The sequence below is a fragment of the Rugosimonospora africana genome (genome assembly GCF_016862975.1).
Taxonomy (GTDB): Bacteria; Actinomycetota; Actinomycetes; order Mycobacteriales; family Micromonosporaceae; genus Rugosimonospora; species Rugosimonospora africana.
The window spans coordinates 1-57,671 of sequence record NZ_BONZ01000083.1 but is presented as its reverse complement, the minus strand read 5'-3'; the positions used below and the strand labels follow the sequence as shown (position 1 = coordinate 57,671).

General features: G+C 71.9%; 38 protein-coding genes (1 of these 38 running past the window's edge). 24 read left to right on the top strand and 14 right to left on the bottom strand.

The features are described from left to right. The 4 genes in view from Raf01_RS38760 to surE are tightly spaced (each overlapping or abutting the next) and all read left to right on the top strand, a layout consistent with a single transcriptional unit that may run on beyond the window. Nucleotides 1–406, top strand: the end of a protein-coding gene (locus tag Raf01_RS38760; protein ID WP_203923092.1) for a radical SAM/SPASM domain-containing protein. Its footprint begins 689 nt before the window's first position; the window shows 406 of its 1,095 coding nt (coding positions 690–1,095); the start codon falls outside the window, past its left edge; the stop codon is at nt 404–406. Beyond that, on the top strand, nt 399–1,247 hold the full coding sequence (locus tag Raf01_RS38755) for a glycosyltransferase family 2 protein (RefSeq protein WP_203923091.1): 849 nt from the start codon (nt 399–401) through the stop codon (nt 1,245–1,247). The genes Raf01_RS38760 and Raf01_RS38755 overlap by 8 nt, the downstream gene beginning before the upstream one ends. After that, entirely contained in the window at nt 1,244–2,479 is a 1,236-nt protein-coding gene (locus Raf01_RS38750; protein ID WP_203923090.1) for a glycosyltransferase family 4 protein, read from the top strand. The genes Raf01_RS38755 and Raf01_RS38750 overlap by 4 nt, the downstream gene beginning before the upstream one ends. Continuing rightward, on the top strand, nt 2,476–3,360 hold the full coding sequence (surE, locus tag Raf01_RS38745; protein WP_203923089.1) for a 5'/3'-nucleotidase SurE: 885 nt from the start codon (nt 2,476–2,478) through the stop codon (nt 3,358–3,360). Before Raf01_RS38750 ends, surE begins: the two co-directional genes overlap by 4 nt. Nucleotides 3,361–3,403: 43 nt before the next feature. On the opposite strand, the gene Raf01_RS38740 is transcribed toward surE, so the two are convergent. Next, on the bottom strand, nt 3,404–5,005 hold the full coding sequence (locus Raf01_RS38740) for a carbamoyltransferase C-terminal domain-containing protein (RefSeq protein ID WP_203923088.1): 1,602 nt from the start codon (nt 5,003–5,005) through the stop codon (nt 3,404–3,406). 189 nt (nt 5,006–5,194) lie between these two features. On the opposite strand from Raf01_RS38740, the gene Raf01_RS38735 reads away from it, so the two are divergent. The 5 genes from Raf01_RS38735 (at nt 5,195) to Raf01_RS38715 (ending at nt 10,926) form a co-directional block, all read left to right on the top strand. Next, nucleotides 5,195–5,851: a class I SAM-dependent methyltransferase gene (locus tag Raf01_RS38735; RefSeq protein WP_203923087.1), complete on the top strand. Its 657-nt coding sequence runs from the start codon at nt 5,195–5,197 to the stop codon at nt 5,849–5,851. 34 nt (nt 5,852–5,885) lie between these two features. Continuing rightward, the gene (locus Raf01_RS38730; protein WP_203923086.1) at nt 5,886–6,839 is read left to right on the top strand and encodes a GDP-mannose 4,6-dehydratase; all 954 of its coding nucleotides are present in this window, start codon (nt 5,886–5,888) and stop codon (nt 6,837–6,839) included. A gap of 95 nt (nt 6,840–6,934) precedes the next feature. Continuing rightward, nucleotides 6,935–7,966 carry a TRM11 family SAM-dependent methyltransferase gene (locus tag Raf01_RS38725; RefSeq protein ID WP_203923085.1) on the top strand — a complete coding sequence of 344 codons (1,032 nt, stop codon included), beginning with the start codon at nt 6,935–6,937 and terminating at the stop codon, nt 7,964–7,966. Nucleotides 7,967–8,155: 189 nt separating this feature from the next. After that, a complete protein-coding gene (locus Raf01_RS38720; protein ID WP_203923084.1) occupies nt 8,156–9,487 on the top strand; it encodes a serine hydrolase in 1,332 nt (443 codons plus the stop codon). Between the two features lie 140 nt (nt 9,488–9,627). Further along, nucleotides 9,628–10,926 (top strand): condensation domain-containing protein, encoded by a 1,299-nt coding sequence (locus Raf01_RS38715; protein ID WP_203923083.1) that lies wholly within the window; start codon nt 9,628–9,630, stop codon nt 10,924–10,926. Here Raf01_RS38715 and Raf01_RS38710 read toward each other — a convergent pair. Continuing rightward, entirely contained in the window at nt 10,907–11,563 is a 657-nt protein-coding gene (locus tag Raf01_RS38710; RefSeq protein WP_203923082.1) for a helix-turn-helix transcriptional regulator, read from the bottom strand. The genes Raf01_RS38715 and Raf01_RS38710 overlap by 20 nt on opposite strands. Nucleotides 11,564–11,911: 348 nt before the next feature. Here Raf01_RS38710 and Raf01_RS38705 point away from each other — a divergent pair, with 348 nt between their 5' ends. Continuing rightward, nucleotides 11,912–15,043 carry a non-ribosomal peptide synthetase gene (locus Raf01_RS38705; RefSeq protein WP_203923081.1) on the top strand — a complete coding sequence of 1,044 codons (3,132 nt, stop codon included), beginning with the start codon at nt 11,912–11,914 and terminating at the stop codon, nt 15,041–15,043. 16 nt (nt 15,044–15,059) lie between these two features. Here the strand turns inward: Raf01_RS38705 and Raf01_RS38700 are convergent, their stop codons facing one another. Further along, nucleotides 15,060–15,917, bottom strand: a complete 858-nt coding sequence (locus tag Raf01_RS38700) for a hypothetical protein (RefSeq protein ID WP_203923080.1) — start codon at nt 15,915–15,917, stop codon at nt 15,060–15,062. A 425-nt stretch (nt 15,918–16,342) separates the two neighbouring features. Here Raf01_RS38700 and Raf01_RS38695 point away from each other — a divergent pair, with 425 nt between their 5' ends. From Raf01_RS38695 to Raf01_RS38665, 7 genes are read left to right on the top strand one after another with little or no spacing between them, the layout of a single operon-like run. Further along, the gene (locus tag Raf01_RS38695; protein WP_203923079.1) at nt 16,343–17,296 is read left to right on the top strand and encodes an ABC transporter ATP-binding protein; all 954 of its coding nucleotides are present in this window, start codon (nt 16,343–16,345) and stop codon (nt 17,294–17,296) included. Then, nucleotides 17,297–18,112, top strand: coding sequence for an ABC transporter permease (locus Raf01_RS38690; protein ID WP_203923078.1), 816 nt, complete (start codon nt 17,297–17,299; stop codon nt 18,110–18,112). Continuing rightward, nucleotides 18,109–18,891, top strand: a complete 783-nt coding sequence (locus Raf01_RS38685) for an ABC transporter permease (protein ID WP_203923077.1) — start codon at nt 18,109–18,111, stop codon at nt 18,889–18,891. The genes Raf01_RS38690 and Raf01_RS38685 overlap by 4 nt, the downstream gene beginning before the upstream one ends. After that, on the top strand, nt 18,869–19,972 hold the full coding sequence (locus Raf01_RS38680) for a 3-oxoacyl-ACP synthase III family protein (RefSeq protein WP_203923076.1): 1,104 nt from the start codon (nt 18,869–18,871) through the stop codon (nt 19,970–19,972). Before Raf01_RS38685 ends, Raf01_RS38680 begins: the two co-directional genes overlap by 23 nt. A gap of 18 nt (nt 19,973–19,990) precedes the next feature. Beyond that, nucleotides 19,991–20,266, top strand: a complete 276-nt coding sequence (locus tag Raf01_RS38675) for an acyl carrier protein (RefSeq protein ID WP_203923075.1) — start codon at nt 19,991–19,993, stop codon at nt 20,264–20,266. Next, the gene (locus tag Raf01_RS38670; protein ID WP_203923074.1) at nt 20,247–21,152 is read left to right on the top strand and encodes a thiamine pyrophosphate-dependent dehydrogenase E1 component subunit alpha; all 906 of its coding nucleotides are present in this window, start codon (nt 20,247–20,249) and stop codon (nt 21,150–21,152) included. Before Raf01_RS38675 ends, Raf01_RS38670 begins: the two co-directional genes overlap by 20 nt. After that, entirely contained in the window at nt 21,139–23,316 is a 2,178-nt protein-coding gene (locus Raf01_RS38665; RefSeq protein ID WP_203923073.1) for a 2-oxo acid dehydrogenase subunit E2, read from the top strand. Before Raf01_RS38670 ends, Raf01_RS38665 begins: the two co-directional genes overlap by 14 nt. A gap of 94 nt (nt 23,317–23,410) precedes the next feature. Here the strand turns inward: Raf01_RS38665 and Raf01_RS38660 are convergent, their stop codons facing one another. From Raf01_RS38660 to Raf01_RS38635, 6 genes are read right to left on the bottom strand one after another with little or no spacing between them, the layout of a single operon-like run. Next, nucleotides 23,411–28,843, bottom strand: coding sequence for a type I polyketide synthase (locus Raf01_RS38660; RefSeq protein WP_203923072.1), 5,433 nt, complete (start codon nt 28,841–28,843; stop codon nt 23,411–23,413). Next, nucleotides 28,827–31,154: a lantibiotic dehydratase gene (locus tag Raf01_RS38655; RefSeq protein ID WP_203923071.1), complete on the bottom strand. Its 2,328-nt coding sequence runs from the start codon at nt 31,152–31,154 to the stop codon at nt 28,827–28,829. Before Raf01_RS38655 ends, Raf01_RS38660 begins: the two co-directional genes overlap by 17 nt. Continuing rightward, nucleotides 31,144–36,162, bottom strand: coding sequence for an SDR family NAD(P)-dependent oxidoreductase (locus Raf01_RS38650; RefSeq protein WP_203923070.1), 5,019 nt, complete (start codon nt 36,160–36,162; stop codon nt 31,144–31,146). Before Raf01_RS38650 ends, Raf01_RS38655 begins: the two co-directional genes overlap by 11 nt. After that, the gene (locus tag Raf01_RS38645; RefSeq protein ID WP_203923069.1) at nt 36,159–36,506 is read right to left on the bottom strand and encodes an acyl carrier protein; all 348 of its coding nucleotides are present in this window, start codon (nt 36,504–36,506) and stop codon (nt 36,159–36,161) included. Before Raf01_RS38645 ends, Raf01_RS38650 begins: the two co-directional genes overlap by 4 nt. Beyond that, the gene (locus tag Raf01_RS38640) at nt 36,503–37,273 is read right to left on the bottom strand and encodes a thioesterase II family protein (protein WP_203923068.1); all 771 of its coding nucleotides are present in this window, start codon (nt 37,271–37,273) and stop codon (nt 36,503–36,505) included. Before Raf01_RS38640 ends, Raf01_RS38645 begins: the two co-directional genes overlap by 4 nt. Further along, complete coding sequence (locus Raf01_RS38635; protein ID WP_203923067.1) at nt 37,260–40,397, bottom strand: non-ribosomal peptide synthetase; 3,138 nt, start codon at nt 40,395–40,397, stop codon at nt 37,260–37,262. Before Raf01_RS38635 ends, Raf01_RS38640 begins: the two co-directional genes overlap by 14 nt. A 187-nt stretch (nt 40,398–40,584) precedes the next feature. Here Raf01_RS38635 and Raf01_RS38630 point away from each other — a divergent pair, with 187 nt between their 5' ends. Then, complete coding sequence (locus tag Raf01_RS38630; protein ID WP_203923066.1) at nt 40,585–41,610, top strand: LLM class flavin-dependent oxidoreductase; 1,026 nt, start codon at nt 40,585–40,587, stop codon at nt 41,608–41,610. A gap of 49 nt (nt 41,611–41,659) precedes the next feature. On the opposite strand, the gene Raf01_RS38625 is transcribed toward Raf01_RS38630, so the two are convergent. Beyond that, nucleotides 41,660–46,696: a non-ribosomal peptide synthetase gene (locus Raf01_RS38625; RefSeq protein ID WP_203923065.1), complete on the bottom strand. Its 5,037-nt coding sequence runs from the start codon at nt 46,694–46,696 to the stop codon at nt 41,660–41,662. A gap of 506 nt (nt 46,697–47,202) precedes the next feature. Between Raf01_RS38625 and Raf01_RS38620 the strand changes: the two genes are divergently transcribed. After that, nucleotides 47,203–48,309: an alpha-hydroxy acid oxidase gene (locus tag Raf01_RS38620; RefSeq protein WP_239134303.1), complete on the top strand. Its 1,107-nt coding sequence runs from the start codon at nt 47,203–47,205 to the stop codon at nt 48,307–48,309. Continuing rightward, nucleotides 48,302–49,582: an aminotransferase-like domain-containing protein gene (locus Raf01_RS38615; protein ID WP_239134302.1), complete on the top strand. Its 1,281-nt coding sequence runs from the start codon at nt 48,302–48,304 to the stop codon at nt 49,580–49,582. Before Raf01_RS38620 ends, Raf01_RS38615 begins: the two co-directional genes overlap by 8 nt. A gap of 20 nt (nt 49,583–49,602) precedes the next feature. On the opposite strand, the gene hppD is transcribed toward Raf01_RS38615, so the two are convergent. After that, on the bottom strand, nt 49,603–50,682 hold the full coding sequence (gene hppD / locus Raf01_RS38610) for a 4-hydroxyphenylpyruvate dioxygenase (protein WP_239134301.1): 1,080 nt from the start codon (nt 50,680–50,682) through the stop codon (nt 49,603–49,605). Nucleotides 50,683–50,772: 90 nt separating this feature from the next. Next, entirely contained in the window at nt 50,773–51,828 is a 1,056-nt protein-coding gene (locus tag Raf01_RS38605) for a methyltransferase (protein ID WP_444544552.1), read from the bottom strand. A gap of 572 nt (nt 51,829–52,400) precedes the next feature. On the opposite strand from Raf01_RS38605, the gene Raf01_RS38600 reads away from it, so the two are divergent. Continuing rightward, nucleotides 52,401–52,604, top strand: a complete 204-nt coding sequence (locus tag Raf01_RS38600; RefSeq protein ID WP_203923062.1) for a hypothetical protein — start codon at nt 52,401–52,403, stop codon at nt 52,602–52,604. Between the two features lie 451 nt (nt 52,605–53,055). Continuing rightward, nucleotides 53,056–54,225: a hypothetical protein gene (locus tag Raf01_RS38595; RefSeq protein ID WP_203923061.1), complete on the top strand. Its 1,170-nt coding sequence runs from the start codon at nt 53,056–53,058 to the stop codon at nt 54,223–54,225. Between the two features lie 772 nt (nt 54,226–54,997). Here the strand turns inward: Raf01_RS38595 and Raf01_RS38590 are convergent. Then, complete coding sequence (locus tag Raf01_RS38590) at nt 54,998–55,300, bottom strand: hypothetical protein (RefSeq protein WP_203923060.1); 303 nt, start codon at nt 55,298–55,300, stop codon at nt 54,998–55,000. A gap of 57 nt (nt 55,301–55,357) precedes the next feature. On the opposite strand from Raf01_RS38590, the gene Raf01_RS38585 reads away from it, so the two are divergent. Next, nucleotides 55,358–55,654, top strand: coding sequence for a DUF4193 domain-containing protein (locus tag Raf01_RS38585; RefSeq protein WP_203923059.1), 297 nt, complete (start codon nt 55,358–55,360; stop codon nt 55,652–55,654). 47 nt (nt 55,655–55,701) lie between these two features. Here the strand turns inward: Raf01_RS38585 and Raf01_RS38580 are convergent, their stop codons facing one another. Next, nucleotides 55,702–55,920 (bottom strand): hypothetical protein, encoded by a 219-nt coding sequence (locus Raf01_RS38580; protein ID WP_203923058.1) that lies wholly within the window; start codon nt 55,918–55,920, stop codon nt 55,702–55,704. Between the two features lie 840 nt (nt 55,921–56,760). On the opposite strand from Raf01_RS38580, the gene Raf01_RS38575 reads away from it, so the two are divergent. Beyond that, nucleotides 56,761–57,405, top strand: a complete 645-nt coding sequence (locus tag Raf01_RS38575) for a dihydrofolate reductase family protein (RefSeq protein WP_203923057.1) — start codon at nt 56,761–56,763, stop codon at nt 57,403–57,405. Nucleotides 57,406–57,671: the final 266 nt, after the last annotated feature.

Genomic DNA, 57,671 nt, shown 5'->3' with positions numbered 1-57,671 from the left:
CGAACAACTGCCGGCCGAGTCGCTGGCCGCGGTCCGGGGGCACCTGCGGCAACTGGCCGAGCGCGCTCGCGAGCTCGGGGTCAGCCTCGAAGTGGAGCGGCTGCGCCACGACGGACCGTTCAACGGCGACTGTGTCGTACCGATGGGGCACTTCGTCGTGCAGCCCAACGGCGACGTCTACCCGTGCTGCCACGTCCAGGATGAGCCGAATCGCTTCGGGTCTCTGGCCACCACGTCGGTCGCCGATCTGCTGGGCGGGCAGGAGTACCAGGACATGCTGCGCCGGCTGCGCCCGGCGCGGTTGCCCTCATGCGGGCGGTGCTCGCGATACCGGGACTTCAACGAGAAGGCGGCCGGGCTGGTCATGGTCGGCATGCCGGGCCGCGCCGGGAACCGCGATGAATGACGGAGTGAGTGTCGTCGTGCCCACCTACGAGGCATGGCCGGTGCTGCACCGTACGCTCGCCGCGGTGGTCGCCGACTGCGATCTCCTCGACGTGCCGTACGAGGTACTGGCCGTCGACAACGAGAGCGGGCCGGAGTTCCGAGAACAGGCCGGGCGGTTCGCCCAGCGGCACCCACAGGTGCGGTTCATCTGGCGGGAGGGCCTGCGGGGCCGGCACTTCCAGCCCGGCGCCTCCCGCAACATCGGCATCGACCAGGCCCGGTACCCGTGCCTGGTTTTCCTGGACGCCGACTGCATTCCGGGCCCCGACCTGATCCGGGCCTACAGGCAGGCGACGCGAGCCGACGCGACCACGGTCTTCGTCGGGCACCGGGTGTTCGTCGCACCCTCCCATGTGGACCCCGAGCGGATCGCCGCCGACCGCCGCGTCCTGGAGGCCCTCGAACCAGTGGCGTCGATTTCGAACTACGGCAAGACGGTCGAGCGCCGGCTGCCCGAACTGGCCGCCCTCGCCGGGCACCCGCGCCCCTACGACGTGATGTACGCCTGCGACATGGCCATGCACCGGGACTGCGTCGGCACCCTGCGGTTCGCGCCGGTCTTCGACGGATCCTGGGGGTACGAGGACATCGAGTTGGGCTACCGGCTACACCGTGCCGGGCGGCGGTTCGCCTACCTGCCCGAGGCGTACGTGTACCACCAGGAGAACGGCTCACTGTCGGCCGAGGAGCGGGCCAACGGCCGGCGCCGCAACTTCGCCATCGCCGAGGACCTCATCGACGACTTCGCGGCGTACCGCCGGGGCATCGATCGGGTGGGCGCGGTGCCCACGGCGGAGTGACCGGTCGCGCGATGCACCTGGGGTTGATGACACCGGAGTGGTACCAGGACGAGCCGGCCGGAGGTATCGCCACATACTGCCGGGTGCTGGCGGCCGCGGCGGTACGCTTCGGCCACCGGGTCACGGTGTACGCGGCTACCACGGCCGCCGGGCGCCGCCCGCTGGAGCGCGGCCGGCTGCGGGTGTTGCCGGTTGCGGCGCAGTCGGGCCAGGCTCTGGAGTGGGCCGAGCGGTTCCGCGCGGTGTGGCTGGCCACGGCGCCGGCCGACCGGCCCGAGGTGCTGGAGGCGGCCGACTTCGGCGGGGTGGCCGCGCTGCTGCTCGGCGATGCGGGTTCGGTGCCGGTGACCACCCGGCTCCACCTGCCGCTCGCCTCGTTGCTGCGCCGCAACGACGGCCAGCGCATCTACCGCGACGACAGCTGCCGGCTGGACCTGGAACGCCGGCAGGCCGAAGGCTCGGCGTTGCTGACCAGCCCCACGCGGTGGCTGTCGGCGGAGGCCACCGCGGTGTGGGGATTGACCGACCCGCCTGCCGTGATACCGAACCCGGTCTCCCCCGGCTGCCTGGCGCCAGCGCACCGCGCGGCCGGCGGCCGTGAGGGCGGCGGGCGGCAGGGCGGGGGCCGCGAGAGCGGCGGGTGTGAGAGCGGCGGGTGTGAGAGCAGCGGGCTGCCGCGGGTGCTCTACTTCGGCCGGCTGGAGCACCGAAAGGGGGTGCTCGCGCTCGCCGAGGCGGTCGCGACCCATCTGCGCCGCGGCGGACCGGCCACGGTCACGTTCGCCGGGCGCGACACCCGCTGGCGTGGCCGGTCACTGCGAGAGCAGATGGAGGAGCGCCTGAGCGGCATACCCGACCCTGACCGGTGCCGGTTCCGGCCGCCGCTGCGCTGGCCGGCGCTGCGCCGGGAGATCGACCACAGCGACCTGGTCGTGCTGCCCTCCCGCTACGAGAACTTCCCGTACGCGTGCCTCGAGGCGATGGCCCGCGGCCGGACCGTACTGGCCTGCTCGGGCAGCGGCGTCGACGAGATCATCGCCTCCGGCACCACCGGCCACCTCGTCGCGCCGGACGACCCGGACGCCCTGGCCGGCGCGCTCGACCGCCTGCTGTGCGACCCGGCGGCGCTGACGCGCACGGGCGCGCGGGCGCGGGCGGCGGTGGCCCGGTTCGCCCCGCACCGGGTGGTGCCGCCGCTGCTGGCGCGCTACGGCGGGCTGGCCGCCGAATGACAGGCGCTCCCCTGGTTCTGGTCACCAACGACGACGGCGTGCACGCGCGCGGGCTGCGCGCCGCGGCCGTCGCGGTCCGGGCCGCCGGCGCGGTGCCGCTGGTGGTGGCGCCGAGCCAGGACCGGTCGGTCACCGGTACGGCGCTGGGCGGCGGCTTCGGTTCGGCTCCGCTGCGCGCCGAGCGCGTCGTGTGGAGCGGCGACGGCCTCGACGACGTCGCGGTGTACCAGATGCCGACCTATCCCGCGGCGCTGACCACCCTCGTCGCCGCAGGCGCGTTCGGCCGGCGGCCGGACCTCGTTCTCGCCGGCATCAACCACGGCGTGAACACCGGTGTCGGCGTGCTGCACTCGGGCACCGTCGGAAGCGCGCTGACCGGCGGCCTGGCGGGCATCCCGGCGGCTGCGGTCTCCGTGGTCGGGCCGCCCGAGCGGGTGGACTGGACGGGCTGCCAGCGCTTCGTCGCGGTCCTGCTCGCCGTGCTGCGCGGCGGGGTACCGCCGTCCGGCGCGCTCAACGTCAACCTGCCCGCCCGCCCGCCGTCGGACCCCGGCCGGATCGGCTGGCGGGTTCTCGCCACGACCGGCACCACCGTCGCCCGGCTCGAGCGGTGCGAGGCGGCCGACCGGTCGGTGGACCTGCGCATGCGGTTCGAACCGGTCGGTGAGACTCCGCCGGCCGGCACGGACAGCGGGGCACTGTTGCGCGGCGAGGCATCGCTGACCTGGCTGTCGCTGCCGCACGGGCGCCCGGCACCGGCGGGCTGGCAGCGGAGGACACTGCGCCGGCTGAGGGCCGGGTGGGCGGGGACCGACGCGGACCCGGGGACCGTGCCCGGTCCGACCGGCCCCCACCAGACCGCGGCGGTACCGGGCCGGTGAGCGGCCGCGACGTGGCCGGTACGAGCCCCGGCCGGCGGCGGCCTCAGACCGCCGGGCGGGTGACCAGACAGTCGCCCAGGACGAGGAAGTCCAGGCCGAGGCTCATGAAGGTACGCGCCGCGTCCGCCGCGGTGTCCACGATCGGCTCCTTGGCGTCGTTGAACGACGTGTTGACCAGTACCGGCGGCAGGCCGGCGTCGGCCAGGCCGGTCAGCAGGCACTCCAGCGCCGGTGCCTGACCGGGCCGCAGTACCTGCGGCCGGGTGGTGCCGTCGACATGCACCGCCGCCGGAAGCTCGGCCCGTCCCCGCGCCGAGACCACCGTGGACCCGATCATGTACCAGGCCCGCGTGCCCTGGTCGGGCCAGAGTTCGCGGTCGTGCCCGGACAGGACGACCGGCGCCAGCGGTCGCCACGACTCCCGGCCCTTGACCGCGTTGAGCCGGTCGCGGGTTGCGACCGGACGCGGCAGCGCGATGATCGAGCGGTGGCCCAGCGCCCGCGGCCCGATCTCGGCGCGGCCCTCGGCGACCGCGCCGAGCTGCCCGGCCAGCAGCCGATCGAGCACCGGGCCGGACCGGAACGGCTCCACCGTGTACCCGGCCGCGCGCAGCCGATCCGGCTCGCCGTCCAGACGCAGGTCGCGGCCGAGATACGGCGACTGCAGGGGGGCCGGTGCGGCGGGCGGGCAGATCGACCAGGCGGCGCCCAGCGCGACACCGGCGTCGTGCGGGAACGGAGGAATGTAGACCGGCTCGGGCAGCCGCCCGTTGGCGACGCAGTTGAGCGCGACGCCGCCGGCGACGCAGACCGCCGGCTGCCCGGTCAGGCACACCGTTTCCGCGTGGAGGGCGCGCATCGCCTCCTCCACGGTGCGTTGCAGGCTCGCGGCGACGCGCACCGCCACCGGATCCTCGTCCAGCAGCTCCGGCGGACGCGTCACCGCGCCGAACCGGCCGGCGAGGTACTCCCCCCACTTGCCGGTGAAGTCGTCGTACGGCAGCTGGGTCGGCCAGTCGAATGCCGGCGCACCGCCGCCAAGCAGGTCACCGGTCGGTAGGACGACGCTGTCGAGCTGGTCGCCGTACGAGGCGAGTCCCATCGTCTTGCCCGCGTTGAGGTTGCCCAGCCCGATCAGCCGGGTGCCCGCCTCATACATCGCGCCGAGCGAGAACGCCCTGGGCCACTGGCGCCGCGCGATCAGCCCGGAGCCGTCCGCCGCGTACACCGAAATCGATTCCCGCTCCCCCGCACCGTCGACCACCAGGACGCCGGCCGCCTCGAAGCCGGAGGCGTGGAACGCCGACCGCGCGTGCGCCAGGTGATGCGGCACGAAGACCAGCTCGGGCCCCCGGCCGCCGGCGGCCTCGGCACCGAACAGGGCGGTGTAGAGCCGCTCGCGGTCATCGTCACCCCACGGGATCAGCTGCGGCAGATCCCACCCGATCGCCACCGCGGTCAGATCCCGCCAGCCGATGCCGGCCTGCTGAAGACAGAACGAGGTGGCCTCGGTGGGGTAGCTGTTCCAGGCGTGTTTGACCCGGGTGAAGCGCTCCTCTTCGGCCAGCGCGTGGACGCGCCCGGTACCGTCCACGAGCGCCGCCGCGCCGTCGTGCCACTTCCAGTTGATGCCGAGCACCCACATCCGCCGGTCCTCCGTAGCCGTTGAGCGCGAGGGCACGTCCGGGTCGTCGGCCGCGACGATGCGGGCCCGCCGGCCGGGTCAGTCTCTATCGGCGTCCGGGGGCCGGAAAGTCCCCTGAAACGGCGACCCTCCCCGGCCCGCGGTCCGCGCGATGATGGGCGGCAAATGGGCTCACCTGGATTGGCAGCGATGACAGAGCAGGACACACAAGGGGAACGCCTGGCCACGGTCGACCGGGTGTGGGCGGACCCGCCCGCCGTGCACTTCTCCGATCCGGTGTACGGCCTGGTTCCCCCCAACGGCGTCTGGCGCACCGACCGCGGCTGCTACGAGTTTCTCGCCGAACACTGCCGGCCCGGACTGCGTACCCTCGAGACGGGCCTGGGCATCTCCACCGCGCTGTTCACGATGTGGGGCTGCGAGCACACGAGCGTGGTGCCATGGGGCATCGAGGCCGAGCGGCTGCGTGAGTACTTCGACCGGCACGGGATCGACGACAAGCTGTTGGAGGTCCATGTCGGGTACTCGCATGAGGTGCTGCCGGCGCTGCCCGCCACGCCGCTGGACGTCGTCCTCATCGACGGTGGCCACGGCTTCCCGATGGCGGCCCTGGACTGGTTCTACGCCGGCGGCCGGCTGGTCGCCGGCGGGGTACTCGTCCTCGACGACCTGCACCTGCCGTCGGTCACCGCCGGCCTGCTCGACTTCCTCACGCACGACCCCCGGTGGACACCGCTGGCGCAGACCCGCAAGTGGGCGGCCTGGCGACGCGAGTCGTCCGGCCCTCTGGCGGAGGAGTGGACCGCACAGCCCTTCTTCAGCCCGCACACCCCACGCAAGGCATGACACGCCGGCGCGGTCACCGTCGACGGGCGGCGCGATGAGAGTCCTCGTGACCGGCGGCGCCGGCTTCGTCGGCGGCCATGTGGTCGCGAGCCTGGTCGCGACCGGGGCACGTGTGCGGGTGCTGGACGACTTCTCGACCGGCTCGATGGACAACCTCTGCCACGCCCGCACACTCGGCCTCGCGGACGCGGATATCCGCGCGGTCGACATCGCGGCGTTGGAGGGCCAGCAGGAGATCCGAGACTGGCGACCTTCCGTGGTGGTCCACCTCGCCGCCAACGCCGCGTTCGCCCGTTCGATCCGCGACCCGTACCTGGATGCCCGGATCAACGTCCTGGGTACCATCGGTGTGCTCGCCGCGGCGGCCTCCTGCGGTGCCGAGAAGGTAGTGCTCGCGTCCAGCGGCGGCACGGTCTACGGTGAGCTGCCCGCCGGAGCGGCGCGGCTGGCGGAGGACGCCCCCCGCACCCCGGTCAGCCCGTACGGGCTGAGCAAGCTGACCGCGGATCGTTACGCCGAGCTCTACCGAGAACTGTTCGGGTTGCCGCACACCGCTCTCGCGCTGGCCAACGTCTACGGTCCCGGACAGGATCCGGGCGCCGGCGTGGTGGCCGCGACGGCGCGGGCGGTGGCCACCGGCCGCCGCCCCCTCATCTACGGCGACGGCCGGCAGACCCGGGACTTCGTGCACGTGTCCGACGTGGCCGAGGCGTTCCGGCGGGCGGTGAACGCGCCGCCCTGCGCGACGGTGAACATCGGTACGGGCATCGAGACGCGCATCGCCGACGTCGTGGCCGAGGTGTGCCGCTGCTTCGGTGTCCCCACCACGCCCCGGTACGCCCCCGAACGTCCGGGCGAGGTGACCCGCATCTGCCTCGACAACCGGCGGGCCGCCGAGCTGTTGGGTTGGCGGCCGACGGTGGGGCTCGTCGAGGGGATCGCCGGAGTGGTCGACACCCTACGGGCGCCGGAGCCGGCCGGTGCCTGAGCCGCACCGGTGAGGACAGCGGGTCGGCCACCGGGGGTGAGCGGCGCAGCGGTTGTGGAATACTCACCCGGATCACCGCCTGCCCGGGAAGGCCCATGACGCGCTACGGACTGTTGATTATGCCCTCCAGCAACCGGGTGTACGCCGAGTCCTCGGTGGCGCTGACCCGGGCCGAACTGGAACTGTTCAGTCGGTCGGCCCTTGGGGACCGGATCAGCGGGATCGCTCCGGAGGTGATCGGCGGCGTTCGCTACGTCACCTTCGACGCCGACGGCCTGGACGCGCGGGACACGGCGTACCTGGCGAACCTGTCCTCGGGCTACGCCCTGTTCGCCATCGAGGGCGAACTGCTGCGCCCGATACCGCTGCACCCGCTGGATCGCTTCGACGACGACCTGATCACTATCCAGAAGTACGCCGGGAAGACCAACGAGCAGTTCACGAAGCTGTTGTTGAACGCGACGCTTCTGTCGACCGCGTTCGCCGGAGAGTTTCTGGAACGGCGCTTCCGCGTGCTCGATCCCCTGTGTGGCCGCGGCACCACACTGAACCAGGCAATGATGTACGGCTTCGACGCGGCCGGGATCGAACTGGACCCGAAGGACTTCGAGTCGTACTCGGCGTTCATCTCCACCTGGCTGAAGCGCAAGCGGATCAAGCATCAGATCGAAGCCGGCCCGGTACGTCGGGAGCGGCGGATCGTGGCCCGCCGGATCCAGGTCACGCTCGCGGCCAACAAGGAGGACTACCGGGCCGGCGAAACCCAGCGGCTGGACGTGGTGCAGGCGGACACCACCCGCGCCGGAGAGTTCTTCCGGAACGGCACGTTCGACGCGGTGGTCGCCGACGCGCCGTACGGGGTGCAGCACGGCAGTCACACCGCCCGGGGGCTCGCGCGCAGCCCACTGGACCTGTTGGCGGCCGCGACCCCGGTCTGGGCCGGACTGCTGCGGGCCGGTGGAGCGCTGGGTGTGTCCTGGAACACCTACGTCGCCCGCCGCGAGGACGCGCTCAAGGTGCTGATCGATGCCGGGCTGGAGCCCGCCCAGGACCAGCCGTACCTCGACTTCCGGCACCGGGTCGATCAGGCCATCATCCGGGACATCATCGTCGCGCGTAAGCCCTGACGTCCCCAAATCCGGGGACCGCCACGGCAACAGTCGAGGTCAGCGGGCCGGCCCGGGCACGGCCCCGGGCGGCCGGCGTCGACTTCTCCCGCCCGCACTTGGCATGCTTCTCGAAGAAATGCCGAGCGGCACCCGGATACCAGGCCCGGGTGTGCACCGGAGTGTCCGGCTCGTCAGGAGGAGCATCACGTGGCTGGAGCGAGCGACGCCAGCGGCGACGACCAGCTGGAGGTCGTCCGCGGCGTCTGGCGGGCGGTGCTGAACGTCGACGACGTCGACACCTCGACGCACTTCTTCCGCGCCGGCGGGACCTCCATCAAGGGGGCCATGCTGCTGTCTCGCATCCGCAAGGCCACCGGGGTGCGGATCCCCGTCCAGGACTTCCTTCGCGACCCGACCCCGGGCGCGATCGCGGCGCTGCTGACCGGCGCGCCGCAGCCAACCACCGCCGGGCCGGTGTCGGCCGCGGGCGGCGACCTGAGCGCCGACGTGGCGGGCATGCTGAGCGACGCCGTCGCGTCGGGTCGGATTCTCGGTGCTCAGGTCCATGCCATCCGGGGCTCACAGGTGGTCCTCGACCTGGCGGCCGGTGCGGCCAACGACCAGACCGCGATGACGACGGGGTCGACGTTCCGGTGGTTCTGCGCCGGGAAGCCACTGACCGCGCTCGCCTGCGCCACGCTGGTCGACGCCGGCGCGCTGGAGTGGACACAGCGGCTCGCGGACCATTTCCCGGAGTTGCGCGCAGCGCCTGTCGGGGAGGTCACCGTCGCTCAGCTGCTCAACAGCACCAGCGGCATCGTGGAGACCGAGCCGCTGGCCGCCACCGCCGAGGGTCTGGCCGCGCTGTCGATGTCCGGACCGGCCGGTACCGTCGCCTACTACTCGTACTACAGCGGTTGGCAGGTCCTGCGGACACTCGTCGAGCGCGTGACCCGCGGCGACTTCATGACGTACTTCCAGAAGGCGGTATCCCAGCCGCTCGGGCTGGACGCGACGACGTGCGACCCGGTGGGGACCGCGGCGGCCGATGGGCATCGGGTCAGCCAGGGATCGCTGGAGCCGAACGGGTGGATGCCGGTCAGCGACGCGCTCATCACCCCGAAGTCCGTGGGTCAGTTCGATGTGGGGCGGGGCTTCTGCGGTCCCGCGCGCGATCTGGCCGCCGTGTTCGCCGAGATCCGCGACGGGTTGGCCGGCGCGGGCAAGGTGTTGACCCGGCGCATTGCGCAGACCCTGGTATCGATGTCCCGCGGCCGGGTGCGGGACGCCAACACCGAGCAGTTCCTCGACATCGGGCTCGGCCTACAACTGAACATGGCCGACGTGCTCGCCACCGAGAAGTGCTCCCCCGCCAGCTTCGGACACATCGGGACCGTCCGGAAACCGATCGCGGTGGGGCTCTACGAACCCACCCGGGACGTGGTGGTGGCGATACTCCTGCGCGGGGACTCGCCGAACAATCAGATCCTGCTCACCGAACTCATCGACCGCATCCTCGTGGGCGCTGTCTCCACATAGGTCGCGCGAGTCTTCCGCCACATACCCGGTTCCGGCTACGTGCGGGCCGCCGCGGCGGAACCCATGATGATGACAATTGATCACTGGCCGCCGGGTTCCGCGCGTGTAGCGGGCCGGCCCGGGGCGGAGGGAAGGCATCGGTGCCAGAATCGTCTGCGGCGGCGGTTGACCGGCCGACGGATCAGGAAGCCGGCTTCCTGATCCTGCACCGGCTGTTGCCGGATGTCGGCATGGCCAATGTGTTCTGGGTCTTCGAGTGCGCCGAGAGCTTCCGCACGGAGGACTTCCAGACGTGCCTGACCTGGTTGGTGCGCCGGCATCCCCGGCTGCGCACGTACTTCCCCACGGAAGCGGGTGAACCCGCGCGACGTACGCTCGGCCCGGACGCGGTACGCGTAACGGTCGAGCAACTCGACGCGCCGGAAGATCCGACCGAGGCCGCCCGGCGCTTCGGCGCCCGGCCCATCGACATCACCTCCGGCATGCCGGTCGCGGCTGCGGTCATTCATGGAAGCGACCGCACCAGCCCGCTGGTGGTGCTGGTGATTCACCACGTCGCGGTGGACGCCGACGCCACCGGAGTCCTCCTCGACGAGCTGGACACCTGCTTCAGGTCGGTCACTTCGGGCGCGGTGCCGCCGTCCGAGGTGGTACAGCCGCCCTCGACACGAGAGGTGGTCGCGCCGTCCGAGGACTCCGTCGACTTCTGGCGCGAGACCCTGGACGGGGTCGACTCGCGGGCCATGATGCTCGACGTCCAGCGCGACCTGGAGCCGCGCACGTTCGCCGCCCAGACCCTTTACCACCAGGCCAGTGCGGAGGCGACGGCCAGTGCGCGGGCGTTGTGCGCGAGCCTCGGCATGACTCGCAACATGGTGCTGATGACTGCCTTCTACGCCCTGATGTCCGCACACCGTGCCGGCCCCGACCTCACGATCGGCACGCTGGTCCGGTGGCAGGACGAGGCCGACGAAGGCCCCAGCGTGGATCACCGGACAAGCACTCTCGCGCTGCGGATCCGGGCCGACCCGGCGTGCGGCTTCCGGGAGTTGGCCGGGGAGGTGGCACAGGGCCTGTTCGAGGGACTGGTGCACGCCGACGTGCCGTTCGAGCAGGTCGTGCCGGCGCTACGCACGGTCCAGGGCGGCTGGCGGGTTCCGGTGTTCCGGCAGGTCTTCAACTACCTGCCGGTCGGCACCGACCTCGCACCGGGTAGCGGTCCGCTGCTCAGCTTCGGACGCTGGCTGCCCATGGGCAAGAACCTCATCCGCTACGAGCTGGAGTTCAACATCAGCGACCGCCCCGACACCATGCTGTTCTCGACGGTGTACAGCACGGAGCTGTTCGACGAGCCGGCCGTGGTCGAGTTGATGCGGCGCTTCGAGCGGATCCTCATCGCCGCGAACCGGAACCCCGACGTCACGCTGTCCGAGCTGTAGGGTTGCGTTCCCGGTGCGGCCGCGTCACCAGCGACCCGCTCGACAGGCCGGCTCCGCCCAGCAGAGCGACCCGTGTGAGTTCCGCCTTGTTGCCTACCCGCAACTTGGCCCGGATCCGCTTCACGTAGGTGTCGACGGTGTGTGGGCTGATGCCCAGGCGGGTGGCGATCTGGCCGTGCGTCAGGCCCCGGGAGATCTGGCGCAGCACCTGCTCCTCCCGGTCAGACAGGTTGGCCTGCGGAGACTGGTCATCCATCGGGTCGTCCGCCATCGGTTCGCCGCGGCGGGTCGCGGCGAACCCCTCCGCCACCGCACGCACGGTCGCCACCAGCGTCTGCCCGGAGTCCTGCTTGCTCACCACCGCGGTCGCACCCGCGCCCAGGTAGACACCGGTGTCAGCCGGCGGCTCGGGGCAGACCACCAGAACCCCGGTGTGCCCGACCAGTTCGGCGATGACGGCGTTCAGGTCCTGGTGCGCAACGGCTTCGGAGTCGAGGATCAGCGCGTCCGCCCGGCGGCGGATCGAGCGGTCCAACGACGTCTGAGCAAGACCGACCCTGATGCCGGTCTCGGAAAGAATCTGAACGAGCCCGGTGATGAACACCGGCGAACGGTCAACGACATCTACTCGGATCACGTGTACCTCCCCGTGGAACGCCTTCCCCACCCGAACGGCGTGCCGTCAAACGTGTTGCCCCGGTAGACCGGCGACGAACGCACCTCCATCGTCGAGGCCAGTGCTAACTGTCCGAGCCCACGGACGGCCGCCACGCCACACCCGACACCCAAGCCGTCATACCGACGGTGGATGCAGCCTAAGCGATCTACACCGCTAGATCTAGTATCGATGCGCCGCGGTTCATACCAGCGTGGGCCGACGCCGGTAACCCTTTGTGTACCGATGGTTCGGTGCCCAGGACCCGTCGCTCCGGCCCGTGCGCCAGGCGGCATTGTGGACGCATGGCGAGCGGTGTTTGATACATGGATGGACGGGGGTGCCAGCGATCCGGTCGCCGCGACGATGCCCGCAGCGGTCGGTGCCGCAGAAGAGGGTCTCTGGCTGCTGCAGGATCTGGCTCGCGGAGTGGGTGTCAGCAATCTCGCGATGTCGCTGCGGCTGTCATACCGGGTCGACGATGACACGCTCGGGCGCTCCCTGGAGTTCCTGCTCCAGCGCCACCCGGTGCTGTCGTCGTCCTTCCCGCTGGTCGACGGCGTCATCGTCCGCGACGACCGTCGCTCGTGGCCGGCCACCGCCCTCCTCAAACCCTTTGAGGCCGGGGACGAAGGCGAACTGCGGAGCCAGCTCGTCGCGTCCGCCGGCGAAGCGTTCGACCTGCAGTCCGGGCCACTGATCCGCCTGGCCCACGGCCATCCCCCCGACGGGACCACCGCCCTGGCGCTGGTGGTGCACCACCTCATCGCCGACGGGAGCACGCTGCGGGTGCTCGTGGAGGAGCTGCTGAGTTGCATCGTCGCGCTGCGGGCATCCGGCGAGCTCCCGGCACTCGCGGCCGCGGCACCACACGCACCACCGGCCGCCGCGCCGAAACCGGAGTCGCTGTCGTACTGGCAGGAGCACGTGCGCGGATACCAACCGGCCGGTGCGACGCTCGACGCGGCCAGGGCCACCCTGGACCTGCCCTCGTTCCGGGCTCACCGGGTGACGCGCCGGTTGCCGCCGAGCACGGCGGACGCGATCCGGGCACTGCGACGGCGCCTGCGCGCGACCGATCACATCGTCCTGCTCAGTGCCTATTACGTGGACCTCGTCCGGCACGGAGCGAGCCTCGATCTGGTCGTGGGCATGTTGACCAGCACCCGTGGTCCGGCCGAACGCGAGGCCGTCGGTTTCCACGTCAACACGGTTCCGCTGCGGTTGGCCGTCGACCCGACGGCGACGTTCGGCGATGTCGTGGCGGCGACGCGCACCGCGATGGTCGGGGCCCTACCTCACATCGGCGTGCCGTACGAGGCTCTACTCCGGCAGAAGGTGACCTTCGCCGAACCCGCAGACTGGTGGCGCTCCCGCCTGTTCCGGCACCTGTTCAACTTCCGCCTGGCCGACAGCGTCGACATCGATACCCGCGGGCAGGCGACGGTCGAGGAAATCCACCACGGGTACGGCCAGCACGACCTCGAACTCAATCTGGAGCGTCACGGCAACGACTTCATAGCGAAGCTCGTCTACGGCGTGGACGCCCACGACCACCGGTTCGCCGAGGCCCTGTTGGCCCGGTACGAACACATCGTCGAGACGGCGCACCGCTTCCCCGATCTGCCGATCCTCGACTACGACCTGCGCACGGGCGACGACCTCGCCATCGTCGCGGACGCCAACGACACGGCACGCGCCTGGGAGGAGCCGAGCAGGGTCCTGGCCCAGATCGTGCGGCGCGGCGAAGACGCATCCGACAGTGTCGCCGTCATCGAGGACGGCGCGACGGTGACCTACCGCCAGCTGCTGGCCGCTGCCGAACTCACCCGGCGACTGCTGGTAGACGCGGGCGTGTCCCCCGGTGACGTGGTCGCCCTCGCGGCGCGGCGCGCGGCCAGTACGGCGGCCTGCGTGTTGGGCATCTGGGCGGCCGGAGCCGCCTACCTGCCCATTGATCCGGCCCACCCCACGCACCGGCTGGGCTTCCAACTCGACGAGCTGGGCTGCCGTACCATCGTCAACGCCGTGGACCTCGACGCCGAACTGACCCGTGGCCGGGCCGTCGTCGTCTCGCCCGAGCCCGCGCGGCTCACCGCGGCTGAACCTCTCGAACCCGTGCATGCACCGCAGGCCGACCTCGCCTACGTCATCTACACCTCGGGCTCCACCGGCACACCGAAGGGTGTCCGGCTGACCCACCGCAACCTCAGCAACGTGGTCAACCACTTCCGCGCCCTGCTGCACGCCGACCGGACGGCCCGGGGCCTGTGGCTGACCACGTTCTCCTTCGACATCTCGGCGCTGGAACTCCTGCTGCCGCTGGTCGCCGGTGGCACCGTGGTCGTCGCCGGCGACGACATCCGCGCGACGCCGGAGGCGGTCCTCGCGCTGATCGAACGGCACCGCGTCGACATCGTCCAGGCCACACCGACGTCGTGGCGACTGTTCGGGCCGGCCGCGGCCGGCCGCCTCACGGGCAGGCGGGTGCTGTGTGGCGGGGAGCCGCTGTCACCCGACCTGGCCCGGGTATTGCGGGCGACCGGTGCCCGCGTCTACAACGTCTACGGCCCGACGGAGACCACGATCTGGTCGACGGTGGCGACCGTCACAGACCCGACGCGGCGGGGTGTCTCGATAGGCCGCCCGCTCGCCAACACGAGGGTCGAGGTGCTCGACGGCCGGGGCCGGCCGGTGCCGCCGTTCATCAAGGGCGAGCTGTGCATCGGCGGCACCGGCGTCGCCGACGGCTACTGGGGGCGCCCGGAGCTGACGGCGGAGAAGTTCGTGACGGTCGACACACTGGGCCGGTGCTACCGCACCGGTGACACCGCGAGCTGGACGGCCGACGGAGACCTGGTCCTGCACGGCCGCGGCGACCGCCAGGTCAAAATCCGGGCTCACCGGATCGAGCTCGGTGAGGTCGAGCACGCGGTGTGTCGCCACCCGCACATCAGTGGCGCCGCCGCGGTCGCGCACCCGGCGGACGAACCGCGAGCACTCGTCGTCTACGCCGAATCCACCGATCCCCGGCTGACGGCCGAGGCCGTGTGGGAGTTCGCCACGGAGCAGTTGCCGGCGTACGCGCTGCCGGAACACGTCGTGCTCGTGGATCGGCTGCCCACCACCCCCAACGGCAAGGTGGACGTCGTCGCACTGAGCCGCCGGGCCGGCGACGACGTCGACCAGCCCGTCCGGCCCGCCGACGCCCCGCCGGGCGATGACACCGGCCGGCTGAACGACCTCATCCAGGCCTGGCGGTCGATCCTCGGCAAGTCCGATGTGGACAGTCGGACGCACTTTTTCCTGTCGGGGGGCAACTCGTTGATGGCGCTGAAGCTGATAGCCGAGATCGACCGCCGAGTCGGCCAACGGATCCGGCTGATGACGCTACTGTCGGCGCCGACGCCAGCACGTCTCACCGCGGCGCTGGGCCGCGAGGACCGGCAGACCGCGAGCTGAACGACCGCGACGCGCGTCAGGGCGTGGCCGGCGCCGCCGATCGCGCGACGACCCCGGCGACCGCCACCGCCAGCTCGGGTCGCGCCAGAAACTCCGCTCGCCCGGCATCGAACATGGCGGTGGCGGCGGGCAGGGGCGGGACCAGGTGGTGCTCCCTGGAGACGAAGACCGTCGTGTCCCGAGCCGCGCCCGGCGACCAGATCTCGTGTGCCGGTACCGAACCGGCGAGCGCCTGGTAGCGCAGAACGTTCGTGAAGTGCTCGTGCAGCTCCTGCGCCAGGTCGTCGCCGAGGTCCGCCTCCTCGCATGCCCGGTACACCACGGCGGCGTACCGCTCGGACAGTCGCTCGGCACAGGCCGAGAGCCTGGCCCCGGACGGATCCGGATCCGCTCGCACCTCGGCGGCGGCCCCGGCCACGGTAGCCTCGACCAGATCGTCGGACAGCAACCCCGTCAGGCCGTACACGGCCTCGGCGAACCGGCCGAGCAACGAGTCCGGCACGACCACGAGTGGGTCCAGCATCACCACCGCCGGCCGGGCGCCCCGTGCGGCCAGGCGGTCCGCGATGAGGCAGGCCAGGGACGCCCCGGCGCAGTAGCTCAACACCGCCACCGGATGCGTATCCAGGTCGGCGACGCTGTCGCTCCAGCCGTCTACCGCCCGCCGCAACCGTTGGGGTGTGACGCCGCTCTCGGCGTGCAGCGCCGCCAGGCCACCGGCGTCGAACTGCGATACCAGGCACGCCTCCGCACCGGGAAGACTGGCGATCAGCTCCGGGAAGCCGGCCTCTCGGCGCCCTTCGCCGAAGTCGACGGCAAGAATGGCGCGGGCATTGTCACCCGCACGCAGTGCCTGCCAACGAAGCACATTCATGCGCAACCCCCATGGGCGGCGGGTCGGCCGCGTGCGGTGAGCGTACGTGAGGGTCTGGATCGGAGCAAGGACAACCGAATCCGCCCGCGGCCCGGACGGTTCCGCTGGCGGGCGAACGCGGCCGCCGCTTCCACCGTGGCCGTTGGTGATCTAAGCTGGCGGTCGAGGCATCGACATCCTGCACTGCTCGCTGGCAGCCTTCTGCCAGTGTCGCGGGTTCGGTGCCCCCGCACATCTGTCATCGCGCGCCCGCGACGACATGGTGCACAACGGGGGTTGAATGCGACGCATCGCCAGTACGTGGATTCACTTCGCCGAGGCCGGCACCACCGCCGACGACCCGCGCCGAGAGCTTCCCCCCGGAACCGCATCGTGAGAAGCCGCGCGACCCTACGCCGTGTCCGGAACCAATTCGGAGACTCCAGATGACAGATGCCGTGACGGTGTCCGCTCTCGGCCGGACGTTCACGGGACCCGGCGGACAGTCCTACGTCGCGCTGGCGGACGTCGACCTCACGGTGGAGCGCGGCGAGACCCACGGGCTGCTGGGACCCAACGGAGCGGGAAAGACGACGCTCGTGCGCGTACTGTCCACGGTTCTGTTGCCCAGCAGCGGCAGCGCCCGGGTGCTCGGCCACGACGTGGTCCGCGAGGCGAAAGCGGTACGCCGGCAGATCGGCATCGTCTTCGGTGGGGACCGCGGGCTCTACGGGCGGGTAAGCGCGCGGGACAACCTGTTGTTCTGGGCCAGCCTGTTCGGCCTCGGACCGCGCGCGGCCAAGCGTCGGGCGAGCGAACTACTTGAGGAACTCGGCCTCGCCGAGCGGGCCAACCAGCCGGTGGAGCAGTATTCGCGGGGCATGAAGCAGCGGCTGCACCTCGCCCGCGGGCTGATCGGCGACCCGCAGGTGCTGTTCCTGGACGAACCGACGGTGGGCATGGATCCGGTGGCGGCGTTGGAGTTCCGCCGCATCATCCGGGACCTGCGCGCCACCGGCCGGACCATCTTCCTCACCACTCACGACATGGCCGAGGCCGAGGCGGTGTGCGACCGCATCTCGCTCATCGACGGCGGGCGGCTGCTGCTGACCGAGCGCACCGAACGCGTCGGTGACCTGCTGGCGGTCGGCGACCGGATCGACTTCACCTGGACCGACCCGGCGCTGATCGACGAGCTGAGAGTACGGGCGGACGTCGCGACGGTGACGGGGCACGGTGACCTGCCGGGCCGGTGGCGGCTCGTTCCTGCCGATGGCTCGAGTGTGAGAGACCTCATGAAGGTCCTTCTGGACGGCGGCGTGACCACGATCGAGGCGGCGCCCCCGCGGTTGGAGGAGGTCTACTTGACCCTCGTCGGTTCACGCGGCCTGGAGGTGTGAATGCCGCCGGCTGCGCCGCGTCTGCGGCAGGGCGGGTTGCTCTGGTGGTACGCCGCCCTCGGCGGCGCGCGGCTCGCGCTCAGGCAGCTCATCCGGTCGCCGGGTCAGTTGCTGACGCTGGTGACCAGCCCGTTGTTCGCGCTGATGTTCCTGTCCATCGCCGTCCGCTCGGGCGACCGCGACCTGATCGTCAGCGCCGTCTTCGCACCGGCCCTGATCTCGCTCTGGTTGCTGGCGGTCGGGCTGTGCGGCGGACTCATCAGCGGCGACCGGTGGACCGGCACCCTCGAACTCGCCCTGGTGGCGCCGGCGCCGCTGCTGCTGTCCGTCATCGGCCGGATCTGTGCGACGTTCGTCCTGGCCGCCCTGTCGATGGTGGAGTCGGCGCTGGTCGCCCGGATCGGGTTCGGCGTGCGACTGACCCTGCACCACCCGGTGCTGCTGGCGCTGACCGTGGCGGCGACGCTGATGGCCATGGTGGGCACCGCCAGCCTGTTCAGCGCCGCGTTCGTGCTCAGCCGGGTCGCGCTGCTGTTCCAGAACGCGATGACGTATCCGTTCTACATCCTCGGCGGCATTCTCGTTCCGGTCGGGCTGCTCCCCCAATGGCTGCGACCGCTGAGCGATCTGGTCTTCCTGTCCTGGTCCGGGGACCTGCTGCGGGACTGCTTCGGCGATCCCGGCCACATCAATCACTGGCCGCTGCGGCTGGCGGCGATCACCGCACTCGCGCTGGCAGCCCTGGCCGCGGGTGCGGTGTTGATGGCCCGCATCTCCGGACGCGTGGCCCGGACCGGATCGGCGACACTCGCATGACGTACGCGTACGTGCTGCGGCGCACGCTGGCCAACGGCTTCGCCGAGCTGCGCAACGCCTACACGGTACGCACCTGGCTGCTCGGTTGGATGCTGCGACTGGCGGCCCAGGTGACCTTCTTCGCGCTGGTCGGTCGTGCGCTGCACTCGGCCGACATGACGAGGTATCTCGCCGTCGGGAACGCGGTCGTGCTCGCCTGCCTGGAGTCGACCATCGTCGTCATATCGGTGAACGACGAGCGCGCGCACGGCACGTTCTCCCTGCTCATTGCGAGCCCGGTGGGTCACGTGCCGGTGCTGTTGGCCCGCGGTCTGCACTGGGTACTGACCGGCATGGTGTCCTCGACCGTGGCCCTGGTGACCGTCCCGGTCCTCGTCGGTACGCCCTTGCCGTGGGGGCGTCTTCTTGCCGCCATCCCCCTGATGTGGGTGGTCAGTTTCACCAGCTACGCGTATGGCTGCACGCTGTGCGGACTGGTGCTCCGGCATCCGCAGCTGGACTGGCTGATCCTCAACGTGGGCTACCTGACGGTGATGACGCTGGGAGGCGTCGACGTGCCGGTCAGCTTCTGGCCCACGTGGCTGTCGTGGGTGTCCGACATCCTGCCGGTGACGCACGGTCTGATGGCGGTGCGTGCCGTGCTCGATGGCGGCCCGGACGTCGCCGGACAGCTGGTCCGGGAGCTCGCGGTCGGCGCCGGCTGGCTGCTCGTGGGAGTGTTTTCGTTACGCCGCTTCACCGATCGGGGACGACGGAATGGAACCATCGAGTTCGGTTGAGTGCGGCGACGCGCTGCTCGCCCCCCGGCAAGCACCACCCGGGCGCGGCGAGGCGCCGGTCGTCGACTTCGGCCTCGCCGGCTTCGGCGTCAAGCTTGCCGACCCCAGCCCGGTGCGGGAGCTCGCGGCGGCCCACCCGGATGACGTCGACCGCATCATCGGCTACGGCCACCGCCACGTTCGCCGCGCGGCCAGCGACGTCGGGCTGACCGATCTGGCGCTGGAGGCCGGGCGGGACGCGCTCAGCTCCGCGGATGTCGATCCCGCGGAGGTGGATCTGGTGGTCCTCGCGACGACGGACCTCACGGAATACCTGTACTGGGACGCCGCGGCCAGTCTCGCCCACCGTCTCGGCGCCGGTCGTGCCGAGTGCTGTCTGCTGACGCAGGCTTGCACCACCGGGGTGGTGGCCTTCGACGTGGTGGCCGGCAAGTTCGCCAGCCATCCCGACTACACCGCCGCGCTGATCGTTGCGGCGAACCGCACCTGCGAGCCGTACTGGGATCGGGCGACCACGCAGTCGATGGTCTTTTCCGACGGCGCCGCCGCCGCGCTCGCGCGCCGCGGCCATCCGGCGCTGCGCTGGCTCGCGACGGAGGTGCTGACCGACGGGCGGTACGCCGACCTCTACCGCATGGACGGCGGTGGCACCGCGGCACCGTTCGGTGCCACGGTGCCGAATTCGGACGCCTACCGTGCCCGGGACGCGTGGAACGTCGTCGAGTTCTTCGATTACGACGCCACGCGGTTCGAGCAGTTCGTCAGGCAGCTGGACGAGAACGCCCGGACGGTCGTGGAGCGGGCGTGCCGGCGGGCCGGGGTCGGGCTGACCGACATCGACCGGCTGTGCATGTTGGCCGACAACGAGGCCGCGATGGGTTCGCTGGCCGAGACGCTTCACATCCCGCTGGAGCGCACCACCGCCGCGCTCGCCCTCGAACACGGCCACCTGGGGGCGGCCGATCCGTTGTTCGGCCTGGCCGACCTGCGGGCGCGCCGCGACCTGCCGGCCGGAGGCATCGTCGCGCTGTTCTCGCGTGGCCGCGGGATGCACTGGGCCTGCACGCTCGTACAGGTGTGACCGATTGGAGCAGGTGATATGACCGACGACTTCTCGGCCGTCGTGGCGCGGGTTCTGCAGGTACCGGCGGAAGCGGTGCGCGCCGAGCCGGGCACGGGGCCCGCGATCATGTGGAACAGCCTGCGCCACCTCCAGCTCATCGGCGCGCTGGAGCAGGCTTTCGGGGTGCGGTTCACGCCGCGGGAGATGCGCCACGCGCGGACGGTGGCGGCTCTGCGGGAGATCGTCGACCGTCAGACCGCCACGCGGACTCCGTCCACCGGGGAGAGCGCTGATGGCCTCGGTCGTCAGTGACACGGACCTGGATCTGCTGCTGCTGATCCGGGCGTTCGAGGAGGCGCTGCTCGATCTGTTCGCGAGCGGTGAGGTGAGCGGAACCACGCACACCTGTCTCGGTCAGGAGTACGTTCCGGTAGCGCTGGAGCCGATGCTGCGCGACGACTTCGTGCTGGGCAACCACCGCAGCCACGGGCACTATCTCGCCCGATTCGGTGATCCGGCACCGCTGCTGGCCGAGATCCTGGGCCGGGCCGGTGCGCCGTGTGCCGGCGTGGGCGGCAGCCAGCACATCCTGCGGGACGGCTTCGTCACCACGGGGGTCCAGGGACAGGGCGTAGCTGTCGCGACCGGGATGGCGCTGCACTACCAGCGGACCGGGCAGCGGCGGATCGCGGCCGCCTACATCGGCGACGGCACCTGGGGCGAGGGCGTCGTGTACGAGGCGCTGAACATGGCTCAGCTGTGGCAACTGCCGCTGCTGGTGGTCGTCGAGAACAATGGCATCGCCCAGTCCACGCCGACGACCCGGCAGATGGCAGGCTCGGTCGCGTCACGGGCAGCCGCGTTCGGCGTCGAGTACACCGGACTCGCCACCACCGACATCGGCGACATCCGCCGCCGGCTCGGCCCGATGATCGACGAGATCAGGAGCGCTCCGCACCCGCTGGTCGTGGAGTTCGACACCGTCCGTCTGGGTCCGCACAGCAAGGGTGACGACACACGCGACGCGCACCAGTTGGCGCTGGCCCGCCAGCGCGACTGGCTCGGCGCGCTGCGCGCGGCGGATCCGGAACGCGTCGACGCGGCCCGGGCTCGGCAGCGCGCCCACGTGGCCAGGGTGGTGGAGGCCGTGCGTGAGCGCCCTCTTTCGGAGTGGAGGTCGCCGGATGCACCGGCCTGAACGGATCGCCGAAGTCCTCAACCGCGCGCTGGGCACCCTGTTGACCCGCCACGAAGACCTGTTCCTGCTGGGCGAGGACATCGAGGACCCGTACGGGGGAGCCTTCCGGGTCACCCGGGGCCTGTCCACGGTCCACCCGTCGCGGGTGCTCAACACCCCGATCAGCGAGGGCGGCATCGTCGGCGTCGCCAACGGGCTGGCACTGGCCGGCAACCGGGTGATCGTCGAGATCATGTTCGGCGACTTCGCCGCCCTCGCCTTCGATCAGCTGCTCAACTTCTCCTCCAAGTCGGTCGCCATGTACGGGCAGCGGGTGCCGATGCGCCTGGTGGTGCGCTGCCCGGTCGGCGGCCGGCGCGGCTACGGGCCGACCCACAGCCAGAGCCTGCAGAAGCACTTCATCGGGGTGCCTCACCTGTCGCTGTTCGAGCTGTCCGCCTATCACGACCCGGAGGCGGTATTCGCCCGGGCGCTGGCCAGGGACCAGCCGGCGATCGTGTTCGAGTCAAAGTCGTTGTACGGCTCCCGGCACCTCGGCCCGGGCCGGATCGACGAGGCGCTGCGATGCGAACTGCTCGCCGACGGGAACTGGGCACACATCGCCCCGCACGAGCGAACCGGCCCGGATCTGGTCGTCCTCGCCCCCGGCGGCACCGCGGACCTCGCGGTCGGGGTGGCCCGGACGATGGCGGCCGCCGACGAGGCGACCGTGCACGTCCTGGTTCCCGCGCAGATCTACCCGCTGAACTTCGATCCGGTCCTCCCGCTGCTGCGGGCCGCATACGCGATCTTCACCGCCGAGGAGAGCACGGCGGGTGGGCTCTGGGGGGCCGACGTCGCCGCCACGCTCCACCAGCGGTTGTGGGGCGACCTGCGTGGACCGGTGGTGTGCCTGCACTCCCGGGACAGCGTCATTCCCGCGGCGCCGCATCTGGAACAGACCGTGCTGCTGCAGGAGTCCGACATCCTGGCGGCGCTGCGCGGGCGTCGGCTTGAGTCGCGGAGGGCCACGATCGACGAGTCGCCAGCCGTGACGGCCGCGCCCACCATGACGGCCGCCGCGCCCACCGTGGCTGTCGCCGCGTCGGCCGTGGCTGTCGCCGCGCCCACCGTGACAGAGCCCGGTCGTCTGGTGGTGGTGCCGAAGCTCAACAACAACGACGAGAGCTACGTCCTGTTGGGGTGGCTGGTCGCCGACGGCGCCGAGGTGGCGGCGGGCGACGCCGTAGCCGAGGTCGAGACGTCCAAGGCGGTGGAGGAGCTGCCGGCTCCGTGCGCCGGTATCCTGTGCCACGAGGTCGCCACGGGCGCCGAGTGCCGGCCCGGCGGCCGGCTGGCCCACGTCGCCGCGTTCGAGCATGACCGGGGGTCCGGTGCCAACCCACCATCCACGGGCGCCGGCACGAGCGGCCCGCCGGGGCACGAGGGCCCGCGGGTGGTCTCGTTGGGGCGCGGCCAGCAACAGGTCGGCACCGTGGTATCCCGCGGTCGCCGGGAGATACCGGACGCGTTCGCGGTGTACCAGGCGTCGCTGGACGCCTTTCACGGCGTCGAGCAGGCCGTCAACGCGCTGGGCGGCCCTCCACTGGAACTGCTTGAGGTGGTCGTCAAGCTCGTCGGCGACCTGCGCGAGCGGTTCCCGAACTGCTTCGCCCAGTTGGGCCCCGGGCTCACCGAGCTTCACCTGGCCGACCAGGCGCACGTCGGCGTCACCCTGGACGCCGGACAGGGACTGTTCGTGCCGGTGGTACACGCAGTCGAGCATCGGACCCTCGACGAGATCGCCGACATCCTGGCCGACTACCGCCTGCGGGCGTTGCACGGCACGTTCGCCGAACACCAGTTGACCGAGGCGAACATCGTCGTCTCGTGGAACTTCGAGCCGGGCGTCATCCTGGTACAGCCGGTGATCCCGCCCGGGCTCGCGTGCGCCCTCGCGGTCGGTGGCGCGTTCGACGAGTGGATCGACGATGGTACGGGCCTGCCCCGCCGGGTACGGGCGGTGAACCTCGCACTCGCCCACGACCACCGGATCGTCAACGGCGCCGAGGCCGTCGGCTTCCTGGCAGCCCTGGCCGCGCTCCTGGCCGACAGACAGGCGCTGTCCGGGTTGCTGAAGGAGGGCTCCTTCCCCGACCCTGTCGAGCAGCCCATCCCGAACTGATCGTCGACCGACCGTCGCGTCGGGGCCGGCGCCGACGGCCGATCCCGGAGGCGTCGCTGACCCCGCGTCCGGCCGCCGGCGCCGGCTCCGACGATCAGGTCCTCAACTGGCCGCGCAGCATCTCGGTCACCCCGTCGAATGTCGGGTAGTCGAACAGCGCCGCGATGTTCAGCTCCACACCGAATTCGACTCTGATCCGCGTCATCAAGTCGATCGCGCTCAGCGAGTTCCCGCCGAGGTCGAAGAAGTCGTCGGTGGTGGCGACGTCCTCTACCCCGAGAGCCGAGATCCACAGCCGGCGCAGCCGCTCGGCGACACCGTCGCCGCCAGAGCCCGGGGACGTGCCCCCCGGCGTCGGTGAACCGTCCGGCGTTGCCGGCACCGCCGGGGCGGGTACCGCGGCGGGAATCGTGGGGGCCGCAGGCGGGACGGGCAACGGCACCGGCCGGTCGGCGGCGGCGGCGGCGGGCAACGGTACCGGCCGGCCCTGCCGGAACGGCCGGACGACAACCTGGCGGGGCGGCCGCGTGCGCAGCAGCTCCAGCATCAGCCGCACACCCACCTCGGGCGGGATCCCCGCGTCCTCGCCGACCGTGTCCCCGGCGGCCACGCGCGTCGCCTCCGGGGTGGACGCCCGCTGCGCCGTGCTGCCGGCCACCGTCTCGGCCTGCTTCAGATAGTCCCGCTGCGCCGTGCGCATCGTGAAGCCCTCGAACGCTGCCAGTACCCGGCCGTCCTCGTCCACCAGCGTGATATCGGCCAGGATCAGGCCGTCCGGCGCCGGCCTCCGGACGATGTGGCTGGCGAACGTGGCCGGCAGCCGCCCGTACACCACAACGGACTGATACATGAACGGAAGGAAGATGCCGTCGCGCTCCGGGTCCCGTGCCGAGGACACCGCGGTGTCCAACAGCGCCGGGTGCAGCGGATGGTCGTCGAGGTCCGCGCGGAACTGATCCGGCAGGGTCACCGACACCAGTTTCTCCGGCCCACCCGCGGGCAGGAAGCTCAGTTCGGTCGTGTTGTTCCAGCGCGGGCCGAACGTGAACAGGCGGCCCGGCGCGTTGAGCGGATCCGGCGCACGGCGATCGGACAGGCGTCCCCGGATAGCCTCCACATCGACAGTCGGCGCGGTACCCGGCTCCGCGCTCGCCGAGCCGGTCGCGTGCACCACGCCCGGGCCGCCCTCGGACGGCTCGGTACTCAACGTGAAGGTCCAACCGGACTCGGCCGGCTGGAACGCGATGGTCACCCGGCGCGGTCCGGTCACGACCAATGGCTGGCGAAGGACCACCTCCCGCAGGCGTACCACCGTGTCGGCCTCGCCGAGACACTCGGCGGCGAGCGCGGTCATGACCAGGTCCAGCTGACCGGTGCCCGGCAGTACCGCCGTACCGTCGATGCGGTGCTCGTCGAGGAACGGATGGTCGCAGGTCAGCACCGTGTGCCAGCGCGGGCCGTCGGCCGGGCGGGCTGCCGCGGACGGCCCGGCGGCGGCCATCCCGACCGTGCTCCAGGACGGCCACGCCAGACTCAGGGTCCGGCACTCGGCGAGCGTGCTGGTCGCCGCGAACCCGTCGAGGAAGGCGTTCGCCGCGGCGTAGTCGCCGCTGCCGACCAGGCCCCCGACCGCGGCCCGGCTGGAGAACGCGACGAAGAAGTCCAGCTGCGGGCGGCCGGCGAGCACCTCCGCCAGCACGAGCGTGCCCGCCACCTTCGGCCGCAGCACGGTTTGCACCGCGTCGCGGTCGCGCAGCAGGAGCATGCCGTCGCCGGGCACCCCGGCGAGATGGAAGACACCGTTGAGCGGACCCACCCGGGCGGTCACCGTGTCGACCACCCGCCGCACGGCCCTCGCGTCGGCGACGTCGGCGGCGAACAGATGCACCTGTGCGCCCAGCGCGGCCAGCTCGGCCAGGCCGGCCCGGATCCGGCCGTCGGGGTCGCCGCCGTCCGCCGGACCGTCCTGGTCGATCGCGCTGCGCCCGAGCAGGGCCAGGCGTGGCCGCAGGCCCGCGCGGGCGATGCCTTTGGCCAGTTCCAACCCCAGGCCTCCCAGGCCACCGGTGATCAGGTACACGCCGCCACGACGCAGCGGCGACGACCCCTGCGGGCCGGACGGGTACGGCCGCTCCGCGGAGACCCAGCGACGGTCGCGGCGCAGCGCGACCACGGGGTCGGCCGCCACCCGGCACAGCTCGGCGACGAGTTCGTCCTCGCTGACTCCCGGTCCGATGTCCACGAGCCGGCAGGACCGCTCCGGCAGTTCGAGAGCGAGCGTACGGACGATCCCGTGCAGCGTCATCTTGGCCGTGTCGAGCGGCTCGCCGCCCGACACGTCGACCGACCGGGTGGTCAGCACCAGTACCTCCGGCACCGTGCCGGTGTGCGCCCTGGCCCCCTGCTGCACCAGGTCGAGCAGGCTGTAGACGGTCAGTTCGAGCTGCTCGCCGATGCCCGCGCTATCCGTCTCCAGAAAGGGGCCCACCCCCCAGGCATGCACGAGACGCTGCGCCGGGCGGCCACGCTCGGCCATGGCACGCAGCACCCGGCGCATGTCCTCGGTCTCGCCCGCACGCACCGTGAACTCGGCCCCGCCGTCGCGGAACTGGTCGCCCAACCGCACCGGCGTGATGTGCATGCCCGCCTGCTGCAAGCAGAGCACCAGGTGCAGCGCCTCCTGCGGGTCCGGTGGCAGCAGCACGGCGGTCGGGACGGCCCCGGTGGGCGGTACCGGCGGCGCCGGCTGCTCGACCCATCCCAGGACGCTGAATGCATCGGTAGGCGACCAGGCGGCATCGGCGGCCGGGGGCGCCGAGCCGTCCGGCTCGGACGCCACCGACGACGCGGCGGCGGTGTCTCCGCTGCCGGCGCCCCCCGTCGCGGCCCGCGACGGCTCGTCCTCGATCCAGTAGCGGCGTCGCTGGTACTGGTACCCGGGAACGGGTACCCGGCGCAGCGGCCCGTCGGGGCGCAGCGCCGCCCAATTGACCCGATGCCCCTCCGCCCACAGAGCGCCGAGGGCGGTCAGGGCGCAGCGCAGGTCGGCTTCCGGCCCACCGCTCCGGCGCGGCAGGGTCGCCACGACGTCGTGCCCGCCCGCCTCCACTGCCGGGTGCCGGCGCAGCACCGAGGTGAGGGCCTGCCCCGGGCCCACCTCCAGCAGCAGCCAGTCCCGGCCGGCGGCCAGGGCGTCGAGTGCCGCGGCGAACATGACCGGCCGCTGGATCTGGTCGGCCCAGAACGACGGCTGGCCCGCCTCGTGCGCGGTGAGCGGCGCCGCGGTCGCCGCCGAGAACACCGGCACCGCCGGCTCCTTGGCCACCAGCCCGTCCAGCCCCGCCGCGAACTCCCGTACGGCCGGGGCCATCAGCGGCGAGTGGAACGCGTTGGCCGTGCGCAGCCGGACACCGGCCAGGCGCCGACCCGCCAGCGCCGCGCTCAGGTCGGTGATGGCCGGCTCCGGACCGGCGAGCACCGTCTGCTTCGGACCGTTGCACGCCGCCACGGTGACCTCAGGCGGCAGCTCGCCGATCTCGGCGAGCGACGCGTTGACCGCCAGCATCGCTCCCGGCGGTGCCGCCGCCATCGCCCGGCCCCGGGCGACGGCCATCGCCACGGCGTCCGGCAACGGAATGATCTCGGCGACCGCAGCCGCGACCAACTCTCCGAGGCTGTGGCCGAGCAGCGCGGACGCGGTGATGCCCCATGAGCGCCACATCTGCGCCAGCGCGTACTCCACGGCGAACAGCAGCGGCTGCGCCACCGCAGTGTCCAACAGGTCCGCGTCGGTGCCGTCCCGCCAGACTCGCCGGGCGGGCACTCCCGCAGCCTCGACCAGGCTGTGTACCCGGTCGAGTTCGGCGGTGAACACCGGATCCCGGCCGTACAGCCCGGCGGCCATGCCGGCGTGCTGCGATCCCTGGCCGGGGAACAGGAACGCGACCGGGCGCGGGCCGGCCGACCGGTCCGACCGGATGGCGGGTTCGGCACCGGTCAGAGCCCTGGCCGCCTCGGCCGCGGTCCCGGCCACCAACGCGGCCCGCACCGTGTGCCGGGTACGCCCCTCCTGCAGGGTGGCGACGGTCGCCGGGAAGTCGTCCGGGGATCGGGTCAGGTGCTCGGCCAACACGGCGCGGTACGCCTGCTCGGCGGCGGCGGACCGGCCTGACCACACGACCACACGAGGCCGCTGAGCGTGCGGCGCCGGTACCGGTGCCGGCGGCTCCTCCAGGATGGCGTGCACGTTAGTGCCGCCGAACCCCAGGGAATTGACGCCCGCGCGGCGCGGCTGGCCGGCGACGCGCGGCCACGACCTGGGCTCGGCGAGCAGTACGAACGGTGAGTCGTCCAGGGTCAGCCCGGGGTTGGGTCGGTCCAGGTTGATGGTGGGCGGCAGCAGGTCGTTGTCGAAGCACAGCGCCACCTTGATCAGCGATGACACACCCGCCGCATGCCCGAGGTGGCCGATGTTGCCCTTCACCGATCCCAGCCCACAGTAGCCGCTGGGCAGCGCCCGCCCGCCGGCCGCACGGCGGAACGCCTCGGTCAGCGCGGCGAACTCGATCGGGTCGCCCATTGCGGTACCGGTTCCGTGCGCCTCGACGTACCCGATGGACTCGGGGTCCACCCCCGCGACGGCGAGCGCTTCGGTCACCACTGCGGTCTGGCCGGAGACGCTCGGAGCGCTGAACCCCATCTTGTCCGCCCCGTCGTTGTTGACCGCGGTACCCCGCACGACGGCCCGGATGGTGTCACCGTCGCGGACCGCGTCGGCCAGCCGCTTCAGGGCCACCACGCCCACCCCGGTGGAGAAGACCGTCCCGCTGGCACCGGCGTCGAAGGGGCGACAGTGACCGTCGCGGCTCAGCGGCCCACCGCTGGTCCAGAAGTAGCCCTGGTTCCACGTCTCCACCTCGGTGCCGCCGATCAGCGCCATCTCGCACTCGCCGCTGTTGAGCGCCTGGGCGGCCAGGTGCAGGGTCAACAGCGAGCTGGAGCACGCGGTCAGCACGGTCATGCTCGGGCCGGTGAAGTTGAGCTTGTACGACGCCAGGGTCGCCACGTAGTCGGGGTAGTTGAATACGCCCGCGAGCAGGTCGCGTTGGCCCGCCGCCCGCGCGGCCCCGTGCATCTGGTCATCCATGTACAGGCTGTGCCCGGTCGCGGCGTAGACGCCGACGTCGCTGCAGGAGGTCGGGTCGTATCCCGCGTTCTCCACCGCCGCGTGCGCCGTCTCCAGGAAGATCCGCAACTGCGGATCGCAGATCGTCGCCTCCCGCGGAGTCATCTGAAAGAAGGGGGCGTCGAACATGTCGAGACCGTCGATATCGCCGTTGACCCGGACGTAGTTCGGATCCCGCAGGGCGTGCTCAGACACCCCGGCCGCGAGCAGTTGCTCGTCGGTGAGTGTCCGCAGTCCCTCACGTCCGTCCCGCAGCAGCTGCCAAAGCGCGGCGGTGTCGCCGGCGCCGGGGAACTTGCCGGCGAATCCGATGATGGCGAGGGGCTCAACAAGATCGGTCATGCGGGACCTGACTTTCTCCGGAGGCGTCGCCGGCCACGCGGCTGATCACCGTACCGGTCTCCAGTTCGTCAACAGCGACCACGCGGAACTCTGAGGTGTAGCGGTGGCCGGACGCGTCGGTCAGCCAGAGCTGATCGGGCGCCGGCAGCATCTCGGTGATGTCGATGGCGGCCTGCTCGCCGGGTGCGGCCCGCGCCGCGCGGCGCACCGCGCGGACGAAATTGCCCACCAGCAGCGGAGCCTCGAAGTCGACGTAGCACGGCTTGCGCTCCGCGGGCGTCTTGACGAAGACGTGCCGGGGCATGCCGGACGCGGCTGCCCACTCCCGCACCCGCTGGTACCCCCGGTCGCGGGCCGGGCCGGCGGGTACCGGCACCTCGTCGGCGGGCACGCTCCAGCTCTCCCGGCAGATCACCAGGTCGTCGAGCAGTACCCGCGGCAACCGGGGTGCGCACGCACGTGGCTGGAAGAGGTTGACCGTGATCGCGGTGAGGAACTCGCCGAAGAACTCCAGCACCGGTGCCGCCCAGCCGTCCCGGTCGGCCCGGCCGACCAGGACGCCGTCCACCTCGTGAATGCTCACCGCGGTGCTCGGCACGCTGCGGACGCCGTCCGCCCGGCCGTCGTCACCGTCGTAGGACCAGTACCGGTACCGGCCCGGAGGATCCAGCGACGGCGGTGGGTACGTCCGGGAGGTGGCGCCGGCCGCGTCCAGCGGGTACACGGGCACCACCCGGCCGCGGCCCATGTCCCGGCCGGTCGCGTCGACGAGCTCCCGTGGATCGTCGCACTGCGCGGTGAACAGTCGGCTCTCGGCCGTATTCAGCGCGACGTGCAGTTCACCGAGCACCCACCGGGTGCGTCCGTCGGGCGAGCGGGACAGCAGCAGGTCCGGGCTGTGCTGGCGGCTGGCCGCCCAGCGCAACGACGCCGGGCGCGGGAACAGCTTGTCAGCCATCGGCCGCAGCCGCGCCGCGGACAGCTGTACCAGCCGCCCGTCGGTGGCCGGGATCAGCTCCGCCCACCGCAGCTGGAAGTCGGTGCGGATCTCCTGAACACCCGGGCCGCCGGTGGCCAGGACCTCGCCGGCGGCGAACTGGAGGTCGGCGAGGCTCACCTCACCGCGCCGCGACCGCAGCCAGCGGTATGCCCGACGCAGTTCGGACTCGACCACGTCCGCGACCTCGCCGGTCAGCCAGCGGGCACTGTCGAGCAGCAGGCCGAGCGGAGCGGCGAGTTGCCCGACCAGATCGGGGCCGACCCGCACGTCGGTGTCGCGCCGGCAGTCCAGGTAGACCGGCGTGCGGCCGTACAGCGTGTGCCGGGGCGTGTCCGCGTCGGCGCAACCGGCGTCGGCGAAGCGTGCCGAGACGTCCCGCAGCGCCGAGCCCACCGCCGTCGGTCCTCCGGCCGCCGCCGCGGCGGCGCAGGCCGCGATCACTCGGTCGAGCCTGGCCAGCAGATCATCGCGCACGGCAGGGTTCGGCAGCCTCTCGATCTGCTCACGCAGCACCAGGTCCGGCCGGTGGTGGTGCGGCACCCGGAAGCCGATCCGCACGACGCCGCGCTCGCGCAGGCGAAGCAGCTCCCCCCGCAGCTGATCGGCGTCCTTGCCGGTGACGGCTGCGGCCTCGGCCAGGACCGCGCCGACGTGGCGGACCCCGTCCACCTGCGCGAGGATGCCCAGGGTCACCTCGTCGCAGGTGATCGCCGGCCTGCGCGGCTGCCGGAGTTGGTCACCGGCGACGCTGGTCGCCGCGTCGAGCCGGACGGTCAGCGTGTCGAACACCCCGGGCGTCCGCTCGAACACGCCGGCCAGCGCCGCCACCGCCCAGGTCTCCAGGTAGGCGGTGCGGCGCCGGATGCCACCGCCGCCGGACTGGTGCAGGCCGGCCTGCTCGTCGACGAGACGGGCCCAGGCGACCGGGCCGAAGAATCCGATGGATTCGTTCTTCGCGCAGTACCGCTGCGCGTACCGGGCCAGAACGCTCTCACGGTAGGCACGGTTGGCCAGCCGGGGCGCTCCGCCGCCGGCGAGCCGGTCGGCGTAGTGACCGAGCCAGGTGTCGGCGATGTTGGGGTTCTGCCAGGCCACCGCCTCGCGCAGCAGATCGTTGCGGACCAGAAGGTCGAACTGGCGTGCACAGCCGGCCCTGATCGCCTCGTTGCGCTCCGGTCCGGCCGGTTCGGCGAGCAGTGCCGGCATCGCCAGGTCGTCGAGGATCTCGAAGGGTAGGCCCGCACCGCGCAGCACCGCCACCCGCCACAGCGACCACCCCCGGTCCAGCGGGACCACGTCGTCACGCGCCATGCGCGGCCCCCGTCAGCGAGGTCAGGAAGCTGGTCATCTCCCTGAGCGTCGGGTGGTCGAACACAGTCTCGATGCCTACCTCCACGCCGAGTTCGTCACGGATGCGTCCGGCCAGCGCGACGGCCGCGAGGGAGTCCCCGTCAAGGTCGAAGAAGTCGTCGTCGGGCTCGATGTCCCGGCGCCCGAGGATGTCGCACCACAAGTCGCGCAGCCGGTCGCCGTCAAGGGCGTCGCCGGCCGGCACAGCCGGTCCCACCGGCACAGCGGGTTCCGCCGGCACAGCGGGTTCCGCCGACACGGACGGTCCGGCGTCGTCGTCCGGTCGGCCCGGCCCGGCGGGTGTGCCGGGGTGCGTCGCCGATACGGATCCGGCGCCGCCGGGCAGCACCGCCACCTGTCCCGGTGTTCGGGATTCGAGCAGTCGCAGCAGCAGCCGCACGCCTTCGTCGGGGCTCAGCACCGCCGGTGGCGCGGCACCCGCGGCGTCCGGCGCCGGTTCCCCGGTCGCGGACGCCAGATCCCGGCGCCGGATCCGGCGCATCGTGAAGCCGTCGATGACCGCCGCGGTGCGCCCGTCCGGGTCGAGAAGGCGCACGTCGACGACGATCGACTCCTCGCCGCGTTGGCGGATCCGAAGCTGGCTGTACAGGTGTGCGGGCAGCGGCCTGTACCAGGTCATGGCCTGGTACAGGAAGGGGATGAACACGCAATCCGCGCTGGCGCGGGCGGCGTTGCCGGTGCCGGTGTCCAGGATCGACGGGTGGGCGCGGTGGGTGTGCGCCTCGTCGTGGAACTGCGGCGGCAAGCTGATCTCCACCAGCCTCGTGTCGGCCGACTCCCAGCTCCGCACGATGTTGTGCCATCGCGGGCCGAACACGAACGATTCGTGTTCGGGCCGGCCCGGTGGGGTCTCGGCCAGGCCGTCGCGCAGCTTCTCGATCGGCTGCACCCGTTCGTCCGGCTCCGCGGGGTGGATCGCGCAGTGCGCGTGCTCCTGCCACCGGATGCCGCCGTCCTGCGGCCGGGACAGCACCCGCACCTGCCAGCCCTGATCGGACCGGGGGGCGAAGGACACCCGGACCACGCGGGGTTCGTCGCCGACCACCGGACGCAGGAAGGTGACCTCACGCAGGGTCAGCGGAGCCCGGGCCCGGGGGGCCGTACGCAGGTAGGCGTCGATGACCAGGTCCACGAGTGCCGCGCCGGGCAGGACGGCGACGCCGTCCATGCGGTGCTCGTCCATGGCCCAGGTGGTCGAGGCGGAAACGACGCGCTCGTCATGCAGCTCGCCGGCCGGAGAGGCGGACTCGCCCGCAGTGGTGGCGGCGAGAGCCGCGAGCCGGCCGGTCAGTTCGTCGAGCCGGCCGTCGGCGGCCATGCCCACCTGTGACCAGGCGGGCCAGTCGACGCTGAGCCAACCCGGTCGACCGGCCGCGAACGCGTCGAGGAAGGCGTTGGCCGCGGCGTAGTCCGCACCGCCGAACATGCCGGTCAGCGCGGCCCGGCTGGAGAAGCACACGACAAGGTCGACGGGCGGCCGGTGGGCGAGCGCGGCGGCGAGAGCGAGGGTGCCGGACACCTTCGGCCGCAGGACCTCCTCGGCCGCGGCGCGGTCGCGGACCCGCATCATGCCGCCCCCGGCCACGCCTGCCAGGTGGAACACTCCGTTGACCGGACCGAAGGCCTCGGTGACCTCGTCGAGGGCCTCCTCGAGCCGCTCGCGGTCGGCGACGTCGCAGGTGAGCACACGGACCCGAGCACCGGCACGCTCCAGCTCGTCCAGCTCCGCCCGCGCTCGCGCCGCCCGGTCGCCGCCACCCCGGTCGCCGCGGGTGAGCAGGGCCAGCCTGGGTGCCAGTCCGGTCCCCGCGAGGCCCCGGGCGACCGCGAGGGCCAGACCGCCCAAGCCGCCGGTGATCACGTACACCCCGTCGCGGCGCAGCGGGCTGCTCCGCGACGGGAGGGCGGCCGGCGTCTGGTGTGCCGGCGTCCACCGCCGGTTGCCGCGCAGGGCGACCACCACGTCGTCCGACTCCGACAGCAACTCGTCCAGCAGCGCGTCGCCGGGCCGGCCACCGCCGAGGTCGATCAGCCGCACACGGTGCCCCGGCGACTCCAGCGCCAGGGAGCGGACCTGCCCGAGCAGGGCCGCCCGCTCCGGGCGCACCGGCTCCGCACCGGAGACGTCGACGGATGCGCTGGTGACGACCAGGACCGCCGGTGGCGGACCGGCGGCGGCGCGGCGTCCGGCCCGCTGGACGAGGTCGAACAGCGCGAAGAAGGTCTCGCCGAGCGGGTCCGCGCCGTCCGCCCCGGTACCGCCGCCGTCGCCCACGGCCCACGCGTGTACCAGCAGCCGCGGCGCGAGGCGCTGGCGCTCGAGGTCGGCCAGTACCCGGTCGAGGTCCTCGGCGAGCCGGCTGGCCCGTACGACGAACCCGCCGTCGCGGGCCTCGAAGTCCGCGCCGGCACGCACGCCGATGACATGGTGACCGGCCCGATCGAAGACCGCGACCAGCCCGGCCGCCTCGGACCGGCCGGGCGGCAACAGGGCCAGGCAGGGCACGGAGTGGCCCGGGGGGACGGACGGGCCCGGGACCGCCGTGGTCTCGACCCACGCGGGCAGGACGAAGGGTCCACCGCTGGTTCCCCGTGGCGGAGGCGTGGCCGCATGAGGCGACGAGCCGGCGGCGGGAACGGTGATGTCACCGGGCATCGGGGCCACCCAGTACCGCTGCCGGCGCAGCGGATGACCGGGAACCGGTACCCGCTGCAGCGGCTCATCCTGGTACACCTGCTCCCAGGCGACCGGGCAGCCCATCGTCCACAGCGTGGCCAGGCCGCTCAGCATCGCGCTGCCGGCGTCGTCGCCCTCCGCGGTGCCTAGGCAGCACACCACGGCCGCGCCGCGCCCGACGTGGGCGGCCAGCGCGTGTGCCCATCCGGCGCCGGCGGCAGGGGGGCCGAGGTCCAGCACGACGGTGGCGTTGGCGACGGCGACGGCCACCTCCCGGCTCAGGTCTGCCGCGGGGTCCGCGGCCGGGCGACCGTCCCCGGTCCCCGCGTCGCCGGCGACCACGGCGGCCACCGCGTCGGGTAGCGCCATGGTGCCGGCCACCACCGCCGCGGCCAGCGCGCCGACGCCGCGTCCGGCCAGCGCGATGGGCTGGATGCCCCAACTGATCCACTGCACGGCGAGGGCGTACTCGATCGTGAACGACAGCGGGGCGGCCAGTGCCCCGGTCCCGCCCGGGTCGGTGTGCCCCGCACGCGGCCAGACCGCGCCGAGATCGAGTCCGTGCGCGGCGAAGGCGTCAAGACAGACGTCGACGGTCCCGGTGAACACCCGCTGAGTCGGGTACAGGGCCGCCGCCGCACCGGCGTGCCGTCCGGCCTCGCCGGGCAGCGCGAACGCGACAGACGGCGGCGCCTCGGGATCCACGTCCACCGGGTCGCCGACCGGTTCGCCGGCCAGCAGGGCGGCCGCCTGCCGCGGCGAGCGGCAGACCAGCGCCCCGCGCACCGGAAGCGGCGTACGTCCCCGTTGAAGGGTCGCCACCGCGTCCGCGAACGTGTCCTCGTCGCAGGCCCCGAAGTAGCCGGCCAGCCGGGCGCGGGCGGCGCGCTCGGCGTCCCGGTCGCGGCCGGACCACACGACGACGCGCGGCCGGTCCAGGTGCGGCGTGTGTGGTGCGGGCGGTGCCTCTTCCAGTACCAGGTGCACGTTGGTACCGCCGACGCCCAGTGAGCTCAGGCCGGCTCTCCGTGGCCGGCCGCGCTGGCGGGGCCACAGGCACGCCGTGTCGTTCACGGCGAAGGGGGTGCGATCGAGTTCCAGGCGTGGGTTGAGCGAGCCCAGGTTGGCCGTCGCGGGGATCTGTTCGTGCTCCAGCGCCAGCACCAGCTTGAGTAGGCCGGCCATTCCGGCGGCGGCCACGGTGTGGCCGATGTTGGACTTGACCGAGCCGACCAGGATCGATTCGGGCGCGGGAGCTGGCCCGGCCAGCCGCCGGTACGCGGCGGCCAGCGCGGCGACTTCGATCGGATCACCCAGCGGTGTCCCGGTCGCGTGCATCTCCACGAACTGGATGCCCTCCGGCTCCACCCCGGCGAGGTCCATCGCGTCGACGATCGCGTTGGTCTGGCCCGACACGCTGGGGGCGCTGAAACTGACCTTGTCCGATCCGTCGTTGTTGATGCCGATGCCGCGGATGACCGCCCGAATCTGGTCGCCCTCGACGATCGCGTCGCTGAGCCGCTTGAGCAGCACGGCCGCCGCGCCGCTGGTGAAGATCGTGCCCGAGGCGGTGGCGTCGAACGGCCGGCACCGGCCGTCGGCGGACCGGACGTCGCCCGGGCTCCACCGGTAGCCCACGCCGTACGGGATCTGCACGTTGCAGCCCCCGGCGACGGCGGCGTCACACTCGCCCAGTTGCAGCGACTGGCAGGCCAGGTGGACCGCGGACAGGGAACTGGAGCACGCGGTAAGCACCGACATGCTGGGCCCGCGGAAGTCGAACTTGTACGACACCAGCGTCGCGAGATAGTCGACGGTGTTGAGCACCGACATGCCCATGTCGAGCGCGCCCGCGTACTTCGGGTTGGCCAGCAGGTTGACGTCGAGGTACCTGGTCGGGCCCGACGCGGCGAAAACGGCGACGTCCCGGCCGAGCGTCTCGGGAGAGTACCCCGCGTCCTGCACGACCTCGTAGGTCATCTCCAGCATGATGCGCAGCTGCGGATCGCAGATTTCGGCTTCCCGCGGGCTCATCCGGAAGTACCCGGCGTCGAACTCGTCGACTCCCGGCATCAGGCCGGCCGCCTTGACGTACGCCGGGTCGGCCAGCCGGGCCACCGGCACGCCGGCCGCGACGAGGTCGTCGTCGGCCAGCGTGGTGATGCAGTCGCGCGTGTCGCGCAGGTTGGCCCAGAACTGGTCGGCGTTGCGGGCGCCCGGCATCCGCGCCGCGATACCGACGACCGCGATCGGCTCGAACAGGTCGGTCACGATCCCTCACCTCCGCCGCGGCCACGCCGCAGGTGCCGGCGCTGCTGGCCGATCCACTGAACGCGGTTGCCGGTGGTTCGGGTCGAACCCGAAGTCCACGCCGGCCGCCCGCCATCGCCCAGCAGCTGCCGGAGGGCGACGAGGTTCGGGTGGGCGAACAGTTCGGTGACCGGGAAGGCATCGTCCAGGCCCCCGGTCACCTGCTGGTACACGGTCACCAACGCCAGCGAGTCCAGCCCGGCCTCGAAGAAGTTCTCGTCCGGCCGCAGCGGCCGCCCGAGAATCTCGGCGACCGCGTCGGCGAACCGGTCCAGAACGCGTGGTGGCGGCACATCGGCGGTCACGGCGGAGGCGTCCGGCGTAACGGGGGTACCGGCGGCCCCGGGGTCAGCCGGCCGGCGATGGCGCCGGCGACCTGATCCGCCGCCTGGTCGAGCAGCCAGTGACCGGTGGTCAGTTCACACAGGTCGAGCGGCTGCCGGCTGTGCCGGCGCCAGCCCAGTACCGAGCCCCTGCTGAGGTGCTGGTCGTCCCGCCCGTACAGCACGGTGATCGCGGTGGCCAGCGGCTGCGCGGGCCGGTGCCGGTAGCCGGCGTAGAGCGTGAAATCCGCCCGCAGTGGCGGTTCGAACACCGCGCGCAGCTCGTCGTGCCGGGCCAGTTGTGGCGGTATGCCGCCCTCCTCCAGCACCAGGTTCCAGAACGCCGGGTCGGGCACCAGGTGCATCCGCCGCGGGATCAGGGCCACGTCGGGCGCGGCGAACGAGCCGACGAACAGCCGCTGCGGCGTGTGATGGCCGGCGACGAGGTAGGCCAGCAACGCGCCGCCGCAGTAGCCGAACAGCGCGTGAGGCAGGTCGTCGTGGTCCCGGATCGCCTCGGCCAGTTCGACGGACAGCGGACCGATGTCGGTACGGGCCGGCTCCGCCTGGCGTGTGTGGCGCCCGGGCAGGTTGACCACCCACGGTTCGATTTCCGGTGGCAGCAGGTCCCGCAGGGCGGCCGCAGCGGCCGGCCCCGCCCCGGCGTGGGGGAAGACGAACAGGCGTACCCGCGCCGTCGCCCGCCGGTCGACGGGGACGAACCACTCCCCCTGCTCACCGCCGCGCATCGTCGCCTCCACGGGCGGCCAGGAACGTGGCCAGTCCCCGCGCGGTCGGGTGGTCGAAGATGGCGCGTACGCTCACCACCCGCCCAGACAGCTGCGATACCCGGCCGACCAGCCGCTCGGCCAGCAGGGAGTGGCCGCCCTGGAGGAAGAAGTTGTCGTCCGCGTCCAGGTCCGGGCGGGCGAGCGCCTCCCGCCACAGCCGCACCAGCCGCCGGGTGAGGTCGAGGTCGCCGGCCGGCTCGGCGGCGGGGGCCGGTCGCGCGGCGCCCCGGCCCGCCGGGACCATCGCGCCGAGGGCGTGGTAGTCGAGCTTGCCGTTGGCGGTGGTGGGGAACTCGGCGACGATGTCGATGCCGGACGGCAGGCCGTAGTCCGGCAACCGCTGCCGCAGGTACTGCCAGAGCCGGTCCGGCAGGTCCGACACCGGGGCTCCGGGCGCCGCGCGGACGAAAACCCGCAGCGCCGGCTCACCATGCCCGTCGCCGCTGACCAGGGCGGCCGCGTCGGTCACCTGCTCGTGCTCGCGCAGCACGGATTCGACCTCACCGAGTTCGATACGGTGGCCCCGCAGCTTGACCTGCCGGTCGGTGCGCCCGAGCACCTCCAGTACGCCGTCGTGACGCCACCGGGCCACGTCACCGGTGCGGTAGAACCGTCCGCGCACCGGGTCGGTACCGAACCGCTCTGCGGTCAGGCCGGGCCGTCGCAGGTACCCGAGACTGACCCCGGTGCCGGCGATGCACAGCTCCCCTGGCACGCCGCACGGCAGCTCCTCGCCGTACGCGTCCGCCACGAAGACGGACGTGTTGGCCACCGGCGTTCCCACCGGTACCGGATCGACGGGTTCGCCGGTCACCTCGGCGACCGTGGACCAGATCGTGGTCTCCGTCGGGCCGTACGCGTTGAACAACCGGCAGCCGGTACGCAGCAACGCCGCGGCGAGGTCGGCGGCCAGCGGCTCGCCCCCGCACAGCACGATGCGACCGCGCAGCGCCCCGCCCAGCTCCGGCAGCACGGCGCGCCAGAGTGTCGGGGTACCCTGCACGACCGCGACGTCGTGCTTGTCGATCAGCTCGGCCAGTTCCCGACCCCGGGCCGGGCCGGTCGGGTCCGCGATGACCACCCGGCCGCCCGACGCCAGCGGCAGGAACAGTTCGAGTGCGGAGATGTCGAAGGTGACGGTGGTCGACCACAGCACCGCGCTGCGAGCCGTCGTGGCCAGCCGCCGCGCGAACCCGGTCACGACGTTGGCGAGGTTGGTGTGGCTGACCGCGACACCCTTCGGCCGGCCGGTCGATCCGGAGGTGTAGATGACGTACGCCGGGGCGTCACCCGACGGCGGTTCGGCGACCGGTGACGCGGCGCCGGTCGGGCTCGCGAAGTCCGCCCAGGTCAGGACCGTCCGCCCCGCCGCCCAGGCGGGATCGGCTCCGGGTACCACGATGACCCGGGCGTCGGCGTCATCGACCTGGAAGGCCAGTCGGACGGCGGGTTGGGCGGGATCCAGTGGCAGGTAGCTCGCCCCGGCACCCCAGATGCCGAGGATCGCGGCGACCATCCCGGGCGTCCGCCCGAGCGCCAGTCCGACGATGTCGCCGGGGCGCACCCCGGCGGCACGCAGCCGCTGGGTGAACCCCTCGGCCGCCGACACCAGCTCGGCGTAGCTGCGCTGGCCCGACTCGGCGACGACCGCGACCGCGTCCGGGTCCTCGCGGGCCACGCGGTGAACGTGGTCGAACACGGTGCCCGCCGGGCCGTCGGGTACCGCCGTGTCGTTGGCACGCTCGAGGACGGCCCGCTCGGCCGCGCAGCGCGCGTCCAGCGTGCCGACCGGCCGATCGACGTCGCCGGCCGCCGCGATCACCAGCCGCTCCAACCGCGCCAGCATCGCGCGCACGTCCGCCTCGTCGTGGATCTCCGTGCTGTAGTTGGCTAGCAGGGCGGGCGCGCTCGACCCGCCGATCACGGTGAGTTCGATGTCCAGCCGGCTGTCGCCGCGCGGGATGTCGAGGAACGTGGGCCGCTCGCCGCCGACCCGCACATCGGACTCGTCCCACGGCCGGTAGTTGTACAGGTGCCGAAACAGGGGGGCCCGCCAATCGGCCGACCGGTGCCCGAGTTCCACGAGGATGGCTTCCACGGAGGCGCCCGAGTGCGCGATCCCGGCCAGGAACGCGTCGCGTACCTGGCGGGTCAACTGGCGGAAGCCCGAATCCCGGTCGAGTCGCACGCGCAGCGGAAGCGTGCTGACACCGAAGCCCACCGTGGCGTCGCCCGGGTCACGCCGCACCGTCACCGGTACCCCGACCACCATGTCCGGACCCGCGCCGTGGCGGAGCAGCAGCAGGTAGAAAGCGCTGAGGAGCACCAGGTTCTCGGTGACCCGCAGGTCGCGGCGCAGCGTCCGCAGCGCCGCGACCGCATCCGGCGACATCGTGGTCATCACGGTGGAGCCGGCGAAGGTCGGGCGGGCCGGACCCGGCCTCGCCCAGGGCAGCTCCATCGCCCGAGGCGTGGCGCCGCACAGATGCTCCACCCAGAACTGGAGGTCGCCGGCCGGCGCGGCCGGCTCCTCCCGCAGCGGCAGCGCCGCGGACAGTTCCGCCGGCACCCGCCCGTCGGCAGCGAACCCGTCGTACGCCGCGGCCAACTCTCTGACCAGGATCATCAACGACACCGCGTCGCTGACGATGTGGTGGGTCGTCAGCACGACGGCGCTGCCACCGGTGTCGATGGTCAACGCCGTCACCCGCACCGGCAGATCGGAGGCGAGGTCGAAGGGGCGCCGCGCGAGCTCCTCCACCCGGGCGGGAAGGTCGGCCTCGGCGACCGGCAGGACGTCGACCTGCACCTGCGTGTCGGTCGCCGCACTGACGTGCCGCACCGGGACCCCGGCCTCCTGCGGGAACCGGGTACGCAGGCCGGGATGCCGGTACAGCAGGTGGTTGGCGGCGGCATGCAGCGGCCACCAGCGCAGAGCCCGGCCGGTCCGGAACGCGATCGTCAGGTTGGACACCGCCGAGTCCGGAGCCAGCTGCGACAGGATCCAGAACGCGTACTCGCGGCGGCCGAGCGGGCGGACCGGAGCCTCCGCGGCGAGAAGACTCCAGCGGGCATCCGCCATCAGCCACACCCCCGCGACGCCCGACCAGAATCAGCTCGTGTGATCCATCGTCACACACCCCACGTGCCGCCCCGCCGCCCCTTTTTTAGGGACTCGCCCGCCTCCACGCCGCGCGGCAGGCTGGGGCCTGTCCTGCCGATCTTGTCGAGCCGAGACGAGGTCCAGGCGTCGATCCGGCGAGCGGGAAGTGGGGCACGACGTGCTTGACGTCTACGGCACCTTCCCGCTGACCGAGGCGAACGCCGGCGAGCAGTTCACCGCGCCGATCCTGGACGTGGCCCGCTGGTCGGAGGCGGCCGGACTGCGTGGCCTTCTGGTGTTCACCGACAACGACTCCCTCGACCCGTGGGCGGCGGCCCAGTTCCTGCTGGAGCGGACGGCCGGCCTGGTGCCGTTGGTCGCGGCGCAGCCGGTATACATGCACCCGTACACGGCGGCCCGGAAGGTCAGCACGTTGGCCAGCCTGTACGGCCGGCGAGTCGACCTCAACCTGGTCACCGGCGGATACCGGCCGCATCTGCGCGCGCTCGGCGACGAACTGCGCCACGACGAGCGGTACGCCCGGCTGGTCGAGTACGGCGAGATCATGGCCGAGCTGCTCGCCACCGACGGCCCGGTGACCCGCCGCGGCGCGCACTTCGAGGTGAACGCCGCGGTCATGAACCCGCCGATGCCCGCGGGTGTCCGGCCGAGGGTCTTCGTCGCCGGTACCTCGCCCGCCGCCGCGGCCGCCGCGGCGCGCCTCGGTGCCACCCGGCTGATGTACCCCCGCTCCCCGGACGAGTACGCCGGCGATCCCTCGGTGCTGGCCGGCGTCGGCGTCCGGGTCGGCATCATCGCCCGGGACACCAGCGAGGCGGCCTGGGCGATAGCCCGGCGGCGGTATCCGTACGAGCCGGTCTTCGAGGAGTTCCGGGAGTTCGCCGTCCCCGACTTCGACGCCCAGTGGCACGACGAGATCTGGTCGGACTCGGACCGGCGCGAGTACGCCCCGGACGGCGCCTACTGGCTGTACCCGTTCCGGATCTCGCGCGAATTCTGCCCGTACCTCGTGGGCAGCCACGCCGAGGTCGCGCAGCTGCTGTCCCGGTACCTCGCGATGGGCTCCGGGACACTCATCCTCAACGAGGCGCGGTCCGAGGACGACGTGTTCCACGCGGTCGAAGCGATCCGGCAAGCCGAACGGATCGCGCCACCGGTCGCCACGACCTGAGCCCGCCGCGCCGGCCGGACGCGGGTCGCGGTGCCCGCCGGCGCAAGCCTCACCCCTGCCGGTCCGCCGGACCGGTGGTCGCCCGGGCACGCCTGCGCGCCTCCCGCGCCCGGTCCGCCTGCGCCGCCCGCGCCTGCCGCAGCGCCACCGCCGCCGCAGCGGGCGCCCCGCCCGGCGGCGAACCGGCCAGCGCGGCGGCGAGCTGGCGCACGGTCGGGTACCGGAACAGGTCGACCAGGCTCAGTGTCCGCACCGGATGTTGCGGCAACATCCGGTACATCCGCAGCAGCGTCAGCGAGGTACCGCCGAGTTCGAAGAAGGTGCGGTCGACGTCGATCGCGTCGACACCGAGGACGTCGCGCCACAGCCGCTGAAGCGTGCCGACGAGTTCCTCCACCGCGATGGCGGCGGGCTCGCCGGTCCCGACCTCGGCCAGCAACGCCGCCACGGCCCGCCGGTCGAGCTTCCCGCGCGGGGTCAGCGGCACCCGCTCGACCACGACGGTCGCCGTCGGCAGCATCGCCGGCGGCAGCCGGTCGGCAAGGTGGCGAGGCAGGTCGGTCGGCGGCGCCGAGGGGTCCCGCCACCGCACGGCGGCGACGAGGCGGTCCCGCACCATCGCCACCCCGCAGTCCACCACATCCGGATGCTCGGCCAGCACGCGTTCGATCTCCGCCGGATCGGCCCGGTGCCCGTCCAGGGACAGCTGGTCGTCGAGGCGCCCGAGAAACTCCACCGTTCCGTCCGGCCGCAACCGGCCGCGGTCGCCGGTGCGGAACACCCGCGAACCCGACCCCGGCTGCCAGGCGTCCGGCACGAACCGATCGGCCGTCAACTCGGGCTGGTCGAGGTAGCCCAGTGCCAGGTGAGGGCTGCGCACATAGACCTCGCCGGCCTCGTTGACCACCGCCCGCGTGACGGTGCCGACTCGCAGGACGCCCACCTCCGCGCTGGGGCTGCCGGCACCCAGCGGGGCGGCCCCCGGCGTACCCGAGGCGAACTCCCGGTCCAGGTCGACGGTGCTGATCCCCTGCGGCGTCTCGGTGGCCCCGTACAGGCCGATCCGGCGGGCCTGGGGAAACAGGGCGAGCGCGGCCCGGTACTCGGCCGGCCCGATGACGGCACCGCCGAGGGCCACCAGCCGGACGGCCGGAGCCTGCCGGCGGCCCCCGGCGCCGGCGGCTAGCAGCCGCAGCATCGCCGGCGTCGCGTGCACGACCGTGATGCCTCGGGCCACGATCCAGTCCAGCAGCGCGTCCGGCTCCGCCGTGCCGTCAGTGGGCAGGCAGGCGGTGGCGCCGAGCCACACCGGCAGCAGCGTCTCCCGCAGCAGGGGATCGTGGGACAGGCCGGCCAGGACCGCGAAACGGTCCGCCGGGCCGAGGCCGAACGCGTCCGCGTACCAGGTGAAGAAGACGCTCAGCGGCGCCTCGGCGCCGGTCACGTACAGCGGATGTCCGGTGGTACCGGAGGTCGGCAGCACGTACGCGACCCGCGGGTCGAGCCGGCGCGGCTGCGCGGACGGCCCCGCCGGTACCGGTTCGCCGACCGGACCGGTCACCGGTACTCGCAGGCGGGAGGCCAGCCAGCTCGCCAGCTCCGCCGTGTGGGCGCCGCCGTGCACGGCCGCCGGTCGCAGCGACTCCAGCGCCTCGGCCAGGCGCCGGCGGGGGTAGGCCGGATCGAGTGTTGTGAACGCCGCCCCGACCAGCCAGGCACCGAGCATCCCGGTCACGAGTTCCGGCGTGCGGCCGCTGGCCAGGGCTACCAGGTTGCCGGCGCCGACGCCGTCAGCGGCCAGCCGGTCGGCGGTCCGCCGGGCCGCCGCGAGCACCTCGGTGTAGGTCAACACCGCCTCGCCGTGTTCGAGCGCGGGCCGGTCGCCGGGGTGCCGGCTGACCCGATCCAGCAGCCCGACGGCGGGGACCAGGGCCGGCGCGGGGGCATGACGGGCCGGGTCCGCGCCCAGCAGGCCGCCCACCGGCTGTCCGGGGTCGCGCAGGGCGGCCTCGAGGATCGTCCCGGTCTGCTCCACCATCGCCGTGACCCGGTCGGCGGCGAAGACGTCCGGGTCGTAGACGAACCGCATGTCTATCTCGCCGTCGTGGTCGTCGAGGTAGGCGGTCAGGTCGAACTGGGCGCCGGCCGGCGGCGGGGGCAGCGAGCGTACCGTCGCCTGCCCGAGCACGAGCGGGTGGTTCTGGTAGGACAGCATGTTGAACCAGACGTCGAACAGCGGGTTGCGACCCGGCTGCCGATCGGGTGCCAGTCGCGCCACCAGCGCCTCGAACGGCACGTGCGGGTGGCCCAGCGCGGCCCGCGTGCCGCGGTGGGTCGCGGCTACCAGGTCCAGGAACGACTCCTCGTCCTCGACCGTGCAGGGCAGCACCACGGTGTTGGTGAGGAACCCGACAGCCTCCTCGGCTCCGGGCTGGTCGCGGACGGCCAGCGGGGTACCGAGGCAGAACCGCTCGCGTCCGCCGCAGCGGGACAGCATCACGGCGAATCCGGACAGCAGCACGCTGAACAGGGAGACACCGTGCCGCCGGGCCAGCGACCGCAGCGCCGCGGCGGTGGGTGGGCTCAGCACGCGGGACACCTCGGCGGCCTCGCCCCGCGGCACGGGCGGCCGGTCGGGGCGGGTGGGCAGGTCCAGACGCGGCCACGGGTCGGCGAGCTGCCGCAGCCAGTACCCGGTCTCCTGTTCCACCCTGGCGCGGGCGGGCTCACCGAACTCCAGCGCGGTGAGCGCGGCGAAGCGCACGGCGGGTGTGGGCCAGTCGGGTTCGCCGCCCTCGCACGCCGCCCGGTACGCCAGCGAAAGATCGCGTTTGATCAGTTCCATGGACCACCCGTCGCTCACCAGGTGGTGGACCACGAACAGCAGTGCGTGCCGGTCGGCGCCGTCGGTGTAGAACTCCGCCCGCCACAACGGCCCCTCGCGGAGGTCCATGGGACGAGCGAGGCCGCGGGCCAGGTACTGCCGAAGGGTCTCGTCACCGCCGGCCCGCCAGGTCAGCGAGGCCCGCGTCAGCCGCGCGTCGACGCGCTCGGCGACACGCTGCACGGGTACCCCGTCCACCACGTCGATGGTGGTGCGCAGCGCCTCGTGCCGGGCCACCACGACGGCGACGGCGCGCTCAAGAGCGTCCGCGTCGACCGACCCGTGTATCTCGAACGCCATGGGTACGTGGTACGCGGCGGCGCGCGGGTGCAGCTGGGCGGCGACCCACATCCCGTGCTGGAACGGGGACAGCGGCATGCCTTGGAGCTCGCCGCCGCCGGGCCCGGTGCCCGCACCCGGGGCGGCCGGAGCTTTGGCCAGCAGCGCCGCCAGCCCACGCGGCGTGGGGGCGTCGAAGAACTCCGCCAGCGTCACCGCCTTGCCGGTGTCCTGCCTCAGCCTGGAGACGAGCCGCATCGCGATCAGCGAATCGCCGCCTACGGCGAAGAAGTCGTCGTCCGCGCCGGGCTCGTGACCGAGCAGGTGCCGCCACACGTGCGCCAGGTATGCCTCCGCGTCCGTGCGCGCCGGCCGCTCGGGGTCCGGTCGCGGCGCCGGCACGGTAGGCGGTGGCAGCGCCGCGCGGTCGACCTTCCCGTTGCGGTTCAGCGGCAACTCCGCCAGAACCTCCACAAAGGACGGTCGCAGGTACGGCGGCAGGTGCGCCTCGGCGTGCGCCCGCACCTGCTCGGCATCCACGCCGGAGCCGACAACGTAGGCCACCAGGTGGCGCTCGCCCACGGTGTTCTGCCTGGCGACGCAGCACACGTCGCGTACGCCGGGCAGCGTGGCCAGGACGTGCTCCACCTCGCCGGGCTCGACCCGGTGGCCGCGGACCTTGACCTGGCTGTCCGTGCGGCCGACGAACAGCAGCGACCCGTCCGGCCTGCGCCGCGCCCGGTCGCCCGTGCGGTACATGCGTGCCTCGGGGTCGTCGGCGAACGGATCGGCGACGAACCACCGCCGTGTCAGCTCCGGATCGGTGTAGCCGCGCGCCACGCCGGCTCCCCCGATGTACAGCTCGCCCTCGTCTCCGACCGGCACCGGGCGGTGCGCCTCGTCGAGCACATACACCCGGCACCCGGGTATCGGCACCCCGATGGGTACCGAGTCCGCGATGTCGGCCAGCGGCACGTCCCGGTACACGGTGGTGAACGTGGTCGCCTCGGTCGGACCGTAGCAGTTGCTGAGCACCGTTGTCGGGAGCAGTTCGATCGCCTGGCGGACGTGCACGGGCGACAGCCGGTCGCCCCCGGTCAACAGGCGCCGCACCCCACCCAGACCCGGGGCCCGTGCCTCGATAACGACGTTGAACAGGCCCTTGGTCAGGCACAGCAGGGTGATCGCGTGCCGTTGCACCAGGTCGCCGATCTGCTCGGGCCCGAGGACACCCGGCGGCGCCAGCACCAGCCGGTTTCCGTTGGCCAGCGCTCCCCAGATCTCGAAGGTCGACTGGTCGAACGCCAGCGGCGCGATCCCGCAGAACGTCAGGTCCGCGTCGAAGTCCACGTAGTCGCCACGGACCAGGTTCGCCACGTTGCGGTGCTCGACCTGCACGCCCTTGGGCCGCCCGGTCGAACCCGAGGTGTACATGATGTACACCAGATTGTCCGCGCGCACTGGCACGTCCGGCGGGATGCTGGGAAGTTCGGCCAGCCGGTCGGACAGCTCGCCGAGGTCCAGGACCGACACATCCGGTACGTCTCCGGGCGAGACGACCGAACCCGGCCCGGTGACCAGGATGCCCGCCCCCGAATCGGCCAGGATCGCCCGCTGCCGCGGCAGGGCGTCGTTCGCGTCCAGGGGTACGTAGGCCGCGCCCGCCTGGAGGATGGCCAGCAGCGCGACCACCATGCCGGGCCCGCGCGGCACCAGGATCGCCACCGGCACCTCCGGACCGGCTCCGGCCCGACCGAGCAGGTGTGCCAGGGGCGCGGCGGCGGCCACCAGCTCGGCGTAGGTGAGCCGGCCGGTGTCCCATTCGACAGCGGTGTGGTGCGGTCTGCGCGCCGCCTGCGCGGCGACCATCCGGTGCACACAGTCGACGTCACTCAGCGCGCGCCACCCCCACGGTGTGGACACACGCGCCCGCGGCCGGGTCAACGACGCTCGCGTCGGGAACTGTTCGACGGCCTTGTCCGGTGGGCCAGCGCGAAGTCACAGGTCCCCTTCCCCACCCGTCCCGAAGGGATGTCGCGGACCATCCCCACCACGCCGCAGCGTGGGTCGGTAGCAACATATCGAGGCGGCGCCCGGGCCGACCTGTCGCAGGTTCTGGGGACTGGAACAGGCGCGGTGGCCTGCCGAGACGGCTCCCCACGCAGGTCGTGCCGCAGGCGGCGCGACCGCCCACGACGCGGCCACGGCTCGAGCGCGGACGGCGAGCGTGTAAGGAAGGGCACAGACACTTTCGCGCCGACGTCCGGGCTGGTTGGGTTGGCGGAGGTTCCGGCACGGCAGCGCGCGCACCCGGCCGTCCCATGTGGACTCATCGACGGCATTGCCGGCGGTTCGCCGGCCGGTGCCCGGAGCCGATCGCTGCCGACCGACCGCGTGGCGCGGCGGTATCCGGAACGGGGGACCGCGGAGTGACAGACGCGTCGGACTGCCGCAGGCCGCTGGACTACCGGGAGAGAGCGCGCGCGGCCCTGCCCGCGCACGTGTGGGACTACATCGAGGGCGGGGCGGGCGACGAACTGACCGTGGCCTGGAACAGCGCCGCGTTCGACCGGGTGTCCATCGTTCCGCGGACGATGGTCGACGTGTCCGCGTGCGACCTGAGCTGCGAGCTGTTCGGCGCGCGGTACGCGACTCCCCTGGGTGTGGCGCCGATGGCGTACCACCAGATCGCCCACCCCGAGGGGGAGCTGGCCACCGCACGGGGCGCAGGCGCGGCAGGTGCGCTGTGCGTGGTGAGCATCTTCGCCAGCGCGCGTCTCGAGGACATCGCCGCGGCGCGGTCCGGGGCCGAGGCCAGCGGACCGCTCTGGTTCCAGCTCTACTGGCTGCGCCGGCGGGAGGTGATGCTCGACCTGGCCGCGCGCGCCGGGGCAGCGGGGTACCGCGCTCTGGTCGTGACCGCGGACACGCCGCGGCTGGGCGACCGGCGCCGGGACCGGCACAACGGCTGGGCGGTCCCGGCCGGGGTACGGGCAGTGAATCTGGACGCCGCCGTGATGGCGTCCGCGCATCGCAGGCGACCGGGCGCCTCGGCGCTGGCCGGTCACGCCGAAGAAGCCTTCGACCCGAGTGCGACGTGGCACGACCTGGAGTGGCTCGTGGCCCGCGCGCCCCTGCCGGTACTGGTGAAAGGCATCCTCGACCCGGCCGACGCGCAGTTGGCGGTGGACCACGGAGCCGCGGGGGTGATCGTGTCCAACCACGGCGGGCGGCAGGTCGACGGCGCGATCTCCGCCCTCCGGGCGCTGCCCCCGGTGGTCGACGCGGTGGCCGGCCGGGTGCCGGTACTGCTCGACGGTGGGGTGCGTCGAGGCCGTGACGCGTTCGTCGCTCTCGCCCTCGGCGCGACCGCGGTTCTGATCGGCCGGCCGGTGCTGTGGGCGCTGGCCGCTGCCGGCGCCGACGGGGTCGCGCACCAGCTCCGCCTGTACCGCGACGAACTCGAGAACCTGCTCGCCCTCGCCGGCCGCCCCAGAGTGCGCGAACTGGGCCGGGATGCGGTGGCGCATGGTTGACCTCAAGCGCGAGGAGCTGCACGGCTCAGTGACCGATCCGGTCGCCGCGGCGATGAACTTCCTCAACGAGATCGCCGGCCGGTACCCCGACGCGATCACACTCGCCGCCGGCCGCCCGTACGAGGGGTTCTTCCACCTCGAGGACGTACACCGCTGGCTCGACCGGTACGCCCGGCACGTCAGCCGGGCCGGCGGCGACCCGCGACGCGCGGTGATGCAGTACGGGCGCACCAACGGGATCATCCATGAGCTGATCACCGAGATGCTCGCCCGGGACGAGGACATCCGGGTGCCGGCCGAGGCCGTCGCGGTCACCACCGGCTGCCAGGAAGCGATGGTGGTCACGCTGCGCGGCCTGTTCCGGCCCGGCGACGTGCTGCTCGCCGCGTCCCCCTGCTACGTAGGCATCACCGGCGCCGCGCGGCTGCTGGACATTCCCGTGGTACCCGTCCCGGAATCCGCCTCGGGGCTTGAGCCGGCGACCGTCGGCTCGGTCGCGGCGCAGGTACGGGCGTCGGGTCGCCGTCCGCGGGCGCTCTACCTGGTACCGGACTTCGCCAACCCGTCGGGCGCCCAGCTCCCACTCGCCGACCGGCACCGACTGCTGGCCGCGGCCGCGCAGGCGGACCTGCTGATCCTGGAGGACAACCCGTATGGCCTGTTCGGCCTCACCGACGCGGCGCTGCCCACGCTCAAGGCGCTCGACCGTGAGCGGCGCGTTGTCTACCTGGGCTCGTTCGCGAAGTCCGGCTTCCCCGGCGCCCGGATCGGATTCCTGGTCGCCGACCAGCGGGTGGTGGCCGCCGACCGGCCTCCCGCGCTGCTGGCCGAGGAGCTATCGACGGTCAAGTCCATGCTCACGCTCAACACCTCGCCAGTGACTCAGGCGGTGGTCGGTGGGCTGCTGCTGGAGTGCGGGTGCAGCCTGCGCGCGGCCAACCGGGAGAAGATCGAGTTCTACCGGACCAACCTCACCGGGCTGCTCGACGCGCTTGACCGGTACCTGCCGGCCGGGCTGGGAGTGCGGTGGAACGTGCCCGCCGGAGGCTTCTTCGCGGTGCTCACGGTGCCCGCCCACGGCCCCGCGGCCGACGTCGACCTGCTGGAGACGTCGGCGCGCGACTACGGCGTGCTGTGGACACCGATGGGATTCTTCTACCCGGACGGGGGCGGCAGCCGGGCGCTGCGCGTGTCGTGCAGCGCGCTGTGCCCGGCCGACCTGGACGAGGGTGTGCGCCGCCTGGCGAAGCTACTCGGCGACGTCCTGCCGTAGTTGGCGAACCGAACCCGTCCTCACCCCTCGGCGCGGGAGACCACTCGTTCCGCCTCGACCGCCTCATACAGCGCGTGGATGTTGCCGCTGCCGAAGGAGCGCGCCCGGAACCGTTCGATGATCTCGAAGAAGAGGGTCCGGCGCGGATAGGTGGAGCGCGTGAAGATCTGGTACAGCTGACCGTCGTGGTCCTCGTCGAGGAGGATGCCCAGGGCGCTCAACTCCTCCAGCGTGTGGCGGGCTGGCGTGGCGCGGCTGGCGAGCAGCCGGTAGTACGCCGCGGGCGGGTTCAGGAATCCGATGCCGCCGTCGGCGATCTCGGTGACCCTGCGCACGATGTCGTCCGTGCCCAGCGCGACGTGCTGCACACCCGGCCCGGCGTTGTCCTTGAGGAAGTCGTCGATCTGGCCCAGTTCCTGGGCGTCGGGATCGGGCTCGATGAGCGTGAACGTCACGGATCCGGACGCGCTCTGCACCGCCTTGGAGTTCATCGCCTGGCTGCCAACCACGATCCGCTCGACGAAGATCGTACGAAAGCCGAAGGACTGTTCGTAGAACCGCGCGGTCGCGTCCAGCCGCCCGGGCTCCAGGCAGATCGCGAGGTGGTCGACGGAGTCGGACGCCCCGGACGGCGGCACGCCGTCCAGCCGACCGAACCCGGGCACCCGGAGGTCTTCGCCCGCGTCACCCTCCACCAAGGTGTGGGTGACGTCGCCGAATCCGCTCACCTGCGCCTCGCGGCCGGCCTCCGCCGGCACCGGCGGTCGCAGCGGACGGGCACCCGCCGCCACGGCACGCTCGTACGTCCGGTGGAGATCGGGCGTACGGAAGGCGATGTTGCCGACTCCGTCGCCGTGAACGGCGACATGTCCGGAGGCGGGATGCTCGTCATCGAGTCCCTGCGTGAGGACCAGCACGACATCCCCCCGGCGAACCGCGACGGACCGGTAGGCCCCCGAGACACGGCCAGTGGTCTCGCCGGCCACCCGGAACCCGAAGCCGTCGGTCAGTTCGGTCAGCCGCGACGGAATGTCCGCCACGTAGAACTCGATGTGATTGACACCTACGTCGGTCAGGTCTCCAGCGCCCGTGCGTGTCACAGCGTCCTTCCCGCTCGTCATCGCCCCGCCGCCGGCGGAGTCACTCGCCCCTGCCGTCCCGGACACCGCCCCGCGGCCCCGGCCCGTCGCTCAGGAACCAACCCCGGCAAGGGGCACCGCCGTCAAGAGATGAAAGGAAGACTCCGGCACGGGCTGGATCGACCGCAGCGCGTACCCCGACAGCTCGAGCAGCCTCGCGAAATCTGCCTCGGTGCGTTCGCGCCCGCCGGTGAGCACCATCATCCCGAGGTCGCTCCACTTGCTCGGGTGCCAACCATCGCCCTCCGGCACGACCATCTCGACGATCAGCAGGCGACCACCGGACGCGAGCGCGCGGCGGCTGTTGGACAGGATGACCGCCGCCTGCTCGTCGCTCCAGTCGTGCAGCACGCTGCACATCAGGTGGGTGTCCGACCCGCCCCGGATGGCGGCGAAGAAATCGCCCGCACACAATGCGCGCCGCGCAGACAGGTCGTCGGCGGAGTCGCCCGCCCGGTCGGTGCTGGCGATCTCGATGGCGGCCGGACGGTCGAAGAGGACGCCGTGGAGGTGAGGCACCTCCCGCAGCACACGATCGAGCAGGTAGCCGTCGCCGCCGCCGATGTCCATGACAACCCGCGAGGCGCTCCAGTCCACCACCGACACCAGCGTGGGGTACAGCCTCGCGGCACGCTCCCGCATCCTCTGAAGGAACGCGCGGTTGGTCCGTGGGTTGCGATCCATGTGGCCGAAGAATTCGCCGTAGGCGTCGGGAACCTGCCCGTCGCTCGCCGGAGCATCACGCCGTTCGCCGGACCCGCTGACCTCGCCGCCGGGTCGACCGGTGCCGAACACCGGCTCGCCGGTCCGTAGCGTGTGTGTCGCCGAGAGCCATGCCCGCTGCGAGTCGGGATTGACGATCGTGGCGTGGACGGTGTCGGGCGCGCCGGGACGCAGCCGCTGGCCCACGTCCGTCAGCTCGTAACCACCAGCCTCGGTCTGCCGGAACAGCCCCACCGATGCCAGTGCGCGCATGAGGCGGTTCAGCGCGTCTGGATGGCAGTCCACCGCGACGGCGAGTTCCTTGACGGATACCGCCCGCTCGGCCAACCGCTCCGCGATCCCCAGCTTCGCGGCGATCCGCAGGGCATGGGGAAGGATGGCCACCGCGCTGTCGTCGGCGAGCGTGAGAAAGTCGGCCAACACAGCATTCGCCGGTACCGCAGACACGTAAGACGCCCCCTCGTGCGCGCCCTCGGCTCGCGTGCCAAATCGCTTGACTCGCAGCCATTTCTGCCCTGGTGTGTGGCCGGCTACCACTCACCGACAGGTCGGGCGCTTCGTCCAGTTGCCGGGGTGGTGGCCTGATGCGCCGCCCACCCGGTTGAGAGATCATTCTCGCGACGATCGAGATTGATGTCAATGCCGGCCCTCGTCGCGACGTCGTGGATGATGAACCGGTGGAACCGGCGTTCGTACTCGTGCACAGCACGTTGCTGCGTCCTCGGACCTGAGCTCCGGTGACGGCCAGGCTGCGGAACTGGGTGCGGCGGCGGTTGCGCCTTCGCTGGTGCACGTCACCGACACGGACGACCCGCAGTTCTGGCCGCGCGTGGTTCCCGGCATCGACGACGCTGTCTCGCAGCTACCGCCGCACCGGCCGGTCGTGCTGGTCGCACACAGCAACGCGCGCGTGTTCATCCCGTTGTCGTGCACGCGTCCCGGCGTCCGGTCGCCGGATGCGTGTTCGTCGACGCGCGGCTGGCCTCCCGGACAACCGGCCCTGCGGGTACCTGCTGTTCGGGCTACCGTACGAGCGCATGGCACAGAACGCGCGCAAGCGTGGCTCGGACGTCGACCAGATTCCTGGCAGGCAGTCACATCAACTCGTCGGCCCGGACGCCGTGACCGCCGTTCCCACCAAGGGACGCCCGATCGGGTGAACCATCTCAATCGCAGAATGGAAGCCCGGCGAGACCACCATGCGAACAAGCTTTCTCATCTGCCGATGAGCGGATGCCGCTGAGAGCGCTTGTCGCTTCGGTGGGAGATGTGGCGAGTCTGGCGGTCTCTACATCGTCGCATCAGCGATGCGACCGGTCGGAGGCATCCGCGAAAGCTCGGAATCCAGAGATTGTCACCGGGCGCCGACCATGATCCACTATGGCCGTGGAGCTGACCACAGAGGAGAGTGACCTACTGGTCGCCGGGCTCGGCATTCTGGGCGGCAGAGTGAACCGGGGCGCTGGGCGAGGCGCTCGCCGGGCGGCCAGGTGGATGCGAGCCGACATCTTCGAGACCACCGTGGAACTGCGGCCGCCGTTACCGACGGCCACCGACCTGGTCGCCCGGACCTTGGACGCCCTGGGTACCCGGACCACCGAGTTGCAGGCCATGATCGGCAGCGGTGTCATGGCCCTGAACCCTGCCGTCGTCACGGTGACGCTGTCGGAAGACGGCGGGAGGGTTATCGCCACCGTCCGTGGCGTGGCCAAGGAGGGCCTGATCCGACAGCGGGCGGGCGAGAAGGCGGCACGCCGGGTCGCGGAGCAGCTGACGGGCTCGTTTGTGGTTCGAGGTTGGGACGGGCATCCTCGTGCCATGGAGTGGACGGACGACCTGAGTCTGCGCCTCGCTCACGGAACCTCGGTACGCGCTCTTGTCGAGTATCTGCGGGCGGCCGACGAGGAGGGGACGCGCCGTCGCGATGTACTTGCCGTCCTGACCGAGCGGTTCGCGCTGCCGTTCGATGATGCACGGCTGGCGATGGACCGTGTCGGGGGTGGAATCGTTCGTGCCGCGTCCGGCAACCCTGCCAACGAGCCGGACGCGGTCAAAGACCCGTTGGCGTGGACCTCCTACCGGCTCGAACTCGGACTGCCCGTCGGCGATGACGCTCCTGGGTTATTGCCGGAGCAGCAGGCGTCGGCGCAGGCTCTGCTGGAGCGTGCGAGGCGTGGCCAGCCCACGCACGGCACCGAAGACGTCGCCGTAGCGCTCGAGGTCGCACGCGTGGCAGTCGCGTCCCAGGAGCCGGATCGGACGCGCTTTCACCTCCTCCTGGAAGCAGCGACGTCACTGTCGGTCGCCGCCGAAGCGTGCATCGCCCGGTTGGGGCAGCAGCCTTGCGCCGCGGAGGGTTCCCAGGAGTGGGTCGACGGTGTTGCCCTCGCCGCAGCTGCTCGCCAGGTCACCGCGAAGTTCGCTGTCCAGCCCGACCCGGAACTCGAGGAGCGTGGCCTCGCACTGGTGGGACGCATCGTCACCCGCCTGCTGGGCCAATGCCACGCCTTCGTCGGACGAGCGATGATCGACTCAGCCCGCTGCGTCCAGCGAAACGGCGATCCCGGCCGGGCCGCCACCCGCGCCGAGGCCGTACTGGCCGACTTCGCGGTTCTGCTCGACCGGTTCGAGGTCGACGCTCCCTTCGACGAGCACATCATCGCCCTTGAGTACCTGCTGGCCGCCGTCGAGCTCATCACCGAGGTGAGAGGCAACTCCACCGAACTCGACGCTCTACGCAACCGGACCAAGCACGTACTCGACCGCTCGTTGACGGACTGAACCCAACCGGTATAGCAACAACGGATTCCCGGTCACGAGGCCGAGACACTGGCCGACCGCACCCATCGCACGGCGACGTGGTCAGCGAGACGGAAGGTCATCCCCCGTCATCACGTGTCCACCACCACGCCCCCGCGAGAACCTCGACCGGCACCCCAACTACATCCCGCCCGCGTACATGGCCTCCGGGACATAGCCGACCGCTCTCGGCTTTGGCCGAAGAGAGTGTCGCGTAGGTCAGTGTCCGAACGCCCACGCCACCATTCGCGGAAACTCGTGTTTCCAGAAGGCGTCGCCGCGCGAGCCGACCCGTTCGGCCATGACAACGTCCCCCACCCGCCTCGCGCAACGCATCCGCCCACCGGGTCGCGTTGCTGAGGAAGAACGGTTCCTCCGTGCCGGCGACGAGGTACGTACGCGGAAGCCCGCCGGGCAACGCGGCGGGTGGCCGGTACCCTGCCCTCGGCGAGGCGCCCTAGACCGCACCGTAGATGTCGGAATGGTGCAGCCCCATGGCCAGCGTGAGTTCCGCACCGGCCGAGACACCGAACACCGCGGCTCGGCTGGCCGGCAGCCTGACGGCCAAGCGGGTCGCCGCCCATCGCCGTTGTGAGCACGCAGCCGAAGACCTCCCGGACCGGAAGTTTCGGTTCGTGGTCGGCGCGGCTGCCCCCGAGGACGGCTACCAAGGTATACCATTTCTCACCACTTGCTTCCGAGGGTAGGACGGCCAGCGGTAGTCGAGATGCGTTGCTGATGACGGCGCGGTCACTCAGGGATGGCTGTTGTCGGGCTTGGGGTACAGGATGCGGATGTTGGCACGGCCGGCGATCTGCTGGCGTAGCCGCAGGATCTCATCGTGCTGGACAGCCAGTTGGGAGACCGCTGCGGTGCGGAACGCCGTGAGTTCGGCGATCGTGGTGTCGCGGTCGGCGAGACGTTCGCGTAGGGCGGCGTTGTCGGCCTCGAGCCCTGTGATCTGCTCCCATGGGTGTCGTTGACCGTGACAGTGACGGTGTGTGGGTCCAGGCCGGCCGGTAGGCCGCGGCAAATCCGGCCTCAGGTTCGGGAACATCACGACGGTGGCTGGCGTTGTGGGGACGTTACAGCACGTGGGAAGGATGATGCCACGATGGCTATCACTGACTATGACGCTCCACGACGCCCCGCCGTCGAACTCGAGGACGACAGCCTGGAAGAACTCAAGGCGCGCCGGACGGCAACCCAGTCTCCTACAGCGGACCTCGACGAGCCCGAGGGCGAGGACTTCGAGCTACCGGGAGCGGATCTGTCCGACGAGGAGCTCACGGTATCCGTGGTGCCCATGCGGGCCGACGAGTTCCGCTGCGACAGCTGCTTTCTCGTCCACCACCGAAGCCAACTCGCGGTCCAGTCCGCCGGCAGACGCCTGTGCCGGGATTGCGCCTAGGGAGGCGTCTGCGACGCTCTATGTGACGGGTGTCGATCTGTTCGTGGCTACCTGTGCAGCGTACGGAAGGCCCAGGCCAGGCACTTTCGTGCTCTGCGGTCGGCGTGGCCGAGGTAGTACGCCGGGGTCATGAAGATCAGCCCGATGGGGATCCAGACCAAGAAGACCCGCCACGATCCCCCTTCGATGAGGTGATACCCCACGGTGAAAACGACGCCCCACAGCAGGGCGAGGATCAGCGCCACGGTGAAACGCTGTCGCTGCATTGACTGCCTCCACTCGACCCGTCACCGGCGTCCCTATCCTCTCGCGCCGGGTCCACATCGGTGAACTCCGGCGGGGATCATCTGCCTCCGGCCCGGTGATTCTGGCACCCACCTGGCCGGCGAGCTCGAGGTGGCGCCCGTCACCCGTCAACCGCTTCTCGAACCCCCCGCGTGGCATTGCCGACGGGGTACGCCCGGATGGCCGTCTCGTTGCGGCCTACAGGTGCGGTATCGGGCTCGGCGTGAATTGGCCGGCGTGGTGAGTGGCTAGTCCATTCACCACCGGCCAGGACGCGCGGGCATAGCGGACCACCTGACCTCGATCGGGCTACCCACCGACGGTAATGGAGCAGACGCCGATCGGTGGAGTTTCTGGTCGCAAGCGCGACACGCAGCGGGGCGACCGGGTGGCGATACACGGGGGTTGGTTCGGCTGTTGGCCGGTGCAAGGCTTTGGCCAGCAGAATCGGCGTATGGATGTTGAGCCGGTTTGGGTTGAGCACTATCACGAGGTACTCGCGCCGGATCGGATGCTGTTCGAGTCGAAGTTCGACGACCTGAGCAGTGTGTACGCCGGGAGCCCCTTCATCGCGGCAGTCCAGGACCGGCTCGCTGACGCCCTCGAAGCCGCGGATCCCGGTAGCGGCCGGCGAGACTGGCGTGACGCTGACCGGCACGGCCACCGGGTCGACACCGTCCGTCGTTCACTGACCGATGCCGGTCGGTGGTGGCACAAGAACGTCAAAGTCGTCGCCCGATGGTGTCGAGAAAGCGATCCTGGCTACGACCACACCATGAGGACCGATGAACTCAGCTTTCGACCAGAGAGGTCTACCCGTCATGTCACGTGTTCGCGTTCACAATTTCTCCGTCTCGCTAGACGGCTTCAGCGCCGGCGCCGACCAGAGCCAGGAGGCGCCCTTCGGGCATGCCGGCCAGCGGCTGGTGCAGTGGTTCACGGGCACCCGCTCATTCCACGTCATGACAGGCCAGGAAGGCGGGAGCGTCGGCATCGACGACGCCTTCGCGAGCAACTGGGGGCCGGGCATCGGCGCGGAGATCATGGGGCGCAACAAGTTCGGCCCTCAGCGCGGGCCGTGGACCGACGAGGAGTGGAAGGGCTGGTGGGGCGAGGAGCCGCCGTTCCGTACCCCCGTGTTCGTGCTCACCCATCACGTCAGGCCCTCGATCGAGATGAAGGGCGGCACCACCTTCCACTTCATCGACGCTAGCCCGGCAGAGGCGCTTGCGGCGGCCAAGGAGGCCGCCGGTGGCCTCGACGTCCGCATCGGCGGCGGCCCGGCCACCGTCCGCCAGTTCCTCGCCGCCGGCCTGATCGACCACATGCACGTCGTGGTCGTGCCGATCATCCTCGGCCGCGGCGAGTCCCTCTGGGACGGCCTGGAGGGCCTGGAAGAGAGCTTCATCATCGAGTCGGTGAGCTCTTCCAGCGGCGTCACCCACGTCACGTTCACCCGTCATTAGCCGCGCATAGTTGGTAACGCCAACAAGTCGACAGTCCCTTCGTTGGGTGGCTAGACGGCGGTGAATCGTGCGATGACCGGGGCGTGGTCTGGCACGGTTGCGGGTCGTCGGGTTTCGGTGGAGGCGGTGATGGAGCCGATGTCGTCGACGAGGCTGTCGACGCTGGCGAGTCGTAGTCGTAGGTCGCGGGAGACCAGGATGTGGTCGATGAGTTCGCTTTTGCTCGGCTAAAGATTGGACCTGACCGTGGCCATGCGGCGTGCTCG

Excerpts from the sequence above, each read along its gene's own strand:
- Raf01_RS38700 (WP_203923080.1), bottom strand. The coding sequence starts at position 15,917 with ATGAATGTGCTTCGTTGGCAGGCACTGCGTGCGGGTGACAATGCCCGC.
- Raf01_RS38685 (WP_203923077.1), top strand. The coding sequence starts at position 18,109 with ATGACGTACGCGTACGTGCTGCGGCGCACGCTGGCCAACGGCTTCGCC.
- Raf01_RS38595 (WP_203923061.1), top strand. The coding sequence starts at position 53,056 with ATGATCGGCAGCGGTGTCATGGCCCTGAACCCTGCCGTCGTCACGGTG.
- Raf01_RS38580 (WP_203923058.1), bottom strand. The coding sequence starts at position 55,920 with ATGCAGCGACAGCGTTTCACCGTGGCGCTGATCCTCGCCCTGCTGTGG.
- Raf01_RS38740 (WP_203923088.1), bottom strand. The coding sequence starts at position 5,005 with ATGTGGGTGCTCGGCATCAACTGGAAGTGGCACGACGGCGCGGCGGCG.
- Raf01_RS38655 (WP_203923071.1), bottom strand. The coding sequence starts at position 31,154 with ATGGCGCGTGACGACGTGGTCCCGCTGGACCGGGGGTGGTCGCTGTGG.
- Raf01_RS38755 (WP_203923091.1), top strand. The coding sequence starts at position 399 with ATGAATGACGGAGTGAGTGTCGTCGTGCCCACCTACGAGGCATGGCCG.
- Raf01_RS38665 (WP_203923073.1), top strand. The coding sequence starts at position 21,139 with ATGCACCGGCCTGAACGGATCGCCGAAGTCCTCAACCGCGCGCTGGGC.
- Raf01_RS38585 (WP_203923059.1), top strand. The coding sequence starts at position 55,358 with ATGGCTATCACTGACTATGACGCTCCACGACGCCCCGCCGTCGAACTC.
- Raf01_RS38575 (WP_203923057.1), top strand. The coding sequence starts at position 56,761 with ATGTCACGTGTTCGCGTTCACAATTTCTCCGTCTCGCTAGACGGCTTC.
- Raf01_RS38730 (WP_203923086.1), top strand. The coding sequence starts at position 5,886 with ATGAGAGTCCTCGTGACCGGCGGCGCCGGCTTCGTCGGCGGCCATGTG.
- Raf01_RS38660 (WP_203923072.1), bottom strand. The coding sequence starts at position 28,843 with ATGACCGATCTTGTTGAGCCCCTCGCCATCATCGGATTCGCCGGCAAG.
- Raf01_RS38635 (WP_203923067.1), bottom strand. The coding sequence starts at position 40,397 with ATGGCGGATGCCCGCTGGAGTCTTCTCGCCGCGGAGGCTCCGGTCCGC.
- Raf01_RS38640 (WP_203923068.1), bottom strand. The coding sequence starts at position 37,273 with ATGCGCGGCGGTGAGCAGGGGGAGTGGTTCGTCCCCGTCGACCGGCGG.
- surE (WP_203923089.1), top strand. The coding sequence starts at position 2,476 with ATGACAGGCGCTCCCCTGGTTCTGGTCACCAACGACGACGGCGTGCAC.
- Raf01_RS38695 (WP_203923079.1), top strand. The coding sequence starts at position 16,343 with ATGACAGATGCCGTGACGGTGTCCGCTCTCGGCCGGACGTTCACGGGA.
- Raf01_RS38705 (WP_203923081.1), top strand. The coding sequence starts at position 11,912 with ATGGACGGGGGTGCCAGCGATCCGGTCGCCGCGACGATGCCCGCAGCG.
- Raf01_RS38590 (WP_203923060.1), bottom strand. The coding sequence starts at position 55,300 with ATGTTCCCGAACCTGAGGCCGGATTTGCCGCGGCCTACCGGCCGGCCT.
- Raf01_RS38670 (WP_203923074.1), top strand. The coding sequence starts at position 20,247 with ATGGCCTCGGTCGTCAGTGACACGGACCTGGATCTGCTGCTGCTGATC.
- Raf01_RS38725 (WP_203923085.1), top strand. The coding sequence starts at position 6,935 with ATGACGCGCTACGGACTGTTGATTATGCCCTCCAGCAACCGGGTGTAC.
- Raf01_RS38735 (WP_203923087.1), top strand. The coding sequence starts at position 5,195 with ATGACAGAGCAGGACACACAAGGGGAACGCCTGGCCACGGTCGACCGG.
- Raf01_RS38680 (WP_203923076.1), top strand. The coding sequence starts at position 18,869 with ATGGAACCATCGAGTTCGGTTGAGTGCGGCGACGCGCTGCTCGCCCCC.
- Raf01_RS38690 (WP_203923078.1), top strand. The coding sequence starts at position 17,297 with ATGCCGCCGGCTGCGCCGCGTCTGCGGCAGGGCGGGTTGCTCTGGTGG.
- Raf01_RS38600 (WP_203923062.1), top strand. The coding sequence starts at position 52,401 with ATGCGTGTTCGTCGACGCGCGGCTGGCCTCCCGGACAACCGGCCCTGC.
- Raf01_RS38615 (WP_239134302.1), top strand. The coding sequence starts at position 48,302 with ATGGTTGACCTCAAGCGCGAGGAGCTGCACGGCTCAGTGACCGATCCG.
- Raf01_RS38675 (WP_203923075.1), top strand. The coding sequence starts at position 19,991 with ATGACCGACGACTTCTCGGCCGTCGTGGCGCGGGTTCTGCAGGTACCG.